Source organism: Algoriphagus pacificus (assembly GCF_017254845.1).
In the GTDB taxonomy this organism is placed as follows: Bacteria; Bacteroidota; Bacteroidia; order Cytophagales; family Cyclobacteriaceae; genus Algoriphagus; species Algoriphagus pacificus.
Map to the genome: position 1 here is coordinate 57,672 of NZ_JAFKCU010000006.1, position 57,671 is coordinate 115,342.

Consider the following 57,671-nt stretch of genomic DNA (forward strand, 5'->3'; position numbering starts at 1 on the left):
GGTGTCTTTTAGATACTCAAGATATTTCTTGATGGTGGTTGGCTCATCATAATCTTTGATTCCGTTTTCTTCGTGGATCACGATCAAAACAGGAGTTTCTTGATTTGAGAACATGGCCAAGGTTTCCTGAATGGATTGATTTGCCATGGAAGTATTTCCAGCAGCAGCAACGCTATTGAAATAGTTCTCCAATTTTTCGGCAGCCACTTCTTCAGCAGAAGCAACAGGAGCAGGTGGTGGTGGAGCTTGTTCTACTGTCTCAACAGGAGCCGGAGCTGGTGCTGGTTGAGCAGCCTTCTTTTTGCTCTTACATGCTCCTAAAGCCATCAGACTTACTAGGGCAATAATCAGAGAGCGGTTGATCGAAAAAGAGAATAACTTTTCTTTCATTTTAGGGGTTTGATTAAAATTTTTAGGTGTTTTTTTTGGAATTGCAACAGGCAGAAGCCTATCGTCAAATTTGATGCAAAGTAAATAAAAACAGATCATTAAAAGACAAAACTCATACCAAATCCGCAATCCTTTTTGTTAATAATTAATATCTTCCTATTGGCGGTTTCATCCCTTGGGGAATGGTTGATTCTAAAAGCCAGTGTTTTAAGGAGAAATTAACTTTTTAGACGAAAAATATCCGATTTGAAAAATAAAAATTAGGTAAAACGAGCTTCTTAATTATTAAAATTCTTTATGTTAAAATCTGTTTTCGGGGCGAAAAATGTTTAAAAATGGGTAAAAAATACCCAATATTAGGTATTTCATATGCCGAATTAAGGTGTTTACTTTGATAAGCGTTAAGTTTAAATCGGGCCATGTGCCAATAAAGAGCCGCGGGTTTCCTGCGGCTTTTCGTTTTTTAAATCTTGGAAGGAGAATGCTTGGATGGGAATAGGTCTAAATTAAATCAAATGATATTTCCTTTGAAGAGATAATTTGATACTTAAGTAGACCAGGCAAAAGACTGTGATTACCAATACGGCCAAATCCTGCTCTGGAACCATCCTGAATTGGATGAATAAAAAGAAATTGATCAGAAGCTGGAGTAAGGCATATGTGAGGGAAATCATAACATGATCCTTTTTACCCTCATTGGCGATAATCTGATACAGATGCTTTCGGTGAGGAGTGAGTACATTCTCCTTTTTTAGGGCTCTTTGGCCCATAGTTAGGATTGTTTCGATTCCATAAATCAAGAGAACCAGGATAACAGTCCAACTTTCGGTGTAGAGGTACCATTTAGTCAAAAAATAAATCATCAGGTAAGCAATGGAAATACTTCCTATATCACCGGCAAACATCAAGGCTTGCTTTCTGAAATTAAAGATTAGAAAAACACAGATTGCCAGGATTTCATATTGCACCAATTCCCTGTCGAAAATCGGGGTGTACACATTGATGGCTAGAAGACTTCCAAAAAACACTAGGGAATACAAACCTGTGATGCCATTGATTCCATCCATGAAATTAACTGCATTGATACAACCTATGGCTAGGAAATAAAACAGAGGGATGTAATACCAAGGAATTATCTGGAAGAGTTCCAAGTCATAAAAAGCCATGCTGACGGCAAGAAACTGAATTCCGAATCTAATTTTTCTGGAAAGGGAATAAAGATCATCCATCATAGAAATGGCAGCGATCCAGATTATTCCAATGACCATCCAGGTATTTTGAAAGTCAAAAGCCATCCACCATAGAATTACAGCTGCCGGAAAAAGAATCCCCCCTCCTCTCACAGTTGCAATGACATGGGAGCTTCGTTTATTGGGGACATCTATGATTTTAAATCTTAGAGCTAATCTTTGATAGATTAGAGCTAAAAGCAATAACAATAAAAAAACTATAGAATGGTTTAAAAACATGTTTTTTGACGGGGTGTACTAATGTCAAATTTATCGAATGAGCACAAAAGTACCAGCTTTTTGAATTTCTTCTCCAGACTTAGACCTAAATGTTCCTCTATAGACATAATTCCCAGGTGTGGCAGGTTTAGAATTCAAAGTACCATCCCATCCTAAATCATCCAGTGACTCGGTATGATAAATCAGCTCTCCCCACAAATTGAAGATGTAAAAATCTATTTCTACGATACCCCTGTGGTAAGGCTTAAAGTATTGATTTTTGAGTCCTGTTGGGGTGAAGGCATTTGGTATCATGACCAGATAATCGTCAAAAGCTTCGATCGTTTTTTGAACTTCAGCCATACAGCCGAATTCATCGATAGTGGTAAGTGTGACTGTGTATACTCCCTTTTTCTGATATTGATGCGTTGGATTCTGTGCTGAACTTGAAGAGCCATCTCCAAAATCCCAATTCCATATAATCGCTTTTCCAGTGGTTAAATCTTGGAACATTACATCCTCGAGTATTTGGACTTCCGCGTTTGGAAGTATTATACCTCCTCCTAAGTCAGCTTGGTATTCAAAATCAGGCACTAGAAGTTCATCAGAGATGATTACTTTAATTCTTTGTTTTGGTGACCAACAGCTGGTTCCCTTGAAACTTGTCTGAACTACATAATCCCCTGTTTGATTTACTGCTGCTATTTGATCCAATCTTAGTACCTGACCAAGCGGACTCTCTACTCGATAGTCATAGACAGCATTGTTGAATCCTTCAATGTAATTTCTTAGATCAACTGTTTCGTTTGGATCACAAACAATTGAAGGATTTGAAACTCTTAAATTTGGAATACCATTTACCTTAACCTGCACAGGAACAAGGTCTGGAGGGCATATTCCTGTACCTTCTACTGTTAAATAATAGGTATAAGGGCTGCCATTTGAAAGCAAGCCAGAAACTGTCAATTCTCCTGAGGAATTAATCTCATAAGAAACATTTCCTGAAGAGCTACCATTAGAAATCGGCTGATTTCCTTCAGAATCAAAATACCATTTGAATTCCGGAGTGCCGGCAACCTGCGTTGTAGACGGAGTTAAAGTGGCTGATTCCCCTTCACAAATTACTTGATCATCTGCTTCGACCGGGGTGTTTTGAGAGATTAACTCAACTACTTCACTCAGGATGGTACATGAGCCATCAGATAGACGCACAGAATAAGTGCCTGCAGAAAGATTATCAAATACTACCGGGGAACCTGCTGTCTGGGTATCTATAACATTGCTGTCCTTCAATAATTCTATTGTGTAACCGGAGGTAAAGCCACCAGAGAATGTCACGGTTAAGCTTCCTGAATCGGTGTTACATGTTGGATCAACTGCTACCAAATCATCAACCTGAAGAGCCGAGTTTGGTCCTAATACTTCCACATTATCCAATTGGGAAATACAACCTGCACTTTCAACATACAGGGTATAAATACCCGGTGAAACTTCGAATGTATTGGAAGAAACGAAATTCACACCATCAATACTATAAGTGTAAGTTCCATCCCCGAATTGTGCTGCTATGCTTATTGTCCCATTATCTCCGAAGCATGCTTCATTTTGAACAGTTGGCGTAATTGAAGGCTTTTGAATGATTTTCACTTCAGGAGAAGCTAGGAAGCCCTCACAAATGCCATTACCTACTACTTCAACATAATACACAACAGGTGAATCTGATGGCTCTAAGCCCGCAACTGTGAGTTCACCGCTTGCAGATATTGTATAGACTTTCCCATCAGCAGCAGGAGTTGCAGAAGAAACTATTTCAGAAGATTTATTGGAATCGAAGTACCATTTGAATTCACCATCCGGATTAAATGGCTCCATAGAAGGCACTAATACAGCCAAGTCACCTTCACAGATTGTGATATCCTCTACATCAACTCTTGTTGGACCGAAAGTTAAAGCCAGAACAGATGAGCTAATGGTACATCCCCTATCATCTATGACTTCAATATCAAAATTTCCTTCTAATAAATTCTCAAATGCAAACAAGCCATCAGTTGAAACCTGAGATCCAATTACATTCGCTCCATCTTTCAAATTGACAGTATAAGGAAGCCATCCTCCTGCTATCTCACCTGAGATTATACCTGTAGGAGCCCCGCAACTTGGATCTATTTGTTCAATCTCAACGAAGTCTAAGGCTGCATCTGGACTTAAGATCTCAACAGAATATAGCTCAGAAGGACATCCCACTGACTTTTGCTCAACAGAAATTGTATAAACCCCAGCTGCAAGCTGTAGTGATTCGAGTGCAGCCTGATCCATGAATGCTCCACCATTGAGTGAGTATACAAAGTTTGGATCAGCACCTGATGCTACAGTGATTCTACCATCTTCGGAATCGATGCAACTGATTGATAAAGCTTCAAAAGTCACTTCTGGAATCGGGTACACTGTCACCTCCACAGGAATCTCAGCTCCTGTACAAACCACATAAAAATAGTAGGTGTAGGTTCCTGGTTCGAGACCGGAAACAGTTAGTTTAGGATTTAACCAATCAACATCGTCAATCACATAGGAAACATCTGGATTTTGTGGATCAACTCCTGTTTGGATCTGATCAACTTGACCTGGGTTTTTATACCATCTTACTTCTGTAGGAGCAGCAGGTGGAAGTCCAGGAGCAACTGCAAGATGAACTGGTGCAATTGTAATAGATTCTCCCTCACAAATATTTTGAGGTTGAGTTAATTGATATACTGGATCGGAAGATTCCTCTACTATAAAATTGAATACTTCTTTACAACCATTTTCATCTGTAACAAGCAGGTAATAAGTATCTGGTAATAAATCTTCAGCGCCATTTACAGTTCCTGATACTATTGTGCCGGTTTCGGAACCCTTTCTCCATTCAACTTGGTAATTACCCCATCCACCTGAGATGACAAGGTTCTGGATAATTCCATTTGGCAAATCACAGTTTGCTCTTAAAATATCAGGAGTATTGATTGAAATTGGTGCCGTAGGGCCTTCAATTGTAAAATCTTCTGTAATAGAGCAGCCGTTTGAACTTCTAATCTCTACAGAATAAGATCCTGGTAAGAGGTTATCAAAAACATTTGAAGATCCAAAAGCAGCGCCGTCCAAGCTGTATTCAAAATCTCCATTGGCTCCATTCGCTTGAATAGTCAGCGTACCATCTCCAGCTTCAAAACATGTCTCATTGGTGATTATAAGATCTGCTGTAAGCTCAGGATAAACAGTCACTTTTGCATCAAAGATGTAGTCAGGACAGAGATTAGGTCCCTCAACTCTGTAATAGAAAATAAAGTCTCCTTCGTCCAAACCTTCTACTGTCAAACTATTGTCTGAAGCATTTATCTGGAATATTCTTCCTTCTGTATCAGGAGTGGATGTGCTGGTAATCGGATTTTCTGCTGCTGAGTCTGTAAACCAAGTAACAGTATAGTTTCCTGGGGTGGTGATTTGAGGAGTGAAAGTAACTGGGGATCCGAAGCAGATTTCTTCATTTAAGTCTTCTACGCTAATTGGATCCAAATCATCATTTACCAATTCGATGGTTTGAGCGGTTACTTGACAGCCCAAAGCATCAGTCACTATGATTTCATAAGAGCCTGGCAATAAATCAATAACAGAATAACTGTTTCCATTAACAGTAGCAGAGAAATCACTAAAAGGTTTTGAATTGATTTCTATTGAATAGTCAGGCGTCCCTCCTATTAGTTCGAATGTAATTGTTCCGTTAGGATAAGAGCAAGTTGAGTTTGTAAAGTCAATATTGTCTATTACCAATAATTCAGGCTGGGTAATTTCAACATCATCCTCGATGGTTTCACAAGCAGTAATTTTATTGACAACCTTTATCTGGTAAATACCTGCTGGTAATCCAGTGAAAACAGGATTATCCTGTGCAGGTCTTACACCTACTATTTCATAAGAAAATGAGGTAGGATCAGCAGAATCTTCAAGAACTACTTCAAGTTCCCCGGAATTATCTTCAAAGCAATCCAGATTTTTTACTAATACCTCTTTTAAAGGAGGGAATTCAGAAACTGTGACTTTTGCGTTCAAATCCGGATAGTTACAGGTATTGTCTCCGGTAATTGAAAGCGTATAATCATATTCCCCATCGGAAAGACCTTCAATAGTCAATTGATCTGGTGTAGCATTATCCCCGTCATGGTCGGATAAAGTATATTTTATACCTGCTATGGTGGCATTATTGGTGATTACTACTCCATTTGGAGTTTTCCATGTAAAGACTGGAGAGGCATTGCTGATGTCAATGATGGTCGGGATTAAATTGACTGTTTCTCCTTCACATGCCACTGCATCAGAAACTTCAAATTGAGGCCCTGGAATATCGCTTAACTGGATTGGTTGTGAACTGATTTCACATCCATTTGTATCCTGTATAGTAAGAATGTATTCCCCGACAGTCAAATCGGTAAATGCGAAAACCCCAGCATTTTGATCAAGATTTGGAGTACTCACCGGAGTTCCATCTTTGGTAAGGCTTAGGAAAGAATAGGCTGGAGTACCACCCGTCACTTCCCAGGTTGCAAAAGCGCTGGTAGTAATACCGCAGGAAGTCCCATCAGCGTCTACTAAATTAATTGCCAAAGGAGAAGCAGGGCCATTTAGGTCAACTGTTTGGTTTACTTGACATCTGGCAGCACTAGATACATCGACTGAATATTCTCCTTGAGGAATATTTTCAAAAACTGCAACAGCACCTGTTACAGAATTTGGACTATAAGTAGCAGCTGTTAAAGTATTTGTTAGAGTGTAAACATAAGTACTTGCTCCATCCCCACCTGATGCCTGAACCGTAATTTTACCACCATCTCCAAAACAGAGTTCATCCTCAACAATTATTGAATCAATTAATAAAGGATTCTCGATAGGAAGGATTGTGAATGGCAATTCATGTCTAAATAATGGTTGCCCATCGCTGCCAGGCTGTCCGGATCTGAATTCATCACCGATCTGAAAAATATAATCTCCTGCAGGAAGTCCGGTATATGCAATGGAGGATTGTCCAGTGGAAAGGAAAGTCCAGTCGACAATTATATCACCATTTGTAGATACGATCCTCCATTTTTCATTTCTTTGATTTCCGTTTGAGTCTACACCGGAAACTGCTGCTCCCTGAATACTTACTTCTATTTTACCAAGTTCCTGGCATGTTTCCCTAATAGGAGAATTATTGAAATCCGGATCTATATTATCTACAATTTCAATGGTCACCTCTTCCGCTGAAATCCCAACGCAACCTTTATTTGAAGTTACCTCAACAGTATAAGCTCCAGGAGTAGTAGCTGTGTAGCTTACTCCATTTTGGCCTGAAATAGGATCTCCATCCTTCATCCAAACATAGGTATCGCCGGCTACTACAGGCTCTATATTCAAAAGTACTTTAATGTTAGCAGCTTCTTGTTGCTCCCATACCAAAGGATCCAATGTGGTAATGACTGGCTCCGGAGTAGGATTGATCTTAATCGTGATAGGTTTTGGATCAGAAACTTGTCCAAAGTTATCTGTCACAGTATAGTACATGGTGGTTTCACCAGAATATCCTGGTTCAGGAACAAACCTAACTTTAGGAACTTCCACCCCTGCTTCGTCAACCAAGAATACTTCAAATTGTCCTGCTAACTCACCTGTAACATTATCATAGCCAGGTCTGGAAGTTCTTTCAGGGCGGCAAAGTAAATCATTACAATCTCCTGTAAGACATAATTCACCATTGGATGCTGGAGGAAAGGGGATGTTTATAGCATCATCTTGAACTACTTGTTGTGCCTCTTGCTCAGTATAATATAATTGGAGACATCTGACAAAAGCATTGTCGACATCATTTCTTAATTCAACGTCCAATTCAAAGGTGTTGGTCTCACCGGCACAAACCTCTTCATTCAGTGAACCTACTAGAGGTTTTTCAAGCTGGTCTTTATTGGAAACCTGAACGGTTACGTTTCGGATCTCATGGAAATTTGTGTTTTGTCCTGTAGCAGCTGCAAAACCTACCTTTAATAGTTCAGGGGCTTCGAAGTCATAGACAATAGGACCGTCGAAAACATTTATCAATCTTACTGTCCCGCCGTCATTGACCAACATTATTACCTCAATTGTGTAACCTTTTGACCGGTCGTTGACATCTACAGGATTAAGATCAATGAAGACTTTTCTGAAGCCTTCTTCAGCACAGGCCGCGGCAAATTGATCAGTATCAATCTCAAACCTTTCAGAATGGAGGTATTGTGCCACTGACACTGGAGGAAATGTGGTTGCTATTCCAGTGCTTGAAGGATCGAAAATTCTACCATCAATGAATTTGTAGGATTCCCATCTTGGACTCGTCAAAGTTCCAGGGATGTTTTTGGAATCATTAATCCTGTCTCTATCCTTGAAAGGTGTACTCGCATCACCATCTACAGGACCTCTTACAATGACAGAATGAGGAAATAATGGAGTGTTGCTTAGAGCATCATCATTATTGGGATCCTCAAAACCTCCATATTTACCGGTTCTTGAATTCCCGAAGTTTCCTAATTCATCAAACCCAATGCCCAGGTACGCTCCTTTTAAGCCAGGACTGATTAAGTTTGGTTCATTATTGGTAGCCCTTACAGCAGTATAACCCAATGCTCCTCCAGTCCCACCGATTTCGAATTCTGCAGCAGAAATCGATCCATCAAACATAAAAAAACTGATACCATCAGCCCCAATTAATGTTCCTCCCCAATCCGAAAATTCGAAGGATACTTTTAGACCAAAAGCAGAAGAGAAAGGGAAATCAACAAAGACATATCCATTTTCATCTTGACCGTTTGAAGTCAGCTGTAAGGACTGCCCTGTTAATTGTACATTGTTGTTTGTCCCACCGAATTCGATATTCTCCCTTAGATCATTTCCAATAAAGGTTTCGCAAAAAGGAAAACCGGTACGGATGGGGATTTCGATATCGGCAAAAATTCGGGCATTAGGATCGGAAGGTATGGTGTCTGAAGAAATTCTGGAAAGCTTCTCAACCCTTTCAGTCAGTTTTAAAAGCCTCTCATCTGTATCCCGATAAGGGGCAATAGCGAAAATTGCTCCCAAGCTGGAAAGCATTAACAGCAAAAAAATTATAAATTTTGAGTAAAGATTTTTGCTCATATTCTTTCTTCTGGCATCAATTAAATGCCACCACAACTTTACTTTAAACTAGCTTAATTTTTTTTAAAATCAATTTATGACAAAAATAGAACCAGTTTGACTCTGTTTTTGAAAATAAATTTAGAATTTAAGCGTTCAGCGGACTTTTGGCTTCACAGAAAAGCCATTCCATTTGGTTTGGCCTCTTTTCTTCCAAAAGTTTTATCATGTCCTGCAGGGGTATTTTTTTCATTTCAGGATCTTCGATATGGCGATACCTGAATATATCATCAATGCTCTTTATTAATTGTACATGATGCGTTTTCAGAAATCTTTCCTGTAAAAGATCCGAGATCCCCGGCATGACGAAATCATGGCATTCAATGATGAAATCCGAGTTATTCAGAAAACCGATTACTTCCTCGGAAAACAAAGTAAGCTCATACCCTTCACAATCCGAAAAGATCAAGTGCTTTTCTTGGGGATCCAAGTTGAATAAAAACTCTTCCGTTATTCCCTCCATCAGTAGAAATCCCTCTCCCTCCTTTATTCCATTGTGTTTCGCCAGGCTTTTTACCTGCTCTAATGCCTGTGGATTGATATCCACCGCATAAATCCGTGAATCTGGGAACAGCTTAGCCAAACCTACTGCATAATATCCTTCTGCACATCCCACATCTAATATAGTCCGGTATGGCTTCGGGGCAATTTTTTTAAGTACCTCGTGTAGCTCCATCTCATAAAAACCTAGGAGTTTAGGAAAAATGGTTGAATGGATGGCATGGATAAAAGGATACTTTAAGCCTTTGAATGGACCCCTCTTTACTGTGGATGTAATCAGTGATTTGTATTTTTCATAAAAATCGGACTCTATTTTTTTCTTCTTTTCCTCATTTTTCAGATAATATATATCTGCATTTAGTTCGGCAATAGGTTTATAAAACTTCCAGGCACTTTTTGAATCAGTTAAAATTTGAAGGAATTTAAAAAATGAGTCTTTGATAAATTTTTTCATGTTCCAAAGAAGGAATATTTAATCAAAAATTACAATTCATAATATTTAGTGGAAAAAAAATGGAAACAAAATATGATTAATTAGATTTGCGGTCATAAAATTCAATTTAATTCATAGGATGAAGACAATTTTAATTACCGGGGGAACCGGATTTTTGGGTAGAAACCTCGCTTTAAAGCTTAAAAAGGATTATCGAGTAGTCTTAACCGGTAGAAACAATAAGCAGAATCTTTTTGCATCAAAATATACAGGTTGTGAGGTTGCCCCTCTTGATATCAGCAACATTGAATCAGTGAGAGATGTATTTGTTGAATTCAAACCTGATATCGTCATTCATGCTGCAGCTACAAAATTTGTGGATTTGGCAGAAAAATACCCTATGGAATGTGTTGATGTGAATGTATTGGGATCTCAAAATGTGGCGAGGGTGGCAGTGGAAAGAGAAATCCCGGTAGTTGTGGGTATTTCTACAGATAAAGCAGCTCCTCCTGTCCGCAATATATATGGCATGTCCAAGAGTGTTATGGAAAGAATTTTCTGCGCAATGGACGGCAAATCAGCTACCAAATTCACTGCTGTTAGATATGGCAATGTGGCTTGGTCCACTGGGTCTGTGTTGACCATTTGGAAAAAGATGTTGGAAGAAACGGGAGTGATTGGAACTACCGGTCCGGAAATGAGAAGATTCTTCTTTTCTGTAGATGAAGCGGTCAAACTGGTTATCACTGCTATGGAAAACATAGATCAGGTGAAAGGAAAAGTTTTGTCCCGCCACATGAAAGCTGCTCAAATGCAGGATATTCTGCAGACCTGGATTGAGGATAAAGGAGGAAAGTGGGAAAAAATCGAAGGTAGACCAGGAGAAAGAGATGATGAATTTTTAATCGGTGACCTAGAACTTGCCTACACTCAGGAGTTAAATTTTGATGGAATAAAGCACTATTTGATTTCCTTTAATGAGAAGGTAGCCAATCCTATCTCTTTTGGATTGTCTTCGGCAAATACAGATCGATTGACAAGAGAGGAAATTTTGGATATAATCAACAATCCTCCGATTGAAGAGCAATAAAAATGGATAAGATCAACCATGCACTAATCATGGCAGCAGGAAGGGGCACCCGAATGGCCCCTCTTACTAATGTGATACCCAAACCCATGGCCCCTTTATGGGGATCTACTTTGATAGCAAATGGAATTAAAAAACTGATTCCGCAGATAGCTAATGTCCATATTACGGTAGGATACAAAGGTGCAGAACTTGCCAAGCATGTTATTGAATTGGGAGTGCACTCTGTTTTTAGTACTGAAGGGAAAGGAAACTCATGGTGGATTTTCAACACATTGATGTCCAAATTAGATGAGCCGGTTTTGGTCCTTACCTCGGATAATGTAACCGACTTGAAAATTGATTCTTTGCTTGCAGAATACAAGCGTCTGAACAATCCAGCCTGCATGGTAGTCCCTGTGCTTCCGATTCCTGGCTTGGTCGGGGATTATATCCATCATGAAAACAACCACGTCATCAAATTGGATAGAAATAATCCTGCCGAATCCTATTGTTCAGGAATCCAGATCATCAACCCCAGTAAAATCAACAAGCTCATGGATCCGGCAGAGGATTTTGGAGAGGTTTGGAGTCGGTTAATCGAGCAGCAGGAGTTATTCTGTTCATCTGTATTTCCTGAAAAATGGTTTACGATTGATACCATAGAGCAATTGACCCTAATGAATAATTCAAAAGCCTGATCCTCATAGGAAATTTTCAATTCATGCAAAACAAGTCCATTAAAATCCTTGGAATCTCTGCTTTTTACCATGATTCTGCTGCAGCTATCTGTGAAAACGGGAAGATTATAGCAGCAGCTCAAGAAGAGCGATTTACTAGAGATAAACATACACCTGACTTTCCTAAAAATGCTGTCAAATACTGCCTGGAGGAATCTGGCTTTAGTATAGACGAATTAGATGCGGTTGTTTTTTATGACAAGCCTCTGTTAAAATTCGAAAGGTTATTGGAGACTTATTATAAATTCTCTCCTAAGGGTTTTATTTCATTTGCCAAGGCAATGCCGGTTTGGTTGAATGAAAAGATGTTCCTTAAAAAATTAATCCGGGAAGGCTTAAAAGAGGTTGAGGAATATGATTCAAAAAGACTGAACATGCTCTTTCCGGAGCATCATCTTTCTCATGCTGCAAGTGCCTATTACCCTTCTCCTTATGAAGATGCTGCAATTTTGACAATTGATGGTGTTGGGGAATGGAGTACAGCAATTATTGGTCATGGAAAAGGGAGCTCTATCGAAATTCTGAAAGAATTGAATTTCCCCCATTCAGTTGGCCTGCTATACAGCGCATTTACCTATTTCTTGGGCTTCACAGTGAATTCCGGAGAGTATAAACTAATGGGTCTGGCACCTTATGGCCATCCGGATTCGGAGGAGACTTCAAAATTTGAGGAGTTGATTAAAAAGCATTTGGTTGAAATCTACCAAGACGGTTCGATCTGGTTGAACCAGGATTATTTCAATTATGCTACCGGACTAAGGATGGTCAAGGACAACAAATGGAAAGAGCTGTTTGGAATCGAAAGAAGAGGAGCTGAAAGTGAGTTAAAGCAAATTCACTGTAATCTTGCTTTGGCAATTCAAAGAGTAACTGAGGAAATCGTGCTCAAAATGGCTCAAGAAACCAAAAAGCTAACAAATTCCGATAATTTGGTGATGGCAGGTGGAGTTGCGCTCAACTGTGTAGCCAACGGTAAACTTCAAAAATCAGGGATTTTTAAAAACCTATATATCCAACCTGCTGCAGGAGATGCAGGGGGAGCACTTGGTGCAGCCTTGGCAGCAAACTATATTGCTTTTGAGCAAGCCAGGGTAAAAGCAGATCAGCCAGATTCCATGGATGGATCCTATTTAGGTCCTTCTTATTCCAATAAGGAAGTGGAATTAATGTGTAGAAAAGTAAAAGCCAACTACACTAAATACGAGGATCTGGATAAAATGTATTCTCTTGTAGCGGAAAAGCTTTCCGAGGGAATGGTAGTAGGCTGGTTCCAGGGTAGAATGGAATTCGGGCCAAGAGCTTTGGGAAACAGAAGTATTTTAGGAGATGCAAGAAACCCTGAAATGCAGAAGAAATTAAACCTGAAAATCAAGTATAGAGAAGGCTTCAGGCCATTCGCTCCTTCAGTTTTAGCAGAAGAAGTTTCAACTTATTTTGATTTGGATGAACCATCCCCTTATATGTTATTGGTTTCTCCGGTAAAAGAATCCAGAAGAAAACCCTTGCCAGCGAATTACAATGAAATGGGATTATGGGAGAGACTTTATCAGGAAAGAAGTGATATTCAATCGGTAACCCACTTAGATTTTTCTGCGAGGATTCAGACGGTTCATGAAAACACAAATCCAAGATATTATAACTTAATAAAGGAATTTCAGCGTCAAACCAGCTACGGCTTAGTTGTAAATACCAGCTTCAATGTAAGAGGAGAGCCTATTGTATGCACCCCTCATGATGCCTATCGTTGTTTTATGAGTACTGAAATGGATGTATTGGTTATTAATGAATATGTATTTATTAAGACCGAACAGCCGGATTGGGAAAACAAAGAAAAATGGATGGTAGCGTTTAAAATGGACTAACTATGGGATTGATCTCAAAAAACGATATCAAATCTTTTTTCACCATCACAGTTCCTATGCTCTTGATCATGCTGGTCATCATAGAAATTGCGCTATGGAAAGTTGCTCCTGTACCTGATCCGTTTGCGAGTTATAAAAACGCACAAGCCATTAATTACCAGTATATAGAATCTCAATTTCCTAAAAAAGCTTCCTATACATTTGAAATAGAATCTGATTTGCCTCTAATGGATTCCAGTGTCACTTTTACGACAAATAATATGGGATTTAGAGGAGATTCTTTGATTAACCCGAAACCAGCAAATGAGTATAGGGTTTTTATGGTTGGAGGAAGTACAACAGAGAATCTTTTTATTGACGATGCACTTGGTTTTGAAAGACAGATCCAAGAGAAACTACAAAAGGAGGTTCCCACTAAGACAATTAAAGTTTATAATGCTGGGAAATCCGGGGATGCTACTCCTGACCATCTGGCAATGCTTGGGCAAAGGCTAATACATTTGCAGCCGGATTTGATTGTGTTGTTTCCAGGGATCAATGACTTGAACAGGTTGGCCGCAGGATATGATTATTTACATTATCCAGTTAAAAATGATGCCCCTCAAAGAAGTTGGGTTGTGGATTTGAAATTCTTCCTGAGCAATTTTCAGGTAATGAGGAGGTTGATAAATGTCTTAAATCCCGAAGAGGAAAATGCTAGAAAGGCCATATTCCTTACAACCAATTACAAAGACAAGGTAAAAGAAGTACAAGCCTTGCCTTTGGAATCCAGTCTACCTCCCATCGATATTTCCATCTATGAAAGGAACATCGACAGTTTCATCGGTATCTGCAAAATACAGGGGATAGATCTACTTTTATTAACCCAAACTTACACTTGGAACAGTCAGGCTGAAAACAACTTATCCGATTGGCACTGGATGGTTGGTATTGGAAACAAAAGGTACCCAGAGGACAAATTGGCCAATCAGCTTAGTGAATTAAATGAATCAATCATTCAGGTTTCTTCAAAAGATTCTGTAGAGTTGTTAGATTTGGAAAAATTAATTCCAAAAACAAACGCTTATTTCTATGATGACTGCCATTTCAATAAGGGCGGAATTGAATTGAGCACTGATTTGATTTCAGAAAAAATACAATTAACATATTTCAATAATTAAGATGGATTTTCTAAAAGATATTTGGGCATTTATGAAGGAAAGAAAGAAATTCTGGTTGGCACCGGTGATTTTCATTCTTTTATTGTTGGGCGTACTGATCATTTTTGGAGGAGGTAGTGCATTGGCACCATTTATCTATACCTTATTTTAATCTTTACAGCTAATGGCATCTCCTAAAAGTAATCCCACCCAAACCGTATTGGTAATAACGGTAGGCTTCTTGATTTTATACTTGGTTTTCAAGCATAATGCATTCCTTATTATCTCACTTTCAATTGGGTCAATCGGGATTTTATCAACTTTCCTAAGTCAAAAAATAGAATGGGTTTGGTTTAAACTGACTCATATCTTGAGTTTAATCGTACCGAATATATTATTGGGACTGATCTTTTATCTGTTTCTCACCCCTATTGCATTTTTTGCAAACCTTTCGGGCAAGAAAGATACACTACAGATAAAAAAGCCAGGTGATACAGCATTTGTGACGGTTAACAAGAAGTATAAACCTGAGGATTTAGAAAAACCTTGGTAATAAAAAAGGCCCGATTTGATACAAATCGGGCCTTTTTTAATTATGAATTTTTTACTTAGTTCTATTAAAGCTTCTCATTATTCACCAGGATATTTGATTCCTCATTATTCTCCCCTTTATAAATGAAGAGCATATTATGGTAAAAATGCATTGAAATGATTTTCTTATCATAATAGCTTGGCTGGTAACCTTTTAAAAGGAACTCCTTATGGTTAAGACTATCTGTCAATGACTTAAAGAAATTCATCATTGTATTGGGATTTTTAAGGTCTGAGGAATCTCCTCCAAAACTCTCCCAATATGATGTTTGCATATCTTCGATCACGTAAATCCCTCCTTCTTTTAGATAAGGAAACAGGAACTTGAATGTTTCTATGACATGCTCATTGATATGGCTTCCGTCATCAATAATTATATCTGGATTTCCCACCTCCTGCATCATGTTGCCCAGGAATTCAAAATCCACCTGACTGCCATGAAATATCCTGACTCGATCTTCCTGTAAAAGGCTTTTATCATGGATATCCAGTGAATAAACTTGTCCTCGATGGAAATAATTTTTCCACATCCTCAGGGAGTTTGCACCTAATTGCGGGTCATCATAACCTCCTACCCCAATCTCCAAAAGCTTGATTTTTTTGTTTCTATATGGAGCGAAATGCTTTTGATAATGCTGGGTATAGAAATGTCCGATTATCTTATCAGTCCCATGGATTTCTCCCAACTTATTCAAATCAGATCTATGAGGGATTGATTTTAGGTCATTTATTTTTCCTCTCAGTTTATAAAGCTCTTTGAAAGATAGGTTCTTGGTTAAATATTGTTTTATCGAGAGAATCAAGGGGGTGTTTTTTTCAAAAGTTTACATTATTAATATTTCTTTTTAGGCTTATTTGACACAAAAGAAAATAGCCAAAAAGTTCTTTTGAAGTTATAATAAAATTCAACAAAAAAATCTTTCACCAAATAAAAATTAGTGGCGGCGAATTTCCTTATAACTCCTGAGAAATTCATATCCTCCCCCCAAAGCTGGTAATTGATAATTATGTCATTCTTAAATCTTGTAAACAGTTGTTTTCTTGTTCTTCGAATTTCATAACAATAGATTGCAGGGGTAAACTCCACAGTATATCCCTTTGCTACCATTCGTTTGGTCCATTCCTTATCTTCACATTGTTGGATATCATCAACGAATTTTTCTTCCAACCACATCTTTTTATTGACCACGGAGCAGGCAAAAGTTAGTCCACAGCCATTGAGATCTTCTCTCCAAGTGGTCCCATTCAGGTACTTTCTATAATCTCCGTGGAAGTGTAGGCATCTTACACCTGCTAAATCATCTCTTCCAATAAATTGCTGTTTGATGATGGTGAAAAAATCATGACTAACGGGGTAGCTATGTGCTGACATTATAGTTACTAGATCCCCAGAACTGGATTCCATTGCCAGATTAGCACTTTTACCGTATGAAAAATCTTTTATTGTGACTACCCTAGCTCCCATCTTTTCAGCCATTTCCTGACTTCCATCAGTAGACAAGTTGTCAATGACTATGATTTCAAGGATTTGGGATTGATACCGTTCCCGCAATACCTTTAAGAGGAAGGCAAGAATGGGTTTTTCATTTTTGTTTCTGATAACAACAGAAACTGTCGGTTCATTTGAATTTTCCTTCAATTTGTCTTCGTTTAAGGCGATCAACCGATACTCAAATCAATAAATCTTTTTTGTCGGTCCACTTCCCAGAAATCAGCTGATTTCAATGATTCTAAAAATAAAATATCACTTTTCCCTTCACCAAAAAGGTCCTCTTTTTCAAAAGATAAACCCTTGCATTTTTCAATAGCTTCCCGAATCTCTGCTGAGGAGTAACCGCAGTTGATTATATCTGCATGCATGGCTCTGTTCTGCTGTCTTGTGCCGATATTGACTACGGGAATCCCATAGTAAGGAGCTTCCCTGATTCCCGCGCTGGAATTGCCTACCATTAGCTTGGCATTTTTCAATAAGGTCAAAAAATATTCAAAACGGATGGAAGGGAAGATTTTAAATCTAGAATCCCCCAACAGTCTTTGGTAAGCATTGAGGATTGAGGCCGAACCCAGGTCATTGTTGGGATAGATGACCACAAATTTCTGATCCGACTCCAACAGGGCATCCACAAATTCTGCGGCATAGGTATCCATTGAGTCAAATTCGGTAGTTACCGGATGAAACATTGCAATCCCGTAATCCTCAAATTCGATGTCATAATAGCTCTTCACTTTCTTTATATCCGGAAGATTCTCGGATAGCATCAGATCTACATCAGGAGAACCAATTACAAATATGGATTCAGGCAATTCGCCCATTTGGATCAACCTGTTTTTTGCTTGCTGGTTAGACACAAAATGGGTATGGCTCATTTTGGAAACTGAATGTCGGATTAATTCATCAATGGTACCTGACACTTCTCCCCCTTCGATATGGGCGACTGTAATGTTATTTAAAGCACCAACGATGGCTCCTGCCATAGCTTCTATCCTATCTCCATGGACCACAATCAGATCAGGTTTGATTTTGTTGATCAATTCACTGAATCCCTGGATGGTTTTTGCAAGGCTCAGATCCATTGTGGTTTCATGGGTATGATTGACGAAGGTATGGATATTGGAATATCCACACTTCTCTACCTCTATGAGAGTATAGCCATACTCTTTGAGCATGTGCATACCTGTAACGAAAATATGAACTTCAAAAAACGAGTCCTTTCTAGTTATTTCAATAAGGGATTTTAGCTTTCCAAAATCAGCTCTGGTCCCTGTCAAAAAAACAATTTTCTTAATCAATGTGGTCCCAGATTACTTGAATGTCGTTATCAATATCCTTACTAGCTGTTTTACCGAGTACTTCATCATAATGCTCTGCTAGAATTCCTCCTTTACCAGGTCTTTTCACCCAAATGTTTTCTTTGGTAAAAGCTTCTCCTTTTTTGATTGGTTTGATGGTACAAATAGTGGCAAAAGCAAAGTCGATGGTTACTTTTTCCTCATCAGCTGGACCTTTTCTTCCTCCTCTTTGTAATTGAAGCATATTTGCTCCCTCGATCAAATTTTTACATTCAGTCTCGTCCATTGAACAGATAATATCTGGCCCTGTACGCTGCATATGATCCGTAAAATGTCTCTCCAAAATGGAAGCTCCCAAAGCCACTGCACCAAAACAGGCATGATTAGTCAGGGTATGATCACTTAGGCCCACTACAGCATCAGGAAAAGCCTCTTGTATCTCCACCATAGCCCCCAAACGAACCAGGTGATTAGGTGTAGGGTACAAGTTAGTGGTATGTAAAAGCGCATAAGGGACTCCATGTTCTTTTAAAATCGCCACTGCTTTTTGAATACTTTCAATTGTATTCATTCCTGTGCTCATGATTATTGGCTTCCCAAATGAAGCTATATGATGTAATAATGGGTAATTGTTACACTCACCAGAACCAATTTTGAAGGCAGGAACATCCCATTTAATCAGCCTGTCAGCAGCGGCTCTACTAAATGGAGTACTGATAAAAATCATCCCTTTACTTTCCACATAGTCCATCAATTCCTTCTCATCGGCTTCATTTAAAGCGCACCTTTCCATGATTTCATAAATGCTCACATCCGCATTTCCAGGAATCGTAGACTTTGCCGAGCTGGACATTTCATCTTCCACAATATGCGTTTGGTGCTTGACCATTTCAGCTCCTGCTCGGTGAGCAGCATCAACCATTTCTTTGGCTACTTTCAATGAGCCTTCATGGTTAATTCCTATTTCTGCAATCACTAAAGGGGGGAAATCGTAACCGATTTCCCTGTTTTTTATTTTAAAAGAAGGTTTCTTCATTTCTAATGTTTATTACCAGGCAGTCCAGCCACCATCAATTATTAAATTATGTCCTACCACATGACTACTTGCATCAGAAGCCAGGTATACAATCCCTCCTCTGAGCTCAGTCTTATCACTCATTCTGCCAATAGGGTTTAATTGCTCAAATCTTTCAAGAAACAATCCTTGATGTCCATTAAAAATTCCTCCTGGAGTCAAGGAATTGACTCTCACTCCTTTTTCCGCCCAAAGCGTTGCAAGGTATTTAGTCAAGGCAACCACGCCATGTTTGCTAACAGAATAAGCAACAGGCTGAGAAATACCGGTTCCCGGGTAGATCTTATGGTTAGGACTAACTACACCATACAAAGAGGCGATATTGATAATAGAACCTTTTCCCTGTTCTAAAAGATGCTTTCCTACTACTTGGCAGCCAAGGAAGGTCCCAGTTAGATTTACATTCATGATGTTATTCCAGTCTTCCAATGGGAAATTCTCGAAGGTGGCATCATAGTTTTTGGATTTGCTCTGATTTGTAAATCCAGCATTATTGATAAGAATATCTACTCTACCGAAGTCGGCCAAAGTTTGGCTAAGTAAATTCTCCCAACTTTCCTTTGAGGTAACATCGCAGCTAGCTGAAAAAACCTGCTTGTATCCACTTTCGGCAAGAATTGCTACTGCTTTCTGACATGCTTCAGTGTTTTTGTCAGCCAATACGACTTTGGCACCTTGATCCATTAATGCTATTGCATGCTCTGCTCCCAAAAGGCCTCCACCTCCGGTAATAATCGCAACCTTATCAGTCAGGTCAAATAGCGTTGATTTTTCACTCATAAAATAGGATTTGGTATTTTGAATTCTATATAATTTTCAATCGGGATTTACCCGTTTTTTTTCCTTGAAAGAATAAACTCTACTAATGAAAAGTCAATTTCTGTATCTATGTCAATTGCTCTATCTCTGGGCATGGGACTGATCAGACATTTTGCCTTAGACCAATGCTCAAAATTATATAAGGCTGACTTTTTCACAACATAGGCAGCTGGGCTGAGACTGTAAACGACAGGAGCATCTTGTCTTCTCACAATTGGCTTTGGTGATTTTTTGACAATTTCAGCATTTCCCTCTTCTGATATTTCCATCATATTAAAATAAGGGTTCCGTTCGGGTTCATAACCTGTTATCACCACATCTACGTCTTTCCTTGACAAAGCTAGATCTATAGCTGCATCTATATCAAAAGATTCCTTTAAAGGAACAGTGACATCTAAATCTACAAGATATTCCACCTCTTGCCCGAATTCTTTTTCATAAAACTCCAAGGCATGAATAAAAACCGGCCATTTACTTGCAGTATCAGTTGCCAAATCATCGGGTCTCAAAAAAGGAACCTTCGCTCCGAATTTTTTTGCAGTCTCGGCAATTTCCAAGGAGTCGGTTGAAATAATCAAATCATCAATCTTTTCACTTTTTTGAGCTTGTAGGATTGTGTGTCCGATTAAAGGGATTCCTTGCAAGAGTCTTATGTTTTTACTTGGGACCCCTTTGGATCCTCCCCTACAGCAAATGGTTGCTAAAATCATGAATAATGAGCGATTTTTATGAATGTATTAGTCTGGCTTGATTTTTTGGATGCCACCACCAGCTGTAGACTTTCCAGGCCTTGCTCAAAGGTACAAATTCTATCATCTGATTTCTCCTGCATAAAAGCCTCAGCAATTTGTAGGTATCTGTCATTTCTTTCAAAACCCGAAAAATCAAATTCCGCTACCTCTTTAGCATCATTTATCCAAATGACTTTACGCTTAGCCAGATCCCAAGTGATTGTACCCAAAGATCCAGTAAATATGCAGTTTCTAATCAATACTCTTTGGTGATAATCGAGATGTATCGTACCAGTAGCCCCAGAATAAAACTTGATCAAAACATCGGCAACATCCTCGGTTTCAATTTCGAGTTTTGGATTTTCTTGATAGCATGCAGCAACAAAACTTGCTTTTCCTAAAAGCCATAATAGGTAATCAAATTCATGGATCAAATCCAGCATCACTCCTCCTCCCCTTTCAATAGATGCACTCATGCCTTTTCTGTGGTCTTCATAGGGCCTCCAGTCGGGCAGGAATTGACCTACAAATGCATTTGCTGTATAAATTTCACCAATACATTTTTCTTCTAGGAGTTCTTTAACTTTTAAAAGCCCTGGATCAAAATGAAGGTCAAATCCAACTTTTATTTCTATCCCCATGTTTTTGCAATCCAAAAACTGACTTAAGTCCTCCAAGTTATGGCTAATGGGTTTTTCCAGATAGATCTTAGGGATTTTTGCTGCCACCAATTGCTTCAACTGGCTAACATGGAAAGCTGTGGGAGAGCAAATGAATGCATGGGAATAATCTGATTTTTCAAGAGCTAATTCTAAAGTTTGAAAAACTTCACAACCTTCCCATGCTTCAGGATAAGTACTTTTAGAACTTACTAAAACGATATTTTTGTATCCCAGCGTTTTAAGGTTGTTAAAATGCCTGGTTCCAATTGAACCTAATCCTATGATTAAAATTTTAATTGTGTCCATAGATTGATTAAAATCAATTGAGTTTAAACAAAGACTTGATTTTACTTTTAAATGATTTGGGAAACAATGTTTTGAAATGATCTGACCACATCATTCCTTCTGGAAATTTTAACCTGAAAGGTGATTCTTTTTGTATTTTCCAATAGTCAGATTTTCTTGGATGGTTGCTATTGTATTCCCAAGGTTTACTTGGCCCCGTATAGTGGATTAAAACAGGGGAATCAATAGCCTCCCTTTTCTCCTCTTTTGACCATCCTACAGCACTGAAGTCAAAATCCTCTCTGTATAAAATAGCCTGCTGATTAAATTTTGGAGGCAATTCCAAAAAATCCCCATCTATCACTGCATTTAAAGCACACTGATCTACAAATCTGATTTTCTGGGGGTTTTCTTGAACGAACTCAAATGCTTTTTCAGAAATGGATTTTTCCTTCCACAAATCCAAATTCATCAGCATCATACCTGAATTGAAATAGGTGGAATCTGGCTTCATTCCCAGCTCAGATTTCCATTTATAAATGGGGTCTGCCACAGCGGCAAGTAAGTGGGAATTCATGTCAATACCCAAAAATGGAACTAAAGAATCTACCACGATAATATCTGCATCCAGATATATTGCCTTTGGGGATGGAATCAATCCGGGAATGAGCAATCTGTAATAATTGGCTTTCGAAAAGTGATGGGGAATCGGAAAGTTTTCAAATGAGGAATCCTGGATTTGGATGTATTTAAATTCGGCTCCCAATGAAGCCAGTTTTTGAGATATTTTTAGCTCCTTTTCTTGATTCAATTCATTTGCTACCAGATAAAAGCTGAATTCAAAATCCGGATTGGAATTGATCACTGAAAGCATGGTGGTCATGGCATGGGAAATAAACTTTCCGTCAGCACAAAACACAAGTGGGATTTCGAATACTTGTTTTTTTGACATCAGTTTAGTTTTAACTCACGGACAAAGCATTTACCTAATTTTGCATGCTTTAAAAGATGTCTTGTATGAATGCTTCCCACATCTGTCAGGTCCTGTATAGAATCACCGCCATAGATAAATGCGATATTTTCTTTCGGATAATTACCAGAAACTGTTTCCCAGAATGGACAGGTCGGGGCAGAACCTAAAAGTCCTTCGTCCACTCCCATTTTACCATAAATGATGAAATCCCATTCTTTGTCTCTGATAGAATTTTCAATTTCAATAGCTGTATCGGGAAGTTGAACATTTGCCTGAACAGGTTCAATTCTTCTTGTATAACCAAATCCTTTGCCGTAACATTTATTGGCTTTTTCCAATGGATAGTCAGTATATAAAAAATCAAGTTTTGGATATCCTAGGCAAATTCCCTTTTCTACATTCATAACTTTATTCAAACCGATAAAAAGCAATTCCCTAGAGTAGTTGACATTTACATCACAATTAAGAAAAAGAATTTTCTGAGTTGGTTTGGCAGCTAATTGTTGTAAGAATCTGTTCGCTATTGCAGATGTACTAGCATTCTTTCTACTATGATCCAGTAATTGCTCTAGATAATCCTGGTACTTCGCTTTGTATTCAGGATTTTCTTTCCAAGGAAGTAATTCTTTATTTGCCTTTATTATAAGCTCCTTGGGCAAATGGGAAAGAGTATTCTGAGGGCAATTAGAAAGATCAGGGAAAACAGGAATAGTACCGTTTGCCAAAATCTCATAATGCCTCAAACAGTCCCATCCTCCTTTTTTCCAGGTAAAAGCAAAGCGTGCATCAGCATACATTTTATGGTAACTGTCTTCATCTGAAAACCTGTATGTTTCCCTCATCCCTGGAATTACTTCTGCCCAAAGTTGAGTTTTTATAGGCATTGAAGTCAGAAAATTCTCGTCAGGAAAACCGTATCCCAAGTGAAAAACTGAAGCCTTTACTGTCTGAACATTAAAAAAGTTAGGGACAACTTTATCAACCAATCGAAACCACATGGAAACAAGCTTCTGGAGATATGTTGATGATTTTGCTTGAATTTTTTCAAAAAGCGTCATTAATCCTTCCTTTTAGTTTGATTCACCTGCTGTAGTAGTATCATCCTCTTTTTTAGACCTTTTACTATATATCTGGAAAAATAAAATACCGAAGAAATCGGTCCCAATTTTTCTATTTTATACAGCACTTTCCATAAATCGGAGGCATTCCCCATAAAGGAAGTGCTCTGTGAGCCTTTTCTGAACCTGTAGTTTGAAAGTGCTTCATTAATGCCAAAAGCCTTAAATCCTTGCTTTAAAATAGCCAAATGGAATACATAATCCTCAGCCTTTACAATTTCTAAATCAAGAATAGGAACATTTACTTTGCGCTTATCAATCATAATGGTAATGATTGAAAATTGAGGATTTCCCAATAATTGACTATAGGTAATTTTTGGAGTAAATGGAACATTACTAGCACCCATAAACTCACCTTCTTCAGTAATTCTTTGAAACATCGTAAATGAAACTGCATGATCATGTTCCATCATGAATTTTACCTGTGTTTCTATTTTTGTCTTTTCAAAAGTATCATCAGAATCCAAAAAACATAAAAAATGTCCTTTAGACTCTTTGATACCTGTATTTCTAGAATCTAAAGCTCCGCTGTTTTTTTCTTTTAATATGACTTTGATCCTTTCATCTCTTTCTGCAGCTTTTTTACATATTGAAAAAGAATTATCAGTAGATAAATCATCTACCAAAATTAGTTCCCAGTTTTGATAGCTTTGGTTAAGTACCGAATCAATACAGTCTTGAACATATTTTTCAGTGTTATAAACAGGAACTACTACTGAAACCAGGGGACTATTCTGGATATTCATTTTTTAAAATCCTTATCAATGTATGTTTTTACTATTTCTGCAAATTCTCCACTCCAATACTCCAATGAATTTGAATTGAATTGATCATGCAGATTTCTGCTTATTTCTTGGTAAAGGGATGGAGTTTCAATCAAAGAAATTACTGCCTTAGCAAACTGTGATGGCTGACCTGCTTCTACGAAAAGGCAGGTTTCTCCATTATTCAATTCTTTTGCTATTCCTCCCACCTTAGTCGTTACAATAGGCATTGCAAAGGCTCTTGCTTCATTGATGATTTTTGGTAGCCCTTCACTGTAGGAAGAAATAGCCATAATATCATGTGTCCTGTATAACTCAAATAAATCCTCTCCGAAAGCTTTATATCCTTCAAAATTCACTTTATCCGCAAATCCTATTGATGCCACATAGTCCTTCAATTCCTTTTCCAAACCTCCTTCACCCACTATTGACAATGAAACAGGAGTCTTTTGATTTATCAGTTGAACCGCTTTAATCAAATCAAACAATCCTTTTTCAGGTTCAAGTCTTCCAACAAAAAGAAGTCTTGGATTCTTATTTGCCATTGTTCTAGGAGGAAGCTGTTGCTTTTGTGAGACAACAGAGTCACTGATCAAAAAATTGTGTTTAAAAATAGGTTTGAAATAATGGTACATTTCATCTCCAATAGATACAACTAAGGCATTTGAATGAAATGTCCTTGCATAGGTATAGAGAAATTTTGTGAAGAGTTTACCAACAAAACGATAAATTCCCTGATACCTTACTTCAATCAAAGCTTCCAGATTTTGTCTTACAAAAAGTACTACTGGCTTTTTCCTTCCAATCATTGCTAATACTAAAAAGCTGATTGGATGAGGCCAAGTCAACCAGAAAACGTCGTTATTAGGAATTTCTTCTTTTAGAATTTTTTTAGCTTGAAATAAGAGAGAGGGCTTAGTAAAAAATTGTGATACACTTGCATAAAAGGGAAACTTAAGGACTTTTTGGGGATTTGAAGTAAAAAAATAATGACCTTTTTTCTCTGACTTTACGCACCTGGAACCTAGGATAAAGTTATCAAAATAGACTTCAGCAGTATGTTTTATAAATAAAATATGAGAGTCATCAGCATAAATCTCCTTTTCATACTCCTTGAGTATGAAATCGTTATAAGCAAAAATCTTCATACTCTAATAAAGGGAAGGACTCTCCTCGGAAGCAGCGGCAATAATTTCATTTTTTGAGGCCAATATGGTTTGCCTCTTTGGTCTCTGTGGTTTCTTTTTACTATTCCCCTTTTTGTTAGAAACAATCGTTACACAAGAAATCCCGATAAGTAATGGTGTGATATAGGTTCTTGTGGCAGAGTGGAATGTTGCTAATAATCCAATTAAAAACATGGCTAGAATAATCCCTTTACTAATGGATTCAGGAGCTCTAGCTTTATTTATAAAGAGAAGTAAAATAAACAGGGAGAAAATTATCAAACCCAAAATACCATGTTCGGCAATTAACCTTGACAATTCCACATGGGGAGCATAGCCTTTATATTCATTTCTTAAATATGTGGATGCCCCAACTCCTACACCCAGTAGAGTGTGGTCTAAAAACAAGTCCACATCTTCCAAAAAAATATCTGATCTATTTGTTGTGATTTTATTCAGGTTTTTCTCTGCACTACCTGCCAAAGTACCTTGGGTTTCTCCCATATAACGAAGCAATAGCATCCCTCCAGTGATAGCATTTGCTGCAACCATCACTATAACAAGTAAAACACCTAATGGTAGAATGTACTTTTTGAAATTGGGGATCCTTAATTTAAGCCTTTCTTTGATACTTAATTTTGTAAGATAAAACATCACTACAAATACTCCGAAAAATCCACCTATCATTCCTCCTCGCGAAAATGTAAGTAAGCCTTGAATAGTAAATAAACCCAATAGAGCAGCATCTATCCATTTAACCCCTGAAATCCTGTAATTCAATAAAATGGCAACGGCAAAAACAAAAACACCCAGTCCTAGAATTGTTGAAACTTGATTTGAACCAAATCCACCTGCAGTAGCAAAATTTGCCCCTAGGGTAAATTCCACTTCATCTAAATTAGGAGTCCTGATAATAGTAAAAATCAAAACTGAAACTATTGGGAAAACCATAAGTTTTGACCAATTGATCAAGGTCTTTAAAGAGATATTCAAGGAAGAGAAAAACCAGATTGCAACACCCAGATTTAGCAAGCCTAGAATATTAAATTTAATATCATTGAAAGTTACTTGCCCACTCTCATCAAATAATACCGCAGGAATTGATAGAATGAGAATAATTAAACCAATCATTCCTTTACCACTTACATTCCTATTTAGAACGATGCCCAATGGGCAAAGAAAAAGCAAGATATATTTACCCAATTCATAAGGAATATAGGGATCCGAACCTGCAAGCCTACCAAGTGCTTCAAATGAAGCAAAATAGATGATAATCTCTGCAATAAATCTAGGTCTCTCTTTAGCATGAATATTAAATAGATTTATAAAGCTATAGCCTAAAGCAATATAAAAGAAAAGTATCATTGGGATGGCAGTGATAGTCGCTGAAGCCCCCAATAACAAATGTACAATCAACCAAAAAAGAGATTTGTTCTGTTGCTTTATCGAATTAAAAAAAACAAACATCCTAATTGTCTTGATTTAAAAGTAGAAAATACTTGTCGATGAAGTTTTTAAAGCCATATTTTTCTGAAACATGTAAATAAAATTCATCTGCTTTTTGCTGAGCAATATCCTTGTTCTCTGAAACAAAAGTAAGCATTTCTGCAAGCTTTGTTTCATCTCTTGGCGGAGTTAAAAAACCAAATTTCCCATTTCCCAAAAGTTCTTTGCATTGTCCTACTTCAGTTGAAATGATAGGAACTTTTGCCAATCCCAATTCTAATAAAGAAACTGGTAAGCCTTCTATATCAGAGGATAAAACTGCAAATTCCGCATCTTTAAAAATAGCTAATAGGTCCAGTGATTGCCCGGCAATGATTACCTGCGATTGAATTTGTAGTTTCTCAATTTCTTCCAATAAAGAATTCAAGTAAGCCTCATCATCTGTGGATCCAACTAACTTTAATTTATACGCCGGATGCATTTTGCTAAATTCTGCAAACGAATGCACCAAAAGGTGGTGATTTTTTGGAGCTTTTAAATTTGCCAAACACAGGATCTCAGGTTTGGTCTCTTTTCGATTTACTCTTTCTGGTAAATCAGGAAAATTCTCAATATAGGCAGAGGCTTTAATGCTTGGAAATTCCGTTTTTACCCAATCCCTTAAATCTTGGTTTACCGCAATAACAAAATCGATTGCAGGAGCTATAAATTTTATCTTATTCCCAAACCTATTATCTGTAGTAGATAGACCGCCATAGTGAGCATGCCAGATCAATTTTGTGTTGGGCAAAAATTTCTTTAATAGAAAAGCCCAATAAATCGATGAATCATGGACATGTAAGTGGGTAGGTTGAAACTCTTTGGCAATCTGTAACAATTTTTTAAAAGCCTTCAAGTCAAGTGTTGATTTCTTACCAAGGCAATAAAATGATTGTCTGTCCAGTATTAATTGTGATAGTGGACCTTCGGCCCGACTGCTGATCAGTAAGTTTGAAATTCCCTTTTTAGTAAAAAGATTTGCAAGATTTACCGCCATTCTTTCAGCACCGCCAACAGCAAGTGAATCGATTAACTGGAGAATTTTCATTTCAGTTTTTGGATTTCTGTTTGAAATTTTTCCAGTGTAAATGTTCTTGCCCATGCTATTGCAGCTTGGCTCATTCTTTCAAATTCAGATTCATTTCTAATTACCTCCATCAATTCCCTGAAAATTTCCTTAGGATCTTTTGGTACCAAAACTCCTCTTTCTCGATTTTCTCCGACCATCTGGGGCACACAACTAACCTTTGAAGTAAATGGAACACAGCCCCAAAACATAGCTTCTGCAACAGCCTTTGGCCAACCTTCCGTCTCCGAAACGAAAATTAAAAAATGGGAATCCATTAAGGTCTCTTTTACTTTATTGGCATCAACATTACCCAAAAATTTCACATTTTGAACTAAGCCAAGTTTCTTAGACTCCTCTTCTAGTTCTTTTCTCATGACACCATCTCCACAATAGGTAAATTCAAAATTCACATTGGCATCTATAAGATACTTTGAGAGTTTGATTCCTATTTCTGGATTTTTACCGTCATAAAGCGCTCCAACAAAAACTAATTTTAGCTTTTTAGAGATGGGAGTCTTTTTTACTTCAGCTATCTCTTCTTCCTTATAACTAGCAGTAAAAAAAGAGATTACATTTTTAGAGCTATCAGGCCAATCACCGTAAACCAATACTTTTGCATTTTTGGTTAAAAATGGGCTATTGGCAATAAATCTCTGGATTTTATATGTTTTGGGCTGCTTTGAATTAACATCCCAATTACCTGCGTATTTGATGGTTTTTGGTTTTCCAGGAAAAAAAATCTGCACAAACATGGCTAATAAACCCATATTTCCTGGAATACGGATATGGATATGCTTTGCCTTTTTCATGGCTTTAGCTATCTGAAAGATAATTCCAGGAAGATCTATCAAGGCTTTAAAAATAGCTTTGATGCTTTGCACATGATAGGCCGGGACATTAATATATTTCAATCGTTCATGATTGTAAGCTAGGTCGATTTTTCCGGGAAGTTGATCTTTGATCAAAGGAGCCACAACTGCAACCGTCTTCTCATTTTCGATCCATAAGTTCATTTCCCTTACATATGGCCCATATGCAAAATACTTTCCGTCCTGACCAGAATGGTGTACACAGGTGATTATCAAAAAATCATCCATCAATCACGGAATTATAGAATGAGAGATTTCTTTCCAAAACATTGGAAACGTTAAACATTTGACTGGCCTTAAGATATGCTTCTTTTCCAATCTCCGTAAATTTTTCCCTAGCCCTGAAAGCAGTTATAATAGTATCCTCAATATTGGAGACCTCAAGGGGATTACACAAAAACCCATTCTCTCCATGGGTTATTGTTTCAGGACCTGGACCTTTATCTGTAAAGATGACCACTTTGCCCATGAGCATCGCTTCCGGTGCTACAAGTCCTTGGGTTTCCATAAAGGAAGGAAAAATACAAATTGAGGCTTTGGAATAAATTGTTGGAATTTGATCATGTGAAACAGGAGGATGGATCTTAATTTTGTCTCCAAGTCCCATTTTTTCAATTTTATTTTTAATTAAATCGGTATAAGATTCACCATTGGGGAAAAACCATTCCTTCCCATAAATATCTAGACTTGCCTCAGGGAAATGAGAGATTACTTGAGGCATAGCGGCAACAAGATTTCCAACTCCTTTTTTCTCACAGATAGTTCCAGCAAATGTCAAAGAATAGGGTTTTGCCTCTGGGTATTCTGCACGATAAGAAAACCTATTCTGGTCGATCATGTAACGAATTGTTGCTAATGGCTTTTGATGAAAAGAGAGGTATTTTGCTGTATGTATCCGAACGTAATCTGAAACTGCAATAAATGCATCTGCTTTTTTGAAAGATCTTTTTTCCTGAAAGCCCTTCCAAAAATTGACAGGGCGATTTTCAGAATCAGAGAAAAAATGGTGTCCTCCATGTAATCTAATCACATAGGTGATAGAAGGGATTTTGGTAAGAAAAGCCAGGGCCAATTCTGAGCCTTCTACAATGTCAATCTTTTTAGATTTATTTATTTCCTTGAGGTAAGTGTTTAATTTCTTAGCAATAAACATCCAGTTTATTCCAGGTAATGAAGGAGTCCCAAATCTAATGATTCTTAAGTTTCCATTAGCTTGATCTTCATCTTCTTTGGAATCATTAGCTCCAAGAATGGTCACACTATGTCCTACCGAAACCAGAGAATGACTAAAAGTATACAGGAAAACCCCTACCCCTCCAGGATTTAAACCAGGTTTGGGATATTCATGGGATAGGAAACAAATGTGCATTTTATTGGATTGTTGAAGGAGTCAGGAAATTGACAATTCTTTGGGCTGCAGAACTTTCAAGGTCTTGGAAAACAATTCTCTCCTTCCATTTTAATCTATCTTTTGCTAATTCATCTGGAGTGTTGATTGCTTTTCGGACCATAGGCAAAATCTCATCTTTTGAATTAATCCAACCTACTGCATCAAGATCCTTAAATGTCTTGAAATGTTGAAATTTATAAACTCTTTCAATCGACCAAGGATGATTCTTATCTACTTCGTAATTAACATATAATCCCGGTTTATTAAACTGAGAGAAATCCAATGCCATTGTAGAGCCAACATTTATGACTGTATCTGCATGGTAAGCCAAATTGACCAAAACGGCAATATCCTCTGGATATGGGAAGAATTTATTCCACAACTCACCTTTTTTCCATTTGGGAACCAAGGTTTTGATGAATGGATATTTATCCAAAACTGATTGATATCGCTCGAATCCCTCAACAGGTACCGGTCTAAAGAGAATTTCCAAGTCTTCCGCCTGATCCAAAGCTTCTCCGATATCTTTTAAATAAATAGGGTCATGAGGAGAAGTCAAGGAATCATCACCTGAAAAACAAACCCATCTTTTGGATGGATCCAATCCATATTCTGCTGCAAATTCTTCTTTGGATTGGATTAAATTTTTATTCGAATAAAAATCAAACTGGGGAGTGCCAGTAATTTGAATAGATTCTTCTTTTATATCTGGAAAATACTTCAATAGCTCGCTTCTCATATAATTTGACCAGACCAAATAATTCTGAGCCCTCATTGGAAGTCGGCCTTTAGGTAAATTATCCCAAGAAAATATCGCTGTAACCGTTTTGATACCCAAATCATTGGCAGCCAGCATAGCTATGCCAGCATTGGGTTCTCTTTGATGCGTACAAAGGATTACATCTGGTTTAATTTTCTTTAAATCTTCCTTGTACTGTTTATAGGCGGAAGACTTTCTGTTTTGATGTTGGATAATGGTATCAACCTTTGTGATTTTATCCAGGTTGTCAAATGTCCCGCCTAACTTTTTAGCTAAAAAATTGGAGACTTTACCTTTGAAATTCTTCTTGGGAAGCCAGTTGTCTAAAATGGTAGGATTATCCTCAATTTTGGAATTAACCATTAACCTTGCGTATCCCACACAATCCCTAAGAAATCTAGGAAATGGATCTTCTTTGTAAAACCGAAACTGATACTCCTCAAAGTTCATTTTGGGATTTATTCTCTCGGTTTCTTTCATTACCGCCTTGTCCAACGAATGCCAAACCGCGATCTGCACAGCTCTATCGTTTAACAGTGGGATGATATTAGAATATAAATAATTTCTAATTCCGATTCCATCGGGAATTAACAAACAAACTTTCATTCGGCTTTATTAATTGGGAAAAACACTGAACTAAACAGTATCATTTTTAGGGCTTCAGTTCTTTAAAAAAATAGGGTTTGTTCTTTTCAAGTTCTTGATCTGAAAGATCCCACCACTTTAGCTTTTCCAGTTCTTCTATTGATTGATCAGAAAACCTTTTACGAATTAATCTTGCTGGATTTCCAGCCACTATACTATAAGGTTCTACGTCTTTGGTAATTATTGATCCTGCGGCTAAGATAGCCCCATTTCCAACTGTGACACCCGCCAAAATAATAACACCATGGCCAACCCAGATGTCATGTCCTAAAGTGATGGGTTTTTCAGTTTTAAGACTTTTAAGTTCCCCTCCAAATAATTGGCTGTTTACATAAGTTGTAGGGAAAGAAATCGGGTGATTTGTTGGATGAAATGCTACATCCCTTCCGATTTGACAATACTTTCCAATTGTGACTTTTCCTCCAAAAAAATTATTGGTTCCCAAAGTAGTCCTAAACCCAAGCTTTGTTCTGTCAGAAAAGACACAGTTTTCAGGCACGATATTCCCACCTTCAAATTCAACATGATGGATGCCTGAAGCCCAAAAAGACACTTTAACCCCATTTTTATAGTCAAAATAGGGCTTAGACCATTGCTGTAACTTTCTTAAAATCTTAAGTTTTAAGCCTTGCATTTAATATGGTTCATTAACACCTAAATACCGAAAGTATTGACGTCTGAATTTAGAAAACAATAGCCTGCTCAGGAATGTGCCAGTTTTAAATTGCCACTTTTTGAGTGGTTTGCTCTCTGGAATGGCTAGCGCTTCAATGTTGTTTGTGCCGGCTTTGATTTCATTGAGCCTTTCCTCCATCCAGGCCTGGGGGCTATTTCCTAAATGGTAAGCGTAATTGCCGAGAGTAGCCAACCTAAGATGTCCAGAAAAATCATTTGGATCATCTAGGTAGGATACTTCACTTCCCATTTGTACTCTAAATTGACACACCTTCGTTGGTGCAAACTCAAATACTTCTTTTCTAAATGTTGCTACGAAATGTCCACATCCCACAACTGCCTCCTTTAGCCCATTGGAAATAACCAGGTATTTTTCCAAATGAATCTTTTGGTACAGATTAGAGCCAACACTAGTCTGAAAATTTATTAGACCTTCCGGATCTTTCACCTTTTGGAACTTGATTTTACCCTTAAACAATCCGTAATAAAGAGTTGAAGCAGTACTAAATAAAAAGCCTTTACTACTTGGAACGGGGGAAACCATACCAGCTTCTGGAAAATCAACAAAAACAGTCTCTACCTCTTTTTGCCAATTTGGCAAAAACATAACATCTGCATCAGAAATAGTTAATAAGGGTTCTAAGTTACTTTTTACAATGGAGTAAATAGCGTTGATTTTTCCGAGATTTTCTTTTGTATAAAATACTTGATCTATGAGATGGAATTTTTTCTGATAATCATAAATCATATCAGCTATTTCCTTGCAGCATCCATTGATAACAATAGAGACCCTGGTTTTTTCATGGATAGTTGCTAAAAGTGACTCGATACAATATTTAAAAATCAGTTGAGAATCCTTGAAGTAATCTTCTTCAAGATTTGGAATATAAACAGATAAAATCACCCGATGAGTGGATTCTATTTCAATTTTATAATTTGATTTTGAGGGATTACTTCCAACTCGCATGGGCTACTAGACTAAAATTAAATCTGCTATTTGTTTGGAAATTGCATTGGTTGAATAATTCTCCAGATACTTATTTCGAAGTCGCATCTTCTCTCTCTCTATTTTTTGGGGTTTAAAAGTCCCCAAATTTTCAATAATATCCGATAAGGAATTGGATGGGCTAATTATAAAAAAATCATTGTTTAAGCGTCCAGGCATTGCGCCTACTCTTGTTGAAATAATAATTTTTCCTGCCGCCATGGCCTCTACCCCTGTCATGGGCCCAGTTTCTTCTGAGGAATTGATAATCAAACTATCAAATTCGTAAAACATCATTTCCATAGTTTGGGCCGGAAAAAACCCTCTTATTTCAACATTATTTATTGAATTCCTCTGTATGATTTTTTTATATGAAGATTCTAATTCCCCTTTACCAAAAAGCAATAATCTTAATTTTGGAAAATTTGCAAAAGTTTGGATAACTTCTTCCACCTGTTTCACCTCCATGAATAGACCTATCATGGCAAAAACCTGACATTTTTGATCTATGGGGACCTTAAGTAATTTTTCCTCTTGGATTGCAGTTTGATCTATAAAATAATGAGGAAGCGTTGGAATGAAATCTCTCAGAAGATTGGGATCATGGAAAATATAAGCTCTCTTAGTGAGATTTAAATTTAGCCCATCTTTAACAAGTGTGTCAAAGTTTTTTAATGTACCTGTAAACCGAATATATATCGGCAGGTCCAAAGAAGATTCGAATATTTCTCTTTCAGATGAGCTGTCGTTGATAAAAAGAATAATTCCATCAAACCCATTTGCAAATCTGTTCCAAGAAGAACTTTTAAAAAATAATTCTCTTCTTCCCTTTAGGAATTTTGAAGCCCAAACTCTTATCAGTAAAGATTTTAATGCTGGAATTCTATCAATCTTTTTTCCAAATATGATGTGAGCAGACTCCCAAACTTTTACATGATCAAAATAATGCCCTGAATTAAATCTTGAGAAAACTTCGACAATTGCTCCATGGGTATCTAAAGCTCTTGCCCAGACCTTCATTTCCTCGAGTCTTCCTCCAACACCCTGCTCGTTTAATGGTCCTACTAAAAGAATTTTTTTTTGAATAGGTATCAAAACTCCTGTAATTGGACCATTCTTCTGAAATTTGAGTCCGAGTGAAATAACTGATCAAAGTCCCCTGAAGCTTTTATTCTACCATTATCAATCAAATAGATTTTATCGACACTTTTGATTGTGCTTAATCTATGCGCAATTAAGATAATGGTATATTTCCCTTGAAGGGAATTTATATTCTCCTGAATTACTTTTTCAGAATCAGAATCTAATGCAGAAGTTGCTTCATCAAAAACTATGATCTCCACTTCTTTAAATAGTTCTCTTGCAATTGAAATCCTTTGTTTCTGACCTCCTGAAGCTTTAACTCCATTATCTCCTAAAACCATATCTTCTTGACCTTTTAGGCTTCGAACGAAATCTGTTAGGTTTGCCATTTCAATTGCTTTCCAAAATCTTTCTAAATTTTCTTGAGTCTTTGGTAGCCAAAAAGTAACGTTATTAAAAATAGAGTCATTAAAAATAACAGGCTCTTGTGTTATATATCCTACTTTTGACCTAAGCTCCAGAATATTTAATTGGTTTCTCTCTTGGCCATTAATGTAAATTTTACCTTGATTGGGATTAAATAAGCCAACAATTAGATTTACAAGTGTGGTCTTACCACTTCCACTAGGTCCCACAAATGCAATTGTCTGATTTTTTTGAATCTCAAGATCCACATTTTCAAGAATTTGCAGACCGTCTTTAAATCCAAATCCGACCTTATCAAGAAAAATATAATCCAAAGGTCCCATTCCATTTCGACCATCGTTTATTTCTACTCCCTCATCAAACATCTGAATTATTTCAGTAGAAGAAACAATCCCGCCAAACTGGGATATAAAGGTCTGCCAACTAGACTGGACACTAATGACATAATTCAAGGCTCTATAAAAAAACATTAAACTCAATAAAATACTCGCAAGTCCGCCTCCAAGAAGACTCACCTGAATAAGAATAACCAGTACTACAATAATTAGAATAATTGGCTCTCTGAGTCCATTTAAAAGAGAATTATATAAGCCGATTCTCTTTTGAAGGTTTTCTATTTCATCTACTTGTTTGGTAAGCTTTTGCTTGTAATTCCTAAAATAAGAAGTGGCTTTAAGGTATTTAAAGTGCTGTACAGCTTGGATCAAAAATGACTGAAAAACGTGGCCCTTATTGGAAATATTAATTGAGGCTACCTCCGTTCTTCTAAACAACATTTTAAAGAACACATTAGAAATAAAGCCTCCGATACTGACAAGGATTGCAAACTGCCAATTCGAAATAAAGGCAAGCCCCATATACACCAATAATAGGACAGCGTATTGAAGAGTATTAAAATAACTGATGAAAGAGGCTGTTACTTTATAAACCTCTGCAGAAAGCGTATTTTGAATCCGACCAGCATCCATCCCAACAAAATTTTGGTAGCTGACATCCTCCATACCATCCAACATCTTAAACCTAAGTTTCTTAACAAAAAATATCTGGAGAGACACTTTATAATAACTGTCAAAAAATTTAAATATTCCTTTGATTAAAAATAGCGTAGTCATGAATATCAGAATATTCCCAACATTCAAATTGAATCCTACAGAATTCATGAAGTCTAGCAAAAAATCTAATTCCCCTAGTTCGGGGTTGGTGCTTTGAGATGAATCATCTACAGCCACTTGGAATAGAGGAATAAATAATGCTAGCCCAAAACCGTCCAATAAGCCAACCAAAAGGCTAAGCAATATCAAGACGAAGATTTTGTATTTTAAATAAGAAAAGAAGAAAAAGAAATACTTGAAGTTTTTCTCAATAATTCCTTTTAGAAGCATAATTTTTGAATAAAAAAAAGGGTTTGAAATTCAAACCACTTTTTGTTTAGCAAGGTATTTATTTTTTGTCGTCCTCGTAGTAACCATAGCCATACCCGTAGGAATAGCCATATCCATAGGCAACCTTCTTAGAATCAACGACACCATTGAAGATGCCAAATATATTTTTGATTCCTTTATTAACCTTCAAGCCATTAACTGCATCAATGAATGCTCTCTGGCTATAATTTTGTCTGAAAACGAAAAGGCTACAATCAACGAGTGTTAACAAATCCAAAGTTTCACTCACTAAGCCTACAGGAGGAGTATCCAAAACTATTACATCATATCTTTCCTTGAGCGACTTCAGTAACTGTTCGAATCTTGCGTCAAATAATAACTCTGCAGGATTTGGAGGTGTAGGTCCAGCAACAATCACCTCAAGATTAGAATATTTCGTTTTGGAAATGATTTTTTCATAATCAGGTTCTTGACCACTTAAAAAAGTGGATAAACCTTTATCATTTGTCAAATCAAAATTTGCAAAGATTTTAGGTTTCCGCATATCACATCCTACCAAAATTGTCTTCTTACCTGTTAGACTATATGCCGAAGCAAGGTTCATTGCGCAGAATGTTTTTCCCTCACCTGAAATAGTGGAAGTAACCAAAAATGTAATTTGCTTATCCTTAGGAAGAATAAATTTCAAATTAGCCCTTAAAGACCTGAAAGATTCTGAAATCCCTGACTTTTTATGATCAAAAACAACGAGATTACTTTCGCTTTTTTTGTTTTGAAGAATAGTACCTAGTAAAGGGATCTTTAATTTATTTTCCAGGTATTGTACATCCTCAATTTTCGTCCTAAATAATTCTCTTACAACAACAAAAGAAACAGGGAAGAATAGCCCAAGTAAAAATGCTATAAGATAATTTTTTAATGGGGTTGGACTTATCTGAACACCACCTCTTGCAGGCTCAACAATCTTATTATTTGCTTCATTGGATGCTTTAGAAATTGCCGCTTCCGCCCTTCTCTCCATCAAATAGTTGTAAATATTTTCAGTTAGAGAAAACTCCCGTTGAATTCTTATTAATTGTTGTTCTGTTTCAGGAAGACTTGCAAAAGACCTTTCAATTTCATCAATCCTATTTTCCAGGTCATTTATTAAGGAATTCGAATTAAAGTCGACATTATTTAAATTCTCTCTAATAGAGAGGTTTAAATCACTTATTTTTCTATTTACTTCCTTAACAGCCGGAGATGCTTCAGTTTGGCTGGCTAGCATTCTAGACTTATCAGCCTGTAATTCAAGAAGGTTTTCAATCAATCCATTTAAGAAAGGATCTTCAATACCAATCCCTGAAGGAACTATTACATCTTGATAGCTTTCATTAGCCAGATAGTTCTTTAAGTCTTGGTAATATTTTCTTTTGAATTCCTCTTCAGCTAGTTGATTCTCATATTCTATTAACCTTTCGTAAACAGAGGAACTTTCGGAGCTTAGATTATATGTTTTATTGGAAGATCTAAAGTTTTGAAGTTGGTTTTCAAAATATCTCAAAGAATCAGCAGCTCCTGCAACCTGAGAGTCAATGAAATTTACAGTTTTGCTTGCAGACTGATTTTTTTGATCCAACTCCATATCCAAAAAAGTTTGCATCAATGTATTTAGATACACTTCACCTTTTTGAAGGTTTGGACTTGTCACCGACATCAACATAATTGAAGCTCCTCTTTCTACAGGCTCAATTTTTAGAGAGTTGGCATATCTAGTAGCTAATGAATTTAAATCCCTCAGTTTGACCAAAATACTCCCTGATTCATCAGAGGAAACTTTAAGTACTTTGATTGATAATTCATTGTTACTTAATAATTCATTGAAATTATATTGAATAGGGTCTGGTTTTATCTGAAGTGAAACTTTGCTCCCATCAGGCAATAATTTATTGTATACCTCATCAACATATGTCAGTGTAAATTGGGAATTATTATTCCATTCAATTTTTAAAAAACCATCAATGGTTTGTGGTTTTTTCCAATCCACTTCCACGATTATTGGTTTACTCTGATAAATTTCAGAATCTACAAAAGAACCTTCTTTGTAGTATTCAACCTGAAAGTCCAGCTTTTTCAAAACCTCTAAAGCGACAGGTTTTGACTTTAGAATAATCGTCTCATTTTGGAGCCCCATACTAGAGCTTTCAATTATTCCAGGAGAACCGAAAAATGCCAAAGGGTTCTCCTTTTCTTTTATAAAAAACATTCCCTCTACCCTGTAAAAAGGAGGAGATGTCTTAGTATACAGAAAACCTAAAACCAGAAAAACAATAACGGAAATCAGAATAACCAACCATCTCTGGATGAGCTTATTAAAAATAGCCTTTAATTCAAAACCTGAGTCTTCGACTAAAAAGTCGTTTTCGTTACTTTCAAAATTCATAAATAGCTTATTAGCGAACTATTGTTAAAATTAGCGCAATAGTAGATACTGTAGAGGTAATTAAAGCAAGTGTTTGAATAAAATTCGTTCCTGCACCTAATTCTCTAACTTTTAAAGGTTCAGCATAGATTACATCATTGGGTTTCAAAAAATAAAACTCTGAACCTAACAATTCTCTATCATTTAAATTGATTTTGTGGATTTGGCTTCCGTCAGGATATTGACGCAATAAAATTATCTCATCCCTTTTTGCAATAGTGGTCAAATCCCCTGCTGCAGCTAAAGCTTCAAAAATAGTCACTCTATTCTGCAAAATAGTCTGTTTTCCAGGCGCATTGAATTCACCTAAAGCACTGAACCTAATCCCTCCCAATCTGACTCTAACAAAAAAATCATCATCAGGAACAAATTTCTGAACTTTCTCTTCAATCAGAGATTTAGCCTCCTCAGTAGTTAGCCCTACCAGATTTACTTCTCCCAACAGTGGAATTTCAACTTTCCCTTCTTCATCTAAAGTATAACCATTCATAAAAAACAGGTCTCCACCACTTTGGCCCATGTTCATATTCATGTTATTCTGATCCCCAGTTACGATGCTAAAAATGTCATTTAATTCTTCACTGGAGGTTTTGATATTAATTTCGACAATATCGAAATTTTGAAGTCTGTATTTTTCTTCATTGTATCCATACCTATCACTTGAATAGACGTTGGGATTACTATCCTCAAGTTCTTGCAAGTATACAATCTTCTTATTTGAAACACATGAAGATAGAATTGCTATAAGCACAAAAAGTTGAACTATTATTTTAAAATTCATTTTACCTTTTATTAACTATTTTAAATTTCGGCTAAAATAAGACAATTTTTGATGATAAAATCGATGTCAAATTATAATCTAGCATCTACTGAATCCTTATTCAAAACTCCTTTCACATCGTAGACAACCTGATCTGCCGATTTACTGATATTCAATGTTTTAAATTGATGATGTGATACAGCAAGGATAATTGCAGAATACTGCTTCAAGTCAGGAGATTGGCTTCCACTCATAATTTGAATACCATATTCATGTGCAACTTCCTTCGGATTAGCCCATGGATCATAGACATCTACGTCCATGTCAAATGATTTCAACTCTTTGTAAATATCGATAACACGGGTATTTCTTACATCAGGACAATCCTCTTTGAAAGTAAATCCTAGAATCAATACTTTGGAATCAATTACCTTCAAATCTTTTCGCATCATAAGCTTGATTACCTCCGTGGCCACATGTTTACCCATGGAATCATTCAGCCTTCTACCAGCTAGGATTATTTCAGGATGATAGCCCAGTTCCTGAGCTTTCTGGGCCAAATAGAATGGATCAACACCAATGCAATGACCTCCTACTAAACCTGGTTTGAATTTCAGGAAATTCCACTTAGTACCTGCTGCTTCCAGAACTTCATTTGTATCAATCCCCATAAGATTGAATATCTTCGAAAGCTCGTTTACAAAAGCAATATTGATGTCTCTTTGGGAGTTTTCTATGACTTTGGCAGCTTCTGCAACTTTAATGGAAGAAGCTTTATGAGTGCCAGCTGTAATAACAGTTTTGTAAAGCTGATCTACGTATTCAGCAACTTCAGTCGTACTTCCTGAAGTAACTTTTAGGATTTTAGCTACAGTGTGCTCTTTATCTCCAGGATTGATCCTTTCAGGGGAATAGCCTGCAAAAAAATCTTTATTGAATTTCAATCCAGAAACTTGTTCAAGGACCGGGACACATTCATCTTCTGTCACTCCAGGATAAACAGTTGATTCGTAGATTACAACATCACCTTTTTTTAGAAACTTCCCAATGTTTTCTGAAGCCTTGATCATAGGAGTCAGAACAGGTCGGTTGTGTTTATCTGTTGGAGTAGGAACAGTTACTATATAAACTTGGCAATCCTCTAGAAGCTTGGAATCACTAGTTGGAAATAAACCTTTTTCAAAGGATTCAGAGCTTGATAGAACTGATTGAAGAAGCTCATTTTCCACTTCCAATGTGTTATCTATTCCTGATTTCAATTCGTCCACACGTCTGGAATCAATATCAAAACCTACTGTTGGGTACTTTTTAGCAAACTCGACTGCCAAGGGTAAGCCAACATAGCCTAGTCCGATTACAGCAATTTTCACATCTTGAATTGGTGTCAACATTAAATCAAAAATGTTTTAAGTGGAAGGTAATGAATTAATACAGCTTCGCCCTTTCGGTCACAGAAACCCAGCAGTGGATAATTTAGAAAATCAGTTTTTTTATTGATTTTCATCCCTAAGGAAGCTTGATTTTCTTTACTAAATAAATAAAATGAGTACCAAAGTTACTCATTTGAAATCCTTAGCAAAAGTAATAGGAAATGATTGAAATAAAACGCTTAAACTATTTACTTCTTTAGATTATAGGTTAGGTGGAAGTTCCCGAAAAAAGCAAACTTCTTTTGTCCATTGGGATAGTCTGTAGTGCTGATGTCTTCAGACTCCCACTGGTAGTTTATGCTTCGGATAAATTGTGCCTTTCCACTTAAAATAAGCCTATTGAACTGCTGGTCCCAAAGTAGCCCAAGACTAAAATCTATCCAGGGCTTTTTTTCCGGGTTCCTTCCAAAAGCTCTATAAAAAAAGTCCTGATTATTGGCCAATCTTTCCAATAGGATGCCGCGTTTGTTGAGTCCATCAACTTGAGAGATTTCTAATGTTTGAACATTTGATCCCACTCCTGGCCCCGTTCCTAATGCCTCTCCAAAGTTGGTAAACCCTCTAGCTTGTCCATGTGTATGCCAAGTATACGATCCACCCAAGCCTGCATAACGGATTGTCCTATTGATGGATTCTTGTTGATTAAGCATTTCTGCCCTTACCTGGTAGGTCTTCCCAAAATGAAAAAGCTTCTGGAAACCAAGTAAATAGGCTCTGGCATGTTCGGGGTTTAAGGTTGCCTCTCTCCAATTAAATGCATGATCCCTTCTTCCATATTCAAAATAAACTTCTGCCTTGGCGGAAGGAATTACTGCCCTACCAAAAAATGTAACTTGTTGATCTCTTCCCTCATCATCTTTGTCAAAACCATAAACAGATTTTTGGAATGGCTCCAAAACAGGGAAGTAATCGATAAAATCATTTCCTCTCTGACTATTGTATTGTTGATGAGTACGATTAACACCCACGAAAAAACCTGGGATCCATTTGGGTTGATAGGTAATAGTTAAGGCATTTAAATATTTAAAATCGCCGCTAAAAGGAGCAAAATATTCATCATTTAAGGCTTGGATCTGAGAAGGAGCTATCCCTGAATCTTCTATTTTCCCAACTAAAAGCTGTGCCTCAAATGTACCAAGGAAGGTTTTAGCCGGTCTACGTGTATTTAAAGTGAAATGGGGAAAGCTTCGTGCATTATTACTGAATGTCAAGGCACTAAACTGGCCAGGACCCCACCAAATGTTTTCGGTAGAAAGCCCCGTTTCGAATGCCCCTGCCTGAATTGTAATCTTAGATTGTCCCCACCAAAAAAATGAAGTTGAGCCATCCCCGTATCTTTCAGGATAATCCCCAAAACTCCAGTATCTATATTTAGCCCTATAAACTCTGGCATCAAATCCATCACCAAAACCTTGATAGGGCTTATTTTGAGTCCAGACAAATTCGGGAGAAAACTGAATTCTTAAAATTGAAGCCTTTAAAGAAAATCCTATTTGGGAATAGGATTGGATTCCCACATTTGGCACCATTGCCCCATTTCCCCATCCGTATGGCTTTCCTGTATTTATTGCTACTTTTTGTCTGAAATAGGTTGGGACGTTAAAAGACTTTCTTTGCTCGGTTTTTGATAGACCAAGAGAAAAAGTATCTGATTGATTCAAATGAAAAAAAGAATTCCATTGATCAGGTGAGAGTTCGAAGGGTCTTAGAGCGAAAGAGATGTTTTTACTTACTTTTCCTTCTAATTGCCATCTGCGGAATGCTTCTTCCAAAACAGGATCTCCAGACTGTAATGTTTGTGCATTAAGCTGAAAACCAATCACCAATAATGAGAATAAGAATAAAAGCTTCAACTTAAAGCCCTTCCTCCTTCCTATTAAATTAGTAATTTGAGAATCTAAACCCAATGAATGAACAATGAAAACTGTAAATAAAAGTTCAAATTTCTTCAGTGTAATTATTTTTTTAATTATTCTATCAACTCAAGCTGGGTATTCACAAAAGCTAAACATTTTAGTATATGGAGCAGATCCCAGTGGAGTTTCTGATAATACTGGAATTATCAATGCTTTAATAGATAGTTTATCAAAAGGTGATGGTGGAACTGTAATAATTCCGGAAGGAAAATATCTATTACATGATGCTTTGATTCTAAAATCCAATGTATCCATTGAAGGTGAAGGTGTCCAAAAAACCATTCTTTTCCGCAATCCTGAAGTAGGTAATTGGAACAGCAGCAAGTCACAAGCAATCATCACTACAGACCCTAGTGTTGTAAATGAAAGTATTTCAGTTTCAAATCTTTCCATAGAAGCCGCTTATAAGAAAAAGGAATTGAAGGCCAAAGGAGGAATTTGTCTCCGAAATTGCACCAATTCTAAAATCAGCAAGGTGGAAACAAGTAATACTTGGCATGGTGTAGCTTTTTATGATTTTAAAGGAGCTAATTCTGGAAATATCATTCAAGATGTCACTTCCTTAAATGCCCATGCTTTTACCACTGAAAATAATTCTGGAAGATCTAGAGGGATACTTACTACTGATTTTGGGACAAAGGTGATCAACTCAACTAGCAAAGGAGCCGGAACTGGTTTTTATGCCAATGGAAAGGATATCAGCTTTGAAGGCTGCAGAGCTGAAAATTGGTTTGAGGACAATGGCTATTATTTGATTGTTGATAATCTAATTGTAAAAGATTGTATTGCTAAAGGAGGTCCAAGTCCAGAAAAAGGATTTGGTTCCGGCTTTGCGATTGCTTACAAGAAGAATGGATTGATCCAAAACAGCCAGGCAATTAATTGTAGCAATTATGGATTCAGAATTCATGTTCCTCAATCTGACACCAAATTAATCAACAATGAAGCAATTGGATGTGGTATTGGGTTTGGGATAGAAACAGCATCCCATCCTTTTCCTGAAGTGTCTGAACGAATAGAGTTTACCAATAATGTTGCTGAAAAGAGCGGATTATATGGATTCCTTTTCCGGCAGATGAGTAATTCCAAAGTGGTGGGAAATAAAGCTATTAATGGCAATCAAAGAGGTTTAACACTTTCCACACGCGGAGCTATTGCTTTGAAGGAGTATCTGAGTAATAATGAGTTTTCCAAAAACAATTGCATAGACAACCAAGCTATGAAAACTCAACTTTTCGGAATCTATGACTACTCTGTGGATCAAATTTCTTCCGCTTCAAAAAAGGGGAAGAACAATAAAATCTCCCATAAATCAAGCAATGGGAAAGATGTCTTTTAATATTTTTTCCGCAGCATCTTCCAGGTAAAATCAATTAATTTGACCTGACGAAAAGCTCTTTTTGGCTCAGATATGAGTCGATAAAACCACTCTAGCTTCATGTCCAAAAAAAACTTTGGAGCACGCTTTGTCTTGCCAGAATAAATATCAAAGCTACCTCCAAGTCCTAAATAAACACTGGGGTGTTTTGAAGCCATTTCTGTCATCAAACGTTCTTGACTTGGGCTTCCCATGGCAACAAAAACAAAATCAGGCTTTTTTCTCACAACATCTTCTATCAATTCTGCTCTTTCATCCTCTTGGAAATATCCATTCCTAAATCCAGCGAGTTTAATTCCAGGAAAATCAATTTTTAATTTTCTGATAGTTGATTGAATTATCTCTTCTCTTGCACCAATGAAATAAAAAGTCTTATCCTTATTGAATTTATTAACAAACTCAAGCCAAAGCTCAACGCCAGGTATTTTTACAGCTTGCTTCATACCTTTTTGATGAAGTGCCCAAACTGCCCCTACTCCATCTGGATACCCAATATTTAGATTTATTACATCCTTTAATTCTTCAGTAGCATTATAAATTTTCTCAGCATTTACAGCAACGAGAAGCTTTTTTTGATCGGAAGAAAATTTCATGAGTTCATCTTTTGACTTAAACCCATAAATTTTTATCCCATTGATTATCCTAAAATCTGCCATCAATTAAGACTCTTCAGTTTTTCTATTAATTCGTTTGTGACTTTATTTGAACGGTAAGCTTGTGAAGTTTTAACAGCATTTTCTGCCATTATCGACCTTTCATCTTCTCCTAATTGATAGTACTCGACAATTTTCTCTACCAGTTCGTTATGATTTCCTTGCTCAAAAAGAAAACCATTTATTCCATCCCTTAAATATGTTGGAATACCCCCAATCCTTGAACCAATAACCGGTACTCCACAAGCCATGGCTTCTATTCCAACTAAGCCAAGGCTTTCTTCCAATTGGGATGGGAAAACAGCAAGGTCCCAGTTCCTAATTATTTTAGCACTATTGGCTTGTGACAAAGGTCCAAAGAATTGAACAGATTCAAGCAAATTATTTTCCTGGCAAAAGGAATGTAAACTATTTTCTAAACTGCCCCCGCCAATAATATCTAGCTTTAACGAAATACTTTTTTGAATTTCAATAAATGCCTTTAAAAGCGTTTCCAATCCTTTTCCTGGATCCAAGCGACCAAAATATCCAATCTTTCCTGAATCAGTCTTTTTAGGAAGAATAGGATAAAAGACCTGATCATTAATTCCCCCTGAAGGAGATATATAAATCTTCTCCTTAGAAACCCCTAGGTTTTTAATTTTTGATACAAAAAACTCAGAAGGGACTACCACTAAATCAGCAGATTTAATCAATTTAGAATTGAATCTTCTGATTTTGGAAGCTAGTTTACCTGTGCCTAAAATATCCGTTCCGTGTGCATTTAAAACCAATTTTTTGTCTTTGCGACGCTTCCAAAAATTTAATGGAATCAGACTATGTTGCATGTAATGAACATAAATCAGATCAAAATCCCCTCTATTCGATTTCCAAATTACCTCAACAAAAAACACCAAATAAGCCCAAATCCTTGCTAATCCTGCTTTTCTTCCTTTGATTAAAGAAGATTCAACAATTTCGACCCCTTCCTTTCTTATAGCTTCCTCAAAATTCTTGACAAAAACCCCAAATGAAGGGTATTTGGAATTAGGGTACATATTGGAAACCAAATAGACTTTCAAGTTTTTTGAAATGCTACAGGTAGTCCATTGAAAAAACCTAAACTGATACCAAGCATGGCTGAATTGAAAACATGTCCTGCCATGAAAGAGATGAGTATCAATATCAAGTTTACTGCCCACATATATTTAGTTACTTCCCTTCCTGAGGGAATAATACTTCGTATTAAAATCAGCAGGTAAAACCCTAAAATTATTACTACCCCCAAAAATCCATTCATAAATAAAAGGTCAAAAAAATCAATTTCAATGGTATGAGCTACTCCATGGAAAATTCTCATTTGCTCGAGAAACTCCAGATTTCCTAGACCTAATAAATAATCCCAAAAAGAATATATGTTGGGATAAAAGGTCATCGCCCCTAAGACCATTTGATTTCTTCCTGATAAAATAAAAGTCAAAATATCCATTCGCTGATAGAAGAAAGATATCCTATCTATCAAACCTGTGGATTTAATTCCGATGTACAATACCACTGGAATTGCAATGATGATGATAGGGATAAGAAGATATTTAAACAGTTGCGCTAAAGATATTTTTTTGGGAACCTGTAAATCAATTTCTAGCAAAGAAATAATTAGCAAAATTCCCAAAATCGCTGTTTTTGAAGCGTTTAATATCCCTAGTAATAGGAGAAAAATGAAGAATGCAGATTTAAAAAGGAAAGATTTATCCCTTATCAAATACCAGCAAGTTGCGCTGAAAAGCACAAATATTCCCGCCACCTCATTTCCGGCAAAGAAAAAACCTCTTCCTCCTATTCCTCCTTCTGGACCATTATATTGGGAATATCCAATCCCCATGACACCCAGTAAAATATTGGTTGCGATCAATGCGAAATTAAACCAAGCAAAAAGTTTAAAGAGACGACTTTGACCCCAATCATATTTGGGAAGACTTGCAAAAAAGAAAAAAGAGATTGGAAATAATAGCAATTTTAAATTGTATCCGATATTTCCAACCACAGTACTTGTTTCTCCTGAGGAGAGAGATTGAGTAATTGGTGGCACTATAAAAGCCAAAATTAAAGCAAGAGATAAAAGGAAATAGGTAAGGTTGCTTCTTATGAGATAAAGTAAAATCCCAAATAAAATGGCCATTTTAAATAGTTGAGAAATACTTATACCTATCCCTATTCTCAACAATACACCATTGAAACAATCCACAGCTAAATAGACTAGGACCATTCCGATGAGAATTTTTCGGAGATAAATAAATAGATAATCCTGAGATGAAATCTCGTTTATCATTTAAGAAAGATAGATTTTTAAATAATTCACCAATGCCCAAACAAAACCTGAAACAAATCCCAAAAAGACACAAATAGCTAAGATCAATGGAATGTTTGGCTTTGAGGTCTGATAAGAGACAACTGGAGGATTTATCACCGTCAAGACAGGAATATCCTCCTGAACCTTAATTTTTGCCTGGTCTAATTGAACAGCAAGATTGGTATATAGATTACTGGCGATATTAAATTCCGCGACAAGCCTTTCTTCTGCTGCCCTTCCCGTAGAGAAGCTCAAATTTTGATTTCTATCCCTAAAACTTGCCAATTCGCTCTGTGTATCATAAAAGTTCTTCTTTGCCTCATCGTATTGCTTTTGAACGAATTCAAGGTTCTGTTCAGCTTTCTCTGTTTTATTTTTAATCACAAATTGAGATAAAAGCTGAAAAACCTCTGCAGCTATTTGAGCAGATGCCTCTGGGTCTACCGATTCAACTACCAATGAAATTGCACCTGAATTAGGATCAGATTCAAGGGTGAGGATTTTTTTGAATTCATTAAAAACAGGCACCAATTCTCTTTTTACAAAAATGGAAGAGTCTTGCATCTCATTAACAAAATCCAGTTCAACCTCATTTGAACCAGATAGCGTGGAAGGCAATCGAATGGTATATTTTTTTATTAAGCTGGATAAGGATGGTCTTCTGTAGGTTTCTACAAATGCTCCAACTTTTACTTTATTTCCAGGATCTGTAGATAACTGAATCTCTTCTTTACTTAATTTCCATAAGAAGGGGTAACTATAAATGACTTCCTGATAAATTGATGGGGATAAACCATCCTCTGCACCACCAGAAAGCCCACCCAAATTTAACCCTGATAAACCGCCCAGTTGTTTCATGAGACCAGATGCGCCAGAGGAAGAATTACTTTGGGCAATAAATTTAATGGTCGATTGGTAATGGTTTCTGGTCAGTAATATTATCAGTAATCCAAGGGCAATAAAAAGAAGGATACTCTTTAAAAAGAGCATTTTCTGTTTGATAAAGTATTTTATCAAATCCGCTAAGTCTATAGGTTCATTAGCCATAAAAAGGTTCTTTCTTATCTAAGTACATTTTATATAAAAACCTAACTGGTTTGAATTTAAACAAATTGACAATCAAATATTTATAAGGATCCGGCTCTCTGTAAAGCCAGTTTACAAAAGAAGAATCAAATTTCCCGGCCTGAATTGATTTGGCAATCAAAGCCAAAAGATATTTATTGGAAAATTGCATCAAAAGTACTTTCAGTTTAGAATCAGTACTCACTTTCAATTCACTCCTGACTGTTTTCATGATACAGCCTATTTCAAAAGACTTTTGAACTTTGGTGACCATGTTGACACTTTCGGTTTGATAAGTTGCCAAAATTTTATTGATAAAAACCATTTCTTTCGACTTTAGTAAAAGTCGAAGCCATGTATCAATATCTCCTCCAGCTTTGCATTTACCAGCTGGGAACATTTCAACTTTCTCCAAAAGCTCTTTTTTCACGGTTACAACAGAAGTCCAAATCGTTGGGGAATTTTGAATGCTTTGTTGTAAAAATTCCAAAAGTGATATCCTGACAATTTCATTTTCAGGAAATGTCTTTGTCGCCGGGCAATTCACTTCGCCCTTTGAAGTCTTCACTTTCCATCCTGAGGAAAATATCGAGATTTCAGAATATGAATCTATAGCCTTTTTTATATTCAATAAGTAATCCTTCTCCCAATTATCATCAGCATCTAAAAATGAAACCCATTGAAAATTGGAGTTAAGAACTCCCAAATTTCTTGCAGCGTAGCCGCCTGGACCTGGAGTGTCTCTATAAAATATTCTTATTCGAGGATCTTGAAATTGTGTACATGCCTCTTTGGAGCCATCTGTAGATCCATCATCAACTAAAATCAATTCAAAATCTTGATATGATTGATTTAAGACGGAATTAATAGATCTCTCTAGGTGTGGCTTTTTATTATAAATAGGAATTACTACACTGAACATTAACTTCTTTCCGCTTGCTTCTTAGTCAATGTAAGCTTCAATAATTCTTTCACTCCTACCCATTCTAGATACCAACGCATCCTAAAAAGCTTTAGCTTTTGAGAAAAAGTAAGTTTGGGAAAAGTAAAAATTGTAATTGGTGGTCGAAGAATATGAAGAGTAAATTTCAGTTTTTTGAAAAACGAAAAGCCTTTAAAAAATTTGAAATACATGCCTCCACTCGTCCGTTTCTTTTTTTTGATCAAAGATTCAAAGTGGAGTCTTGCGGGGTGATTTACAACTACATCTTCTCCGTAAACTAATTTAAATCCTTGGGAAGTTGCTTTTTTGGTCCAAAGAAAATCCCCTCCTGACAATAAATTCTCTTCAAATTCGCCAACAGATTGGACTACCTCTGAGGTTACAAATAGATTAGCGGTAATGCTTTGTTGATTTTGGAGCACATTTCGCTTTTGATTAAATGAAAATATTTTTTCAAAGAGATATGTTTCTTCATCACCTTCCGGAGATTTAAAAAAAATCATCTTTCCTCCCACCATATCTGCTCCATCTTGAAGTAATCTCACTCCATTTTCGAGCCAGTTGGGTTCAGGAATACAATCGGAATCTGTAAAAACTATAATCTTCCCTTTGGCAACTTTTAATCCCTTATTCCGGGAAGCATAAGCTCCTTTTTTTAATTCTTTTAGAATCTTGATGTTCTGGCTTAAGGTAAAATCCTCAGGAAATACAGAGTCTGGATCATTGTCGACTACCAATACTTCAATTAAGCTAGGATCAATTTTTTTTTGATTCTGGATTGCATCCAGGGTTAATCTCAAAGAATCCCAGTCTTTATAAGTTGGAATGATAATGCTAATCAATATATCATCCATTGAATTCGAAATCGATGTCATCTAAGCTATAAAGCTCATAGAATCTAGCAGCAGCTGTATTCAGATCGTAAGGATTGGCTTTATTTAAAGTGGACTTAGCTGTATCGAATGATTTTTCAAACTGCTTAGAAAGTAATCCGGGAATTTTGCTCTTTTCACCAAACTGTTGCTGTGCAAAGGCTAATTCTATTCCTGGAGGATTATAAGGGAAGCCATAAATGGAATCTTCTAATTTTTTATGAAAATCTTCCGTATTCACCACTTTCATCATGGCAAGAAATTTCTGGGAATTAAAAAATCCAAGCTCAGGATAAGTATCTTTAATTAAGCCCAAAGCATATAAATTAAATCCATGGTAACCGACAGATTTTGAATAAAGCTTTTCTTTTTGGGCTTTTGGGGTCCTCAGCTCCTTAATTTTCGCTCTTAATCGACTTTTTGTTCCTGCCTTTTGATAGAAAATCGGGGAATGTTTAATCACCCCATCTGGATAGATATCCATGTTATTTTCTATATGATTGATAAAATGGCTAGTTGATTCTTGAATACTTTTATCACCATATTTAGACAGTTTGGCACCGATTGCTGCAAACCAGAGTTGATGATTGAATGTGGTATCAAAACCTCTTATGCTACCGTCAACATTAACTGTTTTCCATGCAGAAAGCTTTTTATCATAAGGATGAAGTTTGAAAACTTCAATTGCCAAGTTTAGACTTTTTTCATCTTTTAAAACTTCATGAGCATAAAGCAAAGCTTCCATAGTCCAAGCCTGTCCCATTAATCCGTTTGAAAAATCTTTTTTTGGATTCTTTCTATGCCAAAATGTGGCATTCATTGGTCTTGAAGTTTGAGAATGTAGGTAAGCGATACAATTCTTTGCAGCATTTAGGAATTTGTCTTCTTCCGAAATTTGATATGCCTTCAGAAATGTGATTAACCAATGTGAAGTATTTCTGACAGGAGTCTCAGAATCCAAGTAGGGACCATTATTACCTGCTGGCAAACTTCCATTTTCAGCTTGAAATTCCAAAGCAGCTGTTGCAGCTTTTACAAAAAGAGAATATAGTTTCATGCGAAAATTATCGGACTATGGAAATAAGATTGCCGAAAAACACTTTTGCAGAATCGATTTTATTGGTTTTACTCAGTTGGTGAATCAAAGAAAAACTTTTTCCAAAATCCTTATTTAGAATATATAGCCTAGAAAGTTTTCTTCTGATATGATAAATCCTGTTTTCGATGGCCAATTGCTGCTCCTTTTTGAGAAAAACATTTTTCATCTTTAGGAAGGTTTCTAATTGCATCTCAAACTGTCGGATTTTAGACTTCCCAGACCAAATCCCCTGATTATGCACTCTATAATGACCCGTGATGATGTTTAGATATGCGATAGGTCCATAATTAGATGCCAAGGCGCACATAAAATTATCTGCGTTGAAAGACTCAAAAAACTCTTTTGGGAACTCAAAATCCACACTTTCTTTCCTAAATACAGAGGTTAGAATTTTCGGCTTATATTTTTTGAAGATGACTTCCTGAGTTATTGTTTTGGCAGATTTAGTAGAACCCCAACCCTTTTCTTTAATTATTTCTCCAGCGCTGTTTATTTCTGAATAATTTGTACAGCACATGGAATAATTGGGGTTATCCTCTAAAAAATCAACCTGTTTTTGAAGTTTCAAAGGATCTGTCCAATAATCATCTCCTTCACATGTCGCGATGTATTTCCCTTTACTTCTGGCAAAATTATATCTGACGGCAATTCCCCTGACACCCTGAGAATACTGATTTTCCTTTTGAATAATGGGTTTAAAAATACCCGGGTATTTCTCCGTATACTCTTGTATTATCTCCTGGGTCCCATCAGTTGAGGCGTCGTCATGAACAAGAATTTCAATTTCAAAATCTGTCTTTTGGGCCAGAAAACTATCAAAGCATTTCCTCAAATAAGGAGCATGATTGAAAGTAAGACAAGAAATTGAAACCAATGATACTTTTCCCATTTAAGAGAGTGATTTCAAAATGAAGATAGGTCTATTTCTGAATTCACCCATTGCATCTGAGCGTTCTAGATTGCTCTCATTTGCTAATTGATAGCTGGTAATACCTTCATGCTCTTCAGCAATTCCAATTTGAGTTATTTCCCATTTGCCCTTGATAGCATCTTGTACGAAATCAATCATTTCCTGCTTGGTGCCATTTTCAAAAAGCAATAGGTTTCGATCACCTTTCCAGCAAAAACCCAACTGTAAAACAAGATAATCTGTTTTGCTCTCGAAATAGTTGATTGATGTTTTCATCAATTCTTTGGCTTCTTCCATCGTGCAAGAACTGTCTCCAAAATCATCTCCTAAATGATGGATGACATTAAAAAGTAAAACGATATCGAATTTTTGGTCCTCTAAATCAGATTTAAAATCGAAGTATTTGTTCAACACTTCGATGTTTTTATTTAGGATTTCCGAACCTTTTTTTACGAATGAGGCATGATTGGCATTTCCCTCTACATAAGTTACTTTATTAGCTCCTTCGTCTAAAGATTCGAAAGTGAAGAAACCAGTGTTTCCTCCAATATCCAAAACATGCTTGCCTTGAAAATCCAATTGGGTTTTTAACCAGTCAAATCTCTGTTGTTCGTATCTCGCGATAGCCTGTGAAATATCCCCCTCATCCAAAATTTCTTTTAAAGCTTTTGGTATAATCTGATAATTGGAATGCTTACTATTTTGCTTATACAGCTCAACCAACTCCTTTTCAGCTAATCTCATTCAAATAAATATTAATTGTATCTTCTTTTTGATAAATATCCTTGCAGGCAAATTTTGAAAATTCACGAATAAATTCTCCTTCACTAAAATTATGAAACGTAATTTCTTTAGAATTCTTTTGATCACTTACGATGCCTCCTGACCAATAATAATACGTTTCTGGTAAATATTCTGCTGGCAATTTTTCCGCCAAAAGTTGGTTTTCAACTGCAAAACAATGAAAAAGATCCATCTGTGCATCTAAAATCAATTGAGATGGTCCCCAAAGTCTTGGATTCGCTTCTATCATAGTAAAGCCTGAAGAATTCAATTTTAGCTCAACCATCACTAATCCAAAAAAGCCTGATTCTACAAATAAATTAGCAAATTTTTCAGCGATTTTGTCTTTATGAAACTCCCCGGATTTTGAAAGGATCATTGAAGCGCCTTCAGCTTGCTGAATAAAATTTTCTTGCGAATATACCTTGTAAGAGCCATCCTTAAAAATATAGTAGAGTAAATAAATACTTCTTCCTTCTATGAATTCTTGGAAATAATAATTCTCTATATCCTCAATTTTAGCTAATTGGTTTAAGTCTTCTGCATTTGTTATTAACAAAGGTTTTTCATTCACCTTGGTTAAATCCTGAGCATATTTTTTTGGTTTTACTACAAATGGAAACTTATCTGGAACCTCTGAATATTCCTGTGGAATTTTTATTCTGGCTTTTTCACATAGCTGTCCAAAAGCGTATTTATCAGATATTAACTCATAAGTTTCAGAAGAACATAATCCAATTTTTATGTTTTCTTTTTCAAGTTGACTTTGATGCAGTAAAAGAAATCTGTTAAGGTATTCTGAGGAAGGTAGAATTAGTACATCTCCATTTGCGTTTCTAGCTTCATTCGCAAATGAGATCACTTCCTCTATTTCCAACACATTTTCCTTCCTAACTCCGATCAAATTACCTTTATATTCACTTAGATAAATCGTGTCTTGAGTACCATTCGCAACAATATGGAATGGGATTTTTTCAGCATTACAAAATCTACAAAAGGCAATAACTGCTCTTGGGTTCTGCCCGGAAAAAATCAAAACTGAATTCAAAATCGCTAGATGACTGATTTGATTATTAAGAATAAACAGAATTTATGATTCTACAGATTAAGTCAACCTCTTCAAAGGATAGCTCATAATATAGAGGCAAGCATAATACTCTCTTGGAAATATCCTCGGAAATAGGCAAAGCATCTTCTTGAATATATGGAAGGTGGACTAAGCTAGGGTAGAAATATCTCCTTGGGAAAATTTGAGATCTATTTAACCTTGTCATACATGTAATCGCAGCTTTTTCATCCTCAAACAAAACAGGATAATATCCATAATTGAATTCAACACTACGATCAATCTTCGGCTTTTGAAGCTTAATATCTCCAAGTTTTTGATCATAATTGATGCTCAGCTGCTTTCGCTTCTGAATAATAGCTTCAACTTTCTTCAAATTAACCAATCCAATTGCCGCATGAAATTCGGAGTTTTTGCCATTTACCCCTAATTCACTAAAAACTTCAGGTCCATCATGCCCAAAATTTCTCATGAGGGCCATTTTTTTATGAAGTTCCTTATTGTTAGTAAAAACTCCTCCCCCTTCCACGGTATGGAATAATTTAGTAGCATGAAAGCTCGCGGTACTTACATCTCCATATTCGAAAATTGATTTTCCTTTGTATTTAACGCCGAAGCAATGTGCTCCATCGTAAATCACTTTCAGGCTATGCTTTTTTGCGATAGCATCAATTTTCACTACATCACAAGGATTCCCATATACATGCGTTGCAAGAATAGCAGTGGTTTCTGCTGTGATGGCAGCTTCTATCTTCTCTGGATCTATATTGAAGGTTTCTGGATGAATATCCACAAAAACAGGCTTACATCCTTCCCAGACCAAACTGCTGGTAGTAGCCACATATGAAAATGGAGTGGTTATGACCTCCCCGGTAATTCCTAATGCTTTCAATGCTACCTGAATGGCAAAAGTACCATTATTTAAAAAAAGGAAATTCTTTAAACCTAAATAGTCGCTGACTTTCAGTTCCAATTCATTTACTAATGGCCCATTATTGGTCAACCATTGTCTTTTCCATATACCCTCCAAATAGTGAGTATATTCTTCCAAAGGGGGTAAATATGGTTTTGTAACTGGAATCATCTTTTTAGTACAAGTTTTCTAAAATCAATCAATGGCTCTGATTTAAACACAAAGGAAATCAGCAAATACAGAATCATCCCAGAAATCCCTCCGATCAAAACTCTAAATAGATCAAATGAGGAATTGGAAGGTAAATATTCATTAAGTATAAATACAGGAATAGCCATGGTTATTCCGATGATAAAAATCGGAATAATATCTTTAATCTGATGCAAGGTTGCATACCCTATCAGCCTGCCACTGTAATGTGAATTGATCAAAAAGGCTAGGATATTCAGGATTACCTGAACCCATAATAAACCGAAAATCCCAAAACTAATAGCTGCAAAAAGACCAATAGTAGTTAGTGATTTCTTTATAATCTCAAGTTTCAGATAGAGGTCACTTCTACCCTTTACTTTCAAAATATTCAAATTATAGGAATGAATAGGATACATAATCCCTATGAAGCAGAGTATTTGAAAAAAAGGAACTGCTGGCAGCCATTTTTCTGTAAGCAAAAAACGAAATAATGGTTCAGCTAAAATTGAGGCCAATGTCATGACAGGCATTAACCAAAACAAAACCTGTTGCATCAACCTTTTGTAAATATTTTTTAAGCGTTCGTTATCATCCTGGATTTCCGAAAACATTGGAAAAGTAACTTTCGACAAGCTAGTAGAAATATTTTGTACTGGTATTTGCTTCAAGGAGTCAGCTCGGGTATAATATCCTAATTCTGCCACACTAAAATATTTTCCAATAGCTACATTATAAATGTTGGAGAATACAGAATTCAAAATTCCTGAGAGTGTGATTTTATATCCAAATTCAAAATGATATTTCAACTTACTCATACTGAAAACCCAGGATGGTTTCCAATTAGAATGAAACCAAAACTGAAATGCAGCAAATAAATGTTGAGTCAAGGTCATATAAACCAAAGCCCAAACCCCAAAATCTTGGTAGGCCAAAACAATCCCCACCAAACCAGAAATAATTACAGAAGGCAGAACAATTTTTAGCTGGGTTTTAAAATCCATTTGCTTTGTCATCCGGGTTCTCTGTACTCCTGAGAAAGCTGAAATTATAAAACTCAAACAATAGACTCTTATGATATCGATTAATAAGGGTTGCTCGAAAAAATTCGAAATCAGAGGAGCTGAAAAAAACATTGCAGTGTAAACAATGAGGCTACCCATTAAATTTAAAAAAAACACTGTAGAGAAATCAGTTTGATCGGCATCCACAGTTCTGATCAAACTGGATGTAAGTCCACTATCTATAAGACTATTTCCCAAAGCAATGAAGACAGAAAGCATCCCAATCAATCCAAAATCAGAAGGCAGTAGAATTCTTGCAAGAATAATTGAGACGAGAATACTACTCCCCTGAACCGAAAATTGCTGTGTAAAACTCCAGAAAAGACCGTTTAAGGTTTTCTTTTTAAGAGTCATTCTGCTTTTTCAATTTCAAAAGGAATTGCCGGAACACCAATTAGCTTAACTTGATCTGGAAAATTTTTGGTCACCACTGAGCCAGCTCCTACTATCACATTGTTTCCGATTTGTATTCCTGGCAATAAAACTGCCCCTGCACCTATTCTACAGTTCTTTCCAATTTTGACATTTCCAAGCAGAATAGCACCTGGTCCTATTTCACTGAACTCGCCAATTTGGCATTCATGATGAACATTTGCCCGGGTATTAATCAAAACCCCTTTACCGATTTTTGTTATAGGCCCAACAAAAGCAAAAGAAAGTGCATCAAAACTTTTCTCTAGTTCATTTTGATTCACAATATGATCACCAGTTAAGGGAACAAACAATCCTCCCAAATCAATAAAAAAGTCAAATAATTTTTTCCTGAATTCCGGATTTCCAACTCCCAAAGTGAATCTCGGGTCATTTTTCAATCTTTCAGCTAATTCTTTTTCATCAACGATTATATTTTCAGAGAAGACAAATGATTCTTTTTTGGTTTTATCCTGATCAAAAAAGTAAATGTCTGAAGAAGAAAATCCCATGCTGATCAGACATGATCTAACTTCCAATCCATGACCTCCTGCTCCAGCTATAATCATCGTTTCAAATCAGTCAAGACATAGGAATGCCCTTGAGATAAATCCCAAGGGCAATTCCAATTAATTAGATCCGATATTATAAACCTCAAAATCCAAGGTTTTTAAATACTTCTTATCATAGATATTTCGGCCATCAAAAATCAATTTGTTTTTCAACAGCTTCCCAACTACTTCCCAACTAGGAATTCTGAATTCAGACCATTCAGTCACCAAAAGCAGGGCATCTGCATCCACTAATGCATCATAAGCATCTTTGCAATAAGTGACCTTATCAAAGATGTAGTGCTCTTTGGCTTCTTCCATTGCAACAGGATCATAAGCTCTTA

The 57,671-nt window shown here is 36.6% G+C and carries 49 protein-coding genes (2 of these 49 cut by a window edge); 7 read left to right on the top strand and 42 right to left on the bottom strand.

Annotated elements, in window-relative coordinates:
• The 4 genes from J0A69_RS19030 to J0A69_RS19045 all read right to left on the bottom strand — a co-directional run.
• Window positions 1-390 carry the 5' portion of a nucleoid-structuring protein H-NS gene (locus tag J0A69_RS19030; protein WP_206588212.1) on the bottom strand. The gene continues 81 nt to the left of window position 1, outside the view, so only the first 390 of its 471 coding nucleotides appear in the window; its start codon is at window positions 388-390; its stop codon lies beyond the left edge, outside the window.
• Between the two features lie 506 nt (window positions 391-896).
• Window positions 897-1,859: an MraY family glycosyltransferase gene (locus J0A69_RS19035; RefSeq protein WP_206588213.1), complete on the bottom strand. Its 963-nt coding sequence runs from the start codon at window positions 1,857-1,859 to the stop codon at window positions 897-899.
• A gap of 30 nt (window positions 1,860-1,889) precedes the next feature.
• Window positions 1,890-8,966, bottom strand: a complete 7,077-nt coding sequence (locus J0A69_RS19040) for a PKD domain-containing protein (RefSeq protein ID WP_206588214.1) — start codon at window positions 8,964-8,966, stop codon at window positions 1,890-1,892.
• Window positions 8,967-9,138: 172 nt separating this feature from the next.
• Entirely contained in the window at window positions 9,139-10,005 is an 867-nt protein-coding gene (locus J0A69_RS19045; protein WP_206588215.1) for a class I SAM-dependent methyltransferase, read from the bottom strand.
• A 118-nt stretch (window positions 10,006-10,123) separates the two neighbouring features.
• Here J0A69_RS19045 and J0A69_RS19050 point away from each other — a divergent pair, with 118 nt between their 5' ends.
• Genes J0A69_RS19050 through J0A69_RS19075 form a run of 6 tightly spaced genes read left to right on the top strand, consistent with a single transcriptional unit; the run spans window position 10,124 to window position 15,344 of the window.
• Complete coding sequence (locus tag J0A69_RS19050; RefSeq protein WP_206588216.1) at window positions 10,124-11,074, top strand: polysaccharide biosynthesis protein; 951 nt, start codon at window positions 10,124-10,126, stop codon at window positions 11,072-11,074.
• 2 nt (window positions 11,075-11,076) lie between these two features.
• A complete protein-coding gene (locus tag J0A69_RS19055; protein WP_206588217.1) occupies window positions 11,077-11,751 on the top strand; it encodes a nucleotidyltransferase family protein in 675 nt (224 codons plus the stop codon).
• Between the two features lie 23 nt (window positions 11,752-11,774).
• Window positions 11,775-13,652, top strand: coding sequence for a carbamoyltransferase family protein (locus J0A69_RS19060; RefSeq protein ID WP_236033014.1), 1,878 nt, complete (start codon window positions 11,775-11,777; stop codon window positions 13,650-13,652).
• Between the two features lie 2 nt (window positions 13,653-13,654).
• Entirely contained in the window at window positions 13,655-14,812 is a 1,158-nt protein-coding gene (locus J0A69_RS19065; protein WP_206588218.1) for an SGNH/GDSL hydrolase family protein, read from the top strand.
• A gap of 1 nt (window position 14,813) precedes the next feature.
• Window positions 14,814-14,963 carry a DUF5989 family protein gene (locus J0A69_RS19070; protein ID WP_170124584.1) on the top strand — a complete coding sequence of 50 codons (150 nt, stop codon included), beginning with the start codon at window positions 14,814-14,816 and terminating at the stop codon, window positions 14,961-14,963.
• A gap of 12 nt (window positions 14,964-14,975) precedes the next feature.
• Window positions 14,976-15,344, top strand: a complete 369-nt coding sequence (locus J0A69_RS19075; protein WP_206588219.1) for a hypothetical protein — start codon at window positions 14,976-14,978, stop codon at window positions 15,342-15,344.
• 64 nt (window positions 15,345-15,408) lie between these two features.
• Here the strand turns inward: J0A69_RS19075 and J0A69_RS19080 are convergent, their stop codons facing one another.
• From J0A69_RS19080 to J0A69_RS19195, 24 genes are all read right to left on the bottom strand, one after another.
• Window positions 15,409-16,185, bottom strand: a complete 777-nt coding sequence (locus J0A69_RS19080; protein ID WP_206588220.1) for a class I SAM-dependent methyltransferase — start codon at window positions 16,183-16,185, stop codon at window positions 15,409-15,411.
• A gap of 29 nt (window positions 16,186-16,214) precedes the next feature.
• A complete protein-coding gene (locus J0A69_RS19085; protein WP_206588221.1) occupies window positions 16,215-17,021 on the bottom strand; it encodes a glycosyltransferase in 807 nt (268 codons plus the stop codon).
• Between the two features lie 20 nt (window positions 17,022-17,041).
• Window positions 17,042-18,172, bottom strand: coding sequence for a UDP-N-acetylglucosamine 2-epimerase (neuC, locus tag J0A69_RS19090; RefSeq protein ID WP_206588222.1), 1,131 nt, complete (start codon window positions 18,170-18,172; stop codon window positions 17,042-17,044).
• A complete protein-coding gene (locus J0A69_RS19095; RefSeq protein ID WP_206588223.1) occupies window positions 18,165-19,208 on the bottom strand; it encodes an N-acetylneuraminate synthase family protein in 1,044 nt (347 codons plus the stop codon). The genes neuC and J0A69_RS19095 overlap by 8 nt, the downstream gene beginning before the upstream one ends.
• A gap of 12 nt (window positions 19,209-19,220) precedes the next feature.
• Complete coding sequence (locus J0A69_RS19100) at window positions 19,221-20,027, bottom strand: SDR family oxidoreductase (RefSeq protein WP_206588224.1); 807 nt, start codon at window positions 20,025-20,027, stop codon at window positions 19,221-19,223.
• A gap of 47 nt (window positions 20,028-20,074) precedes the next feature.
• Complete coding sequence (locus J0A69_RS19105; protein ID WP_206588225.1) at window positions 20,075-20,776, bottom strand: acylneuraminate cytidylyltransferase family protein; 702 nt, start codon at window positions 20,774-20,776, stop codon at window positions 20,075-20,077.
• Window positions 20,773-21,765 (bottom strand): Gfo/Idh/MocA family protein, encoded by a 993-nt coding sequence (locus J0A69_RS19110; RefSeq protein WP_206588226.1) that lies wholly within the window; start codon window positions 21,763-21,765, stop codon window positions 20,773-20,775. The genes J0A69_RS19105 and J0A69_RS19110 overlap by 4 nt, the downstream gene beginning before the upstream one ends.
• 13 nt (window positions 21,766-21,778) lie before the next feature.
• Window positions 21,779-22,696, bottom strand: coding sequence for a glycosyltransferase family 8 protein (locus tag J0A69_RS19115; RefSeq protein ID WP_206588227.1), 918 nt, complete (start codon window positions 22,694-22,696; stop codon window positions 21,779-21,781).
• Entirely contained in the window at window positions 22,696-23,775 is a 1,080-nt protein-coding gene (locus J0A69_RS19120; RefSeq protein ID WP_206588228.1) for a hypothetical protein, read from the bottom strand. The genes J0A69_RS19115 and J0A69_RS19120 overlap by 1 nt, the downstream gene beginning before the upstream one ends.
• Window positions 23,775-24,581 (bottom strand): glycosyltransferase family 2 protein, encoded by an 807-nt coding sequence (locus J0A69_RS19125; protein WP_206588229.1) that lies wholly within the window; start codon window positions 24,579-24,581, stop codon window positions 23,775-23,777. Before J0A69_RS19125 ends, J0A69_RS19120 begins: the two co-directional genes overlap by 1 nt.
• Complete coding sequence (locus tag J0A69_RS19130) at window positions 24,578-25,747, bottom strand: glycosyltransferase family 4 protein (RefSeq protein ID WP_206588230.1); 1,170 nt, start codon at window positions 25,745-25,747, stop codon at window positions 24,578-24,580. The genes J0A69_RS19125 and J0A69_RS19130 overlap by 4 nt, the downstream gene beginning before the upstream one ends.
• 3 nt (window positions 25,748-25,750) lie before the next feature.
• Window positions 25,751-27,181, bottom strand: coding sequence for an O-antigen ligase family protein (locus tag J0A69_RS19135; RefSeq protein ID WP_206588231.1), 1,431 nt, complete (start codon window positions 27,179-27,181; stop codon window positions 25,751-25,753).
• A gap of 52 nt (window positions 27,182-27,233) precedes the next feature.
• Window positions 27,234-28,298, bottom strand: coding sequence for a glycosyltransferase (locus J0A69_RS19140; RefSeq protein WP_206588232.1), 1,065 nt, complete (start codon window positions 28,296-28,298; stop codon window positions 27,234-27,236).
• Window positions 28,295-29,416, bottom strand: a complete 1,122-nt coding sequence (locus J0A69_RS19145; RefSeq protein WP_206588233.1) for a glycosyltransferase family 4 protein — start codon at window positions 29,414-29,416, stop codon at window positions 28,295-28,297. Before J0A69_RS19145 ends, J0A69_RS19140 begins: the two co-directional genes overlap by 4 nt.
• Window positions 29,409-30,557: a glycosyltransferase family 4 protein gene (locus J0A69_RS19150; protein WP_206588234.1), complete on the bottom strand. Its 1,149-nt coding sequence runs from the start codon at window positions 30,555-30,557 to the stop codon at window positions 29,409-29,411. Before J0A69_RS19150 ends, J0A69_RS19145 begins: the two co-directional genes overlap by 8 nt.
• Window position 30,558: 1 nt before the next feature.
• Window positions 30,559-31,944, bottom strand: a complete 1,386-nt coding sequence (locus J0A69_RS19155) for a glycosyltransferase family protein (protein WP_206588235.1) — start codon at window positions 31,942-31,944, stop codon at window positions 30,559-30,561.
• A gap of 46 nt (window positions 31,945-31,990) precedes the next feature.
• Entirely contained in the window at window positions 31,991-32,617 is a 627-nt protein-coding gene (locus J0A69_RS19160; RefSeq protein ID WP_206588236.1) for a CatB-related O-acetyltransferase, read from the bottom strand.
• Window positions 32,618-33,625 (bottom strand): glycosyltransferase family A protein, encoded by a 1,008-nt coding sequence (locus J0A69_RS19165; protein WP_206588237.1) that lies wholly within the window; start codon window positions 33,623-33,625, stop codon window positions 32,618-32,620.
• Between the two features lie 6 nt (window positions 33,626-33,631).
• On the bottom strand, window positions 33,632-34,738 hold the full coding sequence (locus J0A69_RS19170) for a glycosyltransferase family 4 protein (RefSeq protein WP_206588238.1): 1,107 nt from the start codon (window positions 34,736-34,738) through the stop codon (window positions 33,632-33,634).
• Window positions 34,735-36,534 (bottom strand): ABC transporter ATP-binding protein, encoded by a 1,800-nt coding sequence (locus J0A69_RS19175; RefSeq protein WP_206588239.1) that lies wholly within the window; start codon window positions 36,532-36,534, stop codon window positions 34,735-34,737. Before J0A69_RS19175 ends, J0A69_RS19170 begins: the two co-directional genes overlap by 4 nt.
• 58 nt (window positions 36,535-36,592) lie before the next feature.
• Window positions 36,593-38,956 (bottom strand): GumC family protein, encoded by a 2,364-nt coding sequence (locus J0A69_RS19180; RefSeq protein WP_206588240.1) that lies wholly within the window; start codon window positions 38,954-38,956, stop codon window positions 36,593-36,595.
• A 10-nt stretch (window positions 38,957-38,966) separates the two neighbouring features.
• Entirely contained in the window at window positions 38,967-39,776 is an 810-nt protein-coding gene (locus tag J0A69_RS19185) for a polysaccharide biosynthesis/export family protein (protein ID WP_206588241.1), read from the bottom strand.
• Window positions 39,777-39,847: 71 nt separating this feature from the next.
• Window positions 39,848-41,146 (bottom strand): nucleotide sugar dehydrogenase, encoded by a 1,299-nt coding sequence (locus tag J0A69_RS19190; protein WP_206588242.1) that lies wholly within the window; start codon window positions 41,144-41,146, stop codon window positions 39,848-39,850.
• Between the two features lie 227 nt (window positions 41,147-41,373).
• Window positions 41,374-43,038, bottom strand: a complete 1,665-nt coding sequence (locus J0A69_RS19195) for a capsule assembly Wzi family protein (protein WP_206588243.1) — start codon at window positions 43,036-43,038, stop codon at window positions 41,374-41,376.
• A gap of 64 nt (window positions 43,039-43,102) precedes the next feature.
• On the opposite strand from J0A69_RS19195, the gene J0A69_RS19200 reads away from it, so the two are divergent.
• Window positions 43,103-44,440 (top strand): right-handed parallel beta-helix repeat-containing protein, encoded by a 1,338-nt coding sequence (locus J0A69_RS19200; protein WP_206588244.1) that lies wholly within the window; start codon window positions 43,103-43,105, stop codon window positions 44,438-44,440.
• Here J0A69_RS19200 and J0A69_RS19205 read toward each other — a convergent pair.
• From J0A69_RS19205 to J0A69_RS19270, 14 genes are all read right to left on the bottom strand, one after another.
• On the bottom strand, window positions 44,437-45,072 hold the full coding sequence (locus J0A69_RS19205) for a WecB/TagA/CpsF family glycosyltransferase (protein ID WP_236033019.1): 636 nt from the start codon (window positions 45,070-45,072) through the stop codon (window positions 44,437-44,439). The two genes, J0A69_RS19200 and J0A69_RS19205, sit on opposite strands and share 4 nt — an antisense overlap.
• 62 nt (window positions 45,073-45,134) lie before the next feature.
• Window positions 45,135-46,169: a glycosyltransferase family 4 protein gene (locus tag J0A69_RS19210; RefSeq protein ID WP_236033034.1), complete on the bottom strand. Its 1,035-nt coding sequence runs from the start codon at window positions 46,167-46,169 to the stop codon at window positions 45,135-45,137.
• A gap of 20 nt (window positions 46,170-46,189) precedes the next feature.
• Window positions 46,190-47,440, bottom strand: a complete 1,251-nt coding sequence (locus tag J0A69_RS19215) for an O-antigen ligase family protein (RefSeq protein ID WP_206588247.1) — start codon at window positions 47,438-47,440, stop codon at window positions 46,190-46,192.
• Window positions 47,441-48,508, bottom strand: coding sequence for a Wzz/FepE/Etk N-terminal domain-containing protein (locus J0A69_RS19220; RefSeq protein ID WP_206588248.1), 1,068 nt, complete (start codon window positions 48,506-48,508; stop codon window positions 47,441-47,443).
• A complete protein-coding gene (locus J0A69_RS19225; protein ID WP_206588249.1) occupies window positions 48,501-49,448 on the bottom strand; it encodes a glycosyltransferase family A protein in 948 nt (315 codons plus the stop codon). The genes J0A69_RS19220 and J0A69_RS19225 overlap by 8 nt, the downstream gene beginning before the upstream one ends.
• On the bottom strand, window positions 49,448-50,323 hold the full coding sequence (locus J0A69_RS19230) for a glycosyltransferase (protein ID WP_206588250.1): 876 nt from the start codon (window positions 50,321-50,323) through the stop codon (window positions 49,448-49,450). The genes J0A69_RS19225 and J0A69_RS19230 overlap by 1 nt, the downstream gene beginning before the upstream one ends.
• On the bottom strand, window positions 50,316-51,398 hold the full coding sequence (locus J0A69_RS19235; RefSeq protein WP_206588251.1) for a glycoside hydrolase family protein: 1,083 nt from the start codon (window positions 51,396-51,398) through the stop codon (window positions 50,316-50,318). Before J0A69_RS19235 ends, J0A69_RS19230 begins: the two co-directional genes overlap by 8 nt.
• Before the next feature lie 7 nt (window positions 51,399-51,405).
• A complete protein-coding gene (locus J0A69_RS19240) occupies window positions 51,406-52,329 on the bottom strand; it encodes a glycosyltransferase (protein ID WP_206588252.1) in 924 nt (307 codons plus the stop codon).
• Window positions 52,330-53,094 (bottom strand): class I SAM-dependent methyltransferase, encoded by a 765-nt coding sequence (locus tag J0A69_RS19245; protein ID WP_206588253.1) that lies wholly within the window; start codon window positions 53,092-53,094, stop codon window positions 52,330-52,332.
• Complete coding sequence (locus J0A69_RS19250; protein ID WP_206588254.1) at window positions 53,081-54,010, bottom strand: ATP-grasp domain-containing protein; 930 nt, start codon at window positions 54,008-54,010, stop codon at window positions 53,081-53,083. Before J0A69_RS19250 ends, J0A69_RS19245 begins: the two co-directional genes overlap by 14 nt.
• 196 nt (window positions 54,011-54,206) lie before the next feature.
• The gene (locus J0A69_RS19255; protein WP_206588255.1) at window positions 54,207-55,283 is read right to left on the bottom strand and encodes a DegT/DnrJ/EryC1/StrS family aminotransferase; all 1,077 of its coding nucleotides are present in this window, start codon (window positions 55,281-55,283) and stop codon (window positions 54,207-54,209) included.
• Window positions 55,280-56,719: a lipopolysaccharide biosynthesis protein gene (locus tag J0A69_RS19260; RefSeq protein WP_206588256.1), complete on the bottom strand. Its 1,440-nt coding sequence runs from the start codon at window positions 56,717-56,719 to the stop codon at window positions 55,280-55,282. The genes J0A69_RS19255 and J0A69_RS19260 overlap by 4 nt, the downstream gene beginning before the upstream one ends.
• The gene (locus tag J0A69_RS19265; protein ID WP_206588257.1) at window positions 56,716-57,345 is read right to left on the bottom strand and encodes an acetyltransferase; all 630 of its coding nucleotides are present in this window, start codon (window positions 57,343-57,345) and stop codon (window positions 56,716-56,718) included. The genes J0A69_RS19260 and J0A69_RS19265 overlap by 4 nt, the downstream gene beginning before the upstream one ends.
• 60 nt (window positions 57,346-57,405) lie before the next feature.
• A protein-coding gene (locus tag J0A69_RS19270; protein WP_206588258.1) for a UDP-glucose dehydrogenase family protein crosses the window boundary here: on the bottom strand, window positions 57,406-57,671 show its 3' end. It continues 1,054 nt past the right edge of the window; 266 of the gene's 1,320 nt are visible here — the last part of the coding sequence; its start codon lies off the right edge, out of view — the gene reads right to left on this strand; it ends in the stop codon at window positions 57,406-57,408.

What these genes read in the sequence shown, in the direction of transcription:
- J0A69_RS19150 (WP_206588234.1), bottom strand. Translation starts at nt 30,557, where the DNA reads ATGCACATTTGTTTCCTATCCCATGAATATCCCAAACCTGGTTTAAAT.
- J0A69_RS19130 (WP_206588230.1), bottom strand. Translation starts at nt 25,747, where the DNA reads ATGAAGATTTTTGCTTATAACGATTTCATACTCAAGGAGTATGAAAAG.
- J0A69_RS19180 (WP_206588240.1), bottom strand. Translation starts at nt 38,956, where the DNA reads ATGAATTTTGAAAGTAACGAAAACGACTTTTTAGTCGAAGACTCAGGT.
- J0A69_RS19190 (WP_206588242.1), bottom strand. Translation starts at nt 41,146, where the DNA reads ATGTTGACACCAATTCAAGATGTGAAAATTGCTGTAATCGGACTAGGC.
- J0A69_RS19230 (WP_206588250.1), bottom strand. Translation starts at nt 50,323, where the DNA reads ATGGATGATATATTGATTAGCATTATCATTCCAACTTATAAAGACTGG.
- J0A69_RS19245 (WP_206588253.1), bottom strand. Translation starts at nt 53,094, where the DNA reads ATGAGATTAGCTGAAAAGGAGTTGGTTGAGCTGTATAAGCAAAATAGT.
- J0A69_RS19205 (WP_236033019.1), bottom strand. Translation starts at nt 45,072, where the DNA reads ATGAAATTTTCTTCCGATCAAAAAAAGCTTCTCGTTGCTGTAAATGCT.
- J0A69_RS19165 (WP_206588237.1), bottom strand. Translation starts at nt 33,625, where the DNA reads ATGCGAGTTGGAAGTAATCCCTCAAAATCAAATTATAAAATTGAAATA.
- J0A69_RS19065 (WP_206588218.1), top strand. Translation starts at nt 13,655, where the DNA reads ATGGGATTGATCTCAAAAAACGATATCAAATCTTTTTTCACCATCACA.
- J0A69_RS19040 (WP_206588214.1), bottom strand. Translation starts at nt 8,966, where the DNA reads ATGCTTTCCAGCTTGGGAGCAATTTTCGCTATTGCCCCTTATCGGGAT.
- J0A69_RS19105 (WP_206588225.1), bottom strand. Translation starts at nt 20,776, where the DNA reads ATGATTTTAGCAACCATTTGCTGTAGGGGAGGATCCAAAGGGGTCCCA.
- J0A69_RS19120 (WP_206588228.1), bottom strand. Translation starts at nt 23,775, where the DNA reads ATGACGCTTTTTGAAAAAATTCAAGCAAAATCATCAACATATCTCCAG.
- J0A69_RS19155 (WP_206588235.1), bottom strand. Translation starts at nt 31,944, where the DNA reads ATGAAAGTTTGTTTGTTAATTCCCGATGGAATCGGAATTAGAAATTAT.
- J0A69_RS19265 (WP_206588257.1), bottom strand. Translation starts at nt 57,345, where the DNA reads ATGATTATAGCTGGAGCAGGAGGTCATGGATTGGAAGTTAGATCATGT.
- J0A69_RS19140 (WP_206588232.1), bottom strand. Translation starts at nt 28,298, where the DNA reads ATGAAAATTCTCCAGTTAATCGATTCACTTGCTGTTGGCGGTGCTGAA.
- J0A69_RS19045 (WP_206588215.1), bottom strand. Translation starts at nt 10,005, where the DNA reads ATGAAAAAATTTATCAAAGACTCATTTTTTAAATTCCTTCAAATTTTA.
- J0A69_RS19215 (WP_206588247.1), bottom strand. Translation starts at nt 47,440, where the DNA reads ATGATAAACGAGATTTCATCTCAGGATTATCTATTTATTTATCTCCGA.
- J0A69_RS19115 (WP_206588227.1), bottom strand. Translation starts at nt 22,696, where the DNA reads ATGTCAAAAAAACAAGTATTCGAAATCCCACTTGTGTTTTGTGCTGAC.
- J0A69_RS19220 (WP_206588248.1), bottom strand. Translation starts at nt 48,508, where the DNA reads ATGGCTAATGAACCTATAGACTTAGCGGATTTGATAAAATACTTTATC.
- J0A69_RS19055 (WP_206588217.1), top strand. Translation starts at nt 11,077, where the DNA reads ATGGATAAGATCAACCATGCACTAATCATGGCAGCAGGAAGGGGCACC.
- J0A69_RS19185 (WP_206588241.1), bottom strand. Translation starts at nt 39,776, where the DNA reads ATGAATTTTAAAATAATAGTTCAACTTTTTGTGCTTATAGCAATTCTA.
- J0A69_RS19050 (WP_206588216.1), top strand. Translation starts at nt 10,124, where the DNA reads ATGAAGACAATTTTAATTACCGGGGGAACCGGATTTTTGGGTAGAAAC.
- J0A69_RS19095 (WP_206588223.1), bottom strand. Translation starts at nt 19,208, where the DNA reads ATGAAGAAACCTTCTTTTAAAATAAAAAACAGGGAAATCGGTTACGAT.
- J0A69_RS19100 (WP_206588224.1), bottom strand. Translation starts at nt 20,027, where the DNA reads ATGAGTGAAAAATCAACGCTATTTGACCTGACTGATAAGGTTGCGATT.
- J0A69_RS19060 (WP_236033014.1), top strand. Translation starts at nt 11,775, where the DNA reads ATGCAAAACAAGTCCATTAAAATCCTTGGAATCTCTGCTTTTTACCAT.
- J0A69_RS19225 (WP_206588249.1), bottom strand. Translation starts at nt 49,448, where the DNA reads ATGTTCAGTGTAGTAATTCCTATTTATAATAAAAAGCCACACCTAGAG.
- J0A69_RS19210 (WP_236033034.1), bottom strand. Translation starts at nt 46,169, where the DNA reads ATGTACCCTAATTCCAAATACCCTTCATTTGGGGTTTTTGTCAAGAAT.
- J0A69_RS19160 (WP_206588236.1), bottom strand. Translation starts at nt 32,617, where the DNA reads ATGCAAGGCTTAAAACTTAAGATTTTAAGAAAGTTACAGCAATGGTCT.
- J0A69_RS19255 (WP_206588255.1), bottom strand. Translation starts at nt 55,283, where the DNA reads ATGATTCCAGTTACAAAACCATATTTACCCCCTTTGGAAGAATATACT.
- J0A69_RS19125 (WP_206588229.1), bottom strand. Translation starts at nt 24,581, where the DNA reads ATGAATATCCAGAATAGTCCCCTGGTTTCAGTAGTAGTTCCTGTTTAT.
- J0A69_RS19145 (WP_206588233.1), bottom strand. Translation starts at nt 29,416, where the DNA reads ATGGATGATTTTTTGATAATCACCTGTGTACACCATTCTGGTCAGGAC.
- J0A69_RS19200 (WP_206588244.1), top strand. Translation starts at nt 43,103, where the DNA reads ATGAAAACTGTAAATAAAAGTTCAAATTTCTTCAGTGTAATTATTTTT.
- J0A69_RS19175 (WP_206588239.1), bottom strand. Translation starts at nt 36,534, where the DNA reads ATGCTTCTAAAAGGAATTATTGAGAAAAACTTCAAGTATTTCTTTTTC.
- J0A69_RS19110 (WP_206588226.1), bottom strand. Translation starts at nt 21,765, where the DNA reads ATGGACACAATTAAAATTTTAATCATAGGATTAGGTTCAATTGGAACC.
- J0A69_RS19070 (WP_170124584.1), top strand. Translation starts at nt 14,814, where the DNA reads ATGGATTTTCTAAAAGATATTTGGGCATTTATGAAGGAAAGAAAGAAA.
- J0A69_RS19240 (WP_206588252.1), bottom strand. Translation starts at nt 52,329, where the DNA reads ATGGGAAAAGTATCATTGGTTTCAATTTCTTGTCTTACTTTCAATCAT.
- J0A69_RS19035 (WP_206588213.1), bottom strand. Translation starts at nt 1,859, where the DNA reads ATGTTTTTAAACCATTCTATAGTTTTTTTATTGTTATTGCTTTTAGCT.
- J0A69_RS19260 (WP_206588256.1), bottom strand. Translation starts at nt 56,719, where the DNA reads ATGACTCTTAAAAAGAAAACCTTAAACGGTCTTTTCTGGAGTTTTACA.
- J0A69_RS19075 (WP_206588219.1), top strand. Translation starts at nt 14,976, where the DNA reads ATGGCATCTCCTAAAAGTAATCCCACCCAAACCGTATTGGTAATAACG.
- J0A69_RS19235 (WP_206588251.1), bottom strand. Translation starts at nt 51,398, where the DNA reads ATGAAACTATATTCTCTTTTTGTAAAAGCTGCAACAGCTGCTTTGGAA.